We start from the raw sequence: 52,682 nt of genomic DNA, 5'->3' as shown, positions 1-52,682 counted from the left end.
CGACCTACCAGGTCCCGATCGAGGTCAAGGGCAACCGTGGCACCACGCTGGCGCTGCGCTGGCTCGTGGGCTACGCCCAGGACCGCCGCGAGAAGACCATGTCCGAGCGGCTCATGAACGAGATCCTCGACGCCTCCAACGGCCTCGGTGCCGCGGTGAAGAAGCGCGAGGACACCCACAAGATGGCCGAGTCCAACAAGGCCTTCGCCCACTACCGCTGGTGACCTCGGGCCGGGGCGGCCACCGCCGGTGCGCCGCCCCGTCCCTCCACCGCACACCCTCGACCTAAGGAACGCTGACCACAGTGGCTGTCGACATCACCACCGACCTCAAGGTCGTCCGCAACATCGGCATCATGGCGCACATCGATGCCGGCAAGACGACCACCACCGAGCGCATCCTGTTCTACACCGGTATCTCCTACAAGATCGGTGAGGTCCACGACGGCGCTGCCACGATGGACTGGATGGAGCAGGAGCAGGAGCGCGGCATCACGATCACCTCCGCCGCCACCACCTGCTGGTGGAAGAAGCACCAGATCAACATCATCGACACCCCCGGCCACGTGGACTTCACCGTCGAGGTCGAGCGCTCGCTGCGCGTCCTCGACGGCGCCGTCGCGGTCTTCGACGGTGTCGCCGGCGTGGAGCCGCAGTCGCAGACCGTGTGGCGCCAGGCCAACAAGTACGCCGTCCCGCGCATGTGCTTCGTCAACAAGCTCGACCGCACCGGCGCGGACTTCTACCGCGTCGTCGACTCGATCGTGAACAAGCTCAACGCCACCCCGCTGGTGCTGCAGATCCCGATCGGTGCCGAGGGCGACTTCATCGGCGTCGTGGACCTGGTCGAGATGAACGCCAAGGTCTGGCGCGGCGAGACCGCCCAGGGCGAGGACTACGTCGTCGAGGAGATCCCCGCGGACCTGGCCGAGAAGGCCGCCGAGTACCGCGAGAAGCTCCTCGAGACCCTCTCCGAGGCCGACGACGAGGTCATGGAGAAGTACCTCGAGGGCGAGGAGCTCAGCGTCGCCGAGCTCAAGGCCGCGATCCGTCGCGCGACCCTGGCCGACAAGCTGAACCCGATCCTCACCGGCACCGCGTTCAAGAACAAGGGCGTGCAGACCCTGCTCGACGCGATCGTCGACTACCTGCCCTCGCCGCTGGACGTCGACGCCATCACGGGTCACAAGCCCAACGCGGAGGAGACCCCCGAGAACGAGGTCTCCCGCAAGCCCTCGGCCGACGAGCCGCTGGCCGCCCTGGCGTTCAAGATCGCCTCGGACCCGCACCTGGGCAAGCTGACCTTCGTCCGCGTCTACTCCGGCACCCTCGAGGCCGGCGGTACCGTGCTGAACTCCAGCAACGGCCGCAAGGAGCGGATCGGCAAGATCTACCAGATGCACGCCAACAAGCGTGAGGAGATCGCCTCCGTCGGCGCCGGTCAGATCGTGGCCGTCATGGGTCTGAAGGACACCAAGACCGGTCACACGCTCTCGGACGCCTCCAAGCCGGTCGTTCTGGAGTCGATGACCTTCCCGGCCCCGGTGATCGAGGTCGCCATCGAGCCCAAGACCAAGTCCGACCAGGAGAAGCTGGGTGTCGCCATCCAGCGCCTGGCCGAGGAGGACCCCACCTTCGTCGTCAAGACCGACGAGGAGACCGGCCAGACCATCATCGCCGGCATGGGCGAGCTCCACCTCGAGATCCTGGTCGACCGCATGAAGCGGGAGTTCAAGGTCGAGGCCACCGTCGGCAAGCCGCAGGTCGCCTACCGCGAGACCATCCGCCGCGAGGTCAAGAACCACAGCTACACCCACAAGAAGCAGACCGGTGGTTCGGGCCAGTTCGCGAAGGTCGTCATCTCGATCGAGCCCAACATCGACGCCGAGACCGGCCTGGGTGCGGGCTACGAGTTCGCCAACAACGTCACCGGTGGTCGCGTGCCGAAGGAGTACATCCCCTCGGTCGACCAGGGTGCGCAGGACGCCATGCAGTTCGGTGTCCTCGCCGGCTACCCGATGGTGGACGTCAAGGTCTCCCTGGAGGACGGCGCCTACCACGACGTGGACTCCTCGGAGCTCGCGTTCAAGATCGCCGGCAACCAGGCCTTCAAGGAGGCCTGCCGCCAGGCCAAGCCTGTCCTGCTCGAGCCGATGTTCGCCGTGGAGGTGACGACCCCGGAGTCCTTCCTGGGTACGGTCATCGGCGACATCAACAGCCGTCGCGGTCAGGTCCGGGCGCAGGAGGAGTCCCACGGCGACCTCGTCGTGTCGGCCCTCGTCCCGCTCTCGGAGATGTTCGGGTACGTCGGTGACCTGAGGTCCAAGACCTCCGGCCAGGCGTCGTACTCGATGGAGTTCGACTCGTACGCCGAGGTTCCCTCGAACATCGCCGACGAGATCGTCAAGAAGGCACGGGGCGAGTAGTCCCCTACCCTCGGCACCACCAGTCCCACTCACGAGTCAAGCAACAAACAACACCAGGAGGAGCCCCCAGTGGCTAAGGCGAAGTTCGAGCGGACCAAGCCGCACGTCAACATCGGCACCATCGGTCACATCGACCACGGGAAGACGACGCTCACCGCGGCGATTTCCAAGGTGCTGCACGACAAGTACCCGGACCTGAACGAGGCGTCGCCCTTCGACTCCATCGACAAGGCCCCCGAGGAGCGCCAGCGCGGCATCACCATCTCGATCGCCCACATCGAGTACCAGACCGAGCAGCGCCACTACGCGCACGTCGACTGCCCCGGTCACGCCGACTACATCAAGAACATGATCACCGGCGCGGCGCAGATGGACGGCGCGATCCTCGTGGTCGCCGCCACCGACGGCCCGATGCCGCAGACCCGCGAGCACGTGCTGCTCGCGCGCCAGGTCGGCGTGCCCGCCCTGGTCGTCGCGCTCAACAAGTGCGACATGGTCGACGACGAGGAGCTCATCGAGCTCGTCGAGATGGAGGTGCGCGAGCTCCTCTCCGAGTACGAGTTCCCGGGCGACGACGTCCCCGTGGTCCGCGTGGCGGCCTTCCCGGCGCTCAACGGCGACCAGAAGTGGGCCGACTCGATCGGCGAGCTCATGGAGGCCGTGGACTCCTACATCCCGCAGCCCGAGCGCGACACCGACAAGCCGTTCCTCATGCCCGTCGAGGACGTCTTCACGATCACCGGTCGTGGCACCGTGGTCACGGGCCGCATCGAGCGCGGCATCGTCAAGGTCGGCGAGGAGATCGAGATCCTCGGCATCCGCGAGACCTCCGCCAAGACCACCGTCACCGGTGTGGAGATGTTCCGCAAGCTCCTCGACGAGGGCCAGGCGGGCGAGAACGTCGGTCTGCTCCTCCGCGGCACCAAGCGTGAGGACGTCGAGCGCGGCATGGTGCTGGCGAAGCCGGGCACCACGACCCCGCACACCAACTTCGACGCCTCGGTCTACATCCTGTCGAAGGAGGAGGGCGGCCGTCACACGCCGTTCTTCAACAACTACCGCCCGCAGTTCTACTTCCGCACCACGGACGTGACCGGCGTCGTGACCCTCCCCGAGGGCACCGAGATGGTCATGCCGGGCGACAACACCGAGATGGCCGTCGAGCTCATCCAGCCGATCGCCATGGACGAGGGTCTGCGCTTCGCGATCCGCGAGGGCGGTCGCACCGTCGGCGCGGGCCGCGTCACCAAGATCACCAAGTGATCCCCGCCGGTCGCTGACCGGCACCAGTCACACCAGGACGGCCCCGGACCTCTCGAGGTCCGGGGCCGCTCTGCGTCCCGACCCCCGTGAGGAACCCATGTCCCAGGTGCCCCCCGCACGCCCGCACCAGAAGCTGACCGAGGACGGTCGGCGGATGCGCGAGGTGCTCAGCTACAGCCGCCGCGGCAGCCGCTTCACCCCGCGCCAGCAGGAGGCCTGGGACGCCCATGCCGAGGCCTGGGTCGTGCCCGACGAGGCGATCGACCGGCCTGGGTTCGACCTGGCCGAGGTCTTCGGCCGCTCGGCGCCGCTCGTCGTGGAGATCGGCTGCGGGGTGGGGGAGGCCACCGGCGTGCTGGCCGCAGCGCGACCCGACTGCAACGTCCTGGCGCTGGAGGTCTGGCTGCCCGGGGTGGCCGCCTCGCTGGCCGAGGTCGCCGCCGCCGGGGCGCAGAACGTCCGGTTCTGCTCCGTCGACGCCGTCTGGTCGCTGCAGCACCTCGTGCCGGCCGGCGGCCTGGAGGAGCTGTGGACGTTCTTCCCCGACCCCTGGCCCAAGGCGCGGCACCACAAGCGCCGCCTGGTGCAGCCCGACTTCGCCGCGCTGGTGGCCTCCCGGTTGCGCCCGGGAGGCGCCTGGCGCCTGGCGACCGACTGGGCGCCGTACGCCGAGCACATGCAGGCCGTCCTGGACGCGGAGCCCGCCTTGGAGGGCGGGGTCGTCGAGCGGTGGGCCGAGCGGCCCGTCACGAAGTTCGAGCGCAAGGGCCTCGAGGTCGGTCGCGAGATCACCGACCTGCTCTACCGCCGGGTCTGAGGCGGCCCTCGGCCGGGGGTCAGTCGCGCGCGCCGGGCACGTGCGCCGGCAGCGAGCACACCTCGTCGAGCCCGGTGACACGGTTCAGCCGCCCGAAGGCGATCCACGAGCCCAGGCACATGGTCAGCTCGACCACCTGCCGGTCGTCGTACGCCGCCCGCATCCGCGACCAGAAGTCCTCGTCGAGCCCGTGGTGCTCGGTGGCGAAGCGCTCGGCGTACTCCGCGGCCAGGCGCTCGCGCTCACCGAGCGCGCTGCTGGTGCGCCACGCGGTGACCTCGTCGAAGAACCCCTCCTCGACCCGCTGGCCGTCCCGCTCGGTGCGGTAGTCGAGGCAGAACAGGCAGCCGTTCACGCGGGCGATGGTCAGCCTGGCCGCCTCGAACTCGCGCAGCGCCAGGGTGGAGTGGGCATAGACGGCCGCCGAGAACGCAGCGGCCGCCGGCCCGATGCCGGGGACGAGCTCTCCCCACACGTAGACCAGCGGGTCCTTCCCCTCCGGGACGTCGATGATCACAGGGCCTCCAGGGTCCGGGGTCGCCGCCGAATTTGTCGGGGCGGGCAGCGTCTGCCAAGATAGCCCGGTTGCTCCGGCGGGTCGCCGGGGCGTGCCACACCTTGACTTCTGAATCGTGTCTCCCGCACCAGCTGGTGCAGATACCTCAGTCGTCGCGCGTGCGGCCGCCGTCCTCCGAAGTCTGGGGGAAGCCTTGCAGCGATGCGGGGGGAGACCCGATCAGCCCGATGAACCATCGGGTGCCACCACAGCACACAGCAGCAGGACCCCGGTCCAGCGGCGTGCGCGGACATCTGTCCAGGATGTGCGACACGCCCGACCGCGGGGGTCGGTCGCTGGTGGGGGTGGAGCACAGGGCGGGACCGACTCAAGCCCGAGGACGCCCCGGACTACAGCACGCGGTTGACGAGTAGAAGGACGAGAGAGACCTATGGCGGGACAGAAGATCCGCATCAGGCTCAAGGCCTATGACCACGAGGTGATCGACACCTCGGCGCGCAAGATCGTGGACACCGTCACCCGCACGGGTGCCAAGGTCGCCGGCCCCGTGCCGCTGCCGACCGAGAAGAACGTGTACTGCGTCATCCGCTCGCCCCACAAGTACAAGGACTCCCGCGAGCACTTCGAGATGCGCACGCACAAGCGCCTCATCGACATCATCGACCCCACGCCGAAGACCGTCGACTCGCTCATGCGCCTGGACCTCCCGGCGGGCGTCGACATCGAGATCAAGCTCTGAGGTCAGACGACATGACTTTCGAACGCAACGTGAAGGGCCTGCTGGGCACCAAGCTCGGCATGACCCAGCTCTGGGACGAGAACAACAAGGTCGTCCCCGTGACCGTCGTCGCCGCGGCGACCAACGTGGTCACCCAGGTCCGCACCCCTGAGGTCGACGGCTACAACGCCGTCCAGATCGGGTACGGCGAGATCGACGGCCGCAAGGTCACCAAGCCCAAGGCGGGTCACTTCGCCAAGGCCGAGGTGACCCCCCGCCGCCACCTGGTCGAGATCCGTACCGCCTCCGCCGCCGACTACTCCGTCGGCCAGGAGCTCGCCGTCGACACCTTCGCCGCCGGCGAGGAGATCGACGTGACGGGCACCAGCAAGGGCAAGGGCTTCGCGGGCACGATGAAGCGCCACGGCTTCGCCGGTGTCTCGGCGTCGCACGGTGCTCACCGCAACCACCGCAAGCCCGGCTCGATCGGCGCCTGCGCGACCCCCGGTCGCGTCTTCAAGGGTGTCCGGATGGCCGGCCGCATGGGTGGCGACACCGTCACCACGCAGAACATCACCGTGCACGCGGTCGACACCGAGAAGGGCCTGATCCTGCTCAAGGGCGCCGTCCCCGGCCCCAAGGGTGGTCTCGTGGTCCTCCGCTCCGCCGCCAAGAAGACCCAGGAGGCCTGAGCATGTCTGCCAAGACCGTCAAGGTCGACCTGCCCGCCGAGATCTTCGACGTCAAGGTCAACATCCCGTTGATCCACCAGGTCGTCGTCGCGCAGCAGGCCGCCGCCCGCCAGGGCACGCACGCCACCAAGACCCGCGGCGAGGTCCGCGGCGGTGGCCGCAAGCCCTACAAGCAGAAGGGCACCGGCCGCGCCCGCCAGGGCTCGACCCGTGCGCCGCAGTTCGCCGGCGGTGGCACCGTCCACGGCCCGCAGCCGCGCAGCTACGACCAGCGCACCCCCAAGAAGATGAAGGTCGCCGCCCTGCGCGGTGCCCTCTCCGACCGGGCGCAGAACGGCCGCATCCACGTCGTGGAGGCCCTGGTCTCGGGTGACAAGCCCTCGACCAAGGCCGGCATCGCCGCGCTGACCGGGCTGAGCGACCGCACGAAGTTCCTCGTGGTCCTCGAGCGCACCGACACCCTCACCTGGCTGTCGCTGCGCAACGCCCCGCAGGTGCACATCGTGGCCGTCGACCAGCTCAACACCTACGACGTGCTCGCCTCCGACGACGTGGTCTTCACCAAGGGCGCGTACGACGTGTTCGTGGGCGCCGGTACCGCCGAGAAGGAGGCCACCAAGTGAGCACCCTGCACAAGGACCACCGCGACGTCCTGATCGCGCCGGTCGTGTCCGAGAAGAGCTACGGCCTGCTCGACGCCAACAAGTACACCTTCATCGTGCGTCCCGACGCCAACAAGACCGAGATCAAGATCGCGGTCGAGAAGGTCTTCGGCGTCAAGGTCACCTCCGTGAACACGCTGAACCGCACCGGCAAGTCCCGCCGCACCAAGTACGGCATGGGCAAGCGCAAGGACACCAAGCGCGCCATCGTGAGCCTCGCCGAGGGTCACCGCATCGACATCTTCGGCCAGGTCGGCTGACCGGGCGAGACGAGGAAACAAGAGCAATGGCTATCCGCAAGTACAAGCCGACCACCCCGGGCCGTCGTGGCTCGTCGGTCGCCGACTTCGTCGAGATCACCCGCACCACGCCGGAGAAGTCCCTGACGGTGCCGCTGCCCAAGAAGGGCGGCCGCAACAACCAGGGCCGGATCACCACCCGTCACCAGGGTGGCGGCCACAAGCGTGCGTACCGGATCATCGACTTCCGTCGCTACGACAAGGACGGCGTCCCCGCGAAGGTCGCCCACATCGAGTACGACCCCAACCGCACGGCGCGCATCGCGCTGCTGCACTACGCCGACGGCGAGAAGCGCTACATCGTGGCGCCGAAGGACCTGACGCAGGGGACGCGCATCGAGTCCGGCCCGCAGGCCGACATCAAGCCCGGCAACAACCTGCCGCTGCGCAACATCCCCGTCGGCACGACGATCCACTGCGTGGAGCTGCGTCCCGGCGGCGGGGCCAAGATGGCCCGCTCGGCCGGCAACAGCGCCCAGCTCGTCGCCCGTGAGGGCTCGCGCGCCACGCTGCGCCTGCCGTCCGGCGAGATGCGCTTCGTCGACGTGCGCTGCCGCGCCACCGTCGGCGAGGTGGGCAACGCCGAGCAGTCCAACATCAACTGGGGCAAGGCCGGCCGCATGCGCTGGAAGGGCAAGCGCCCGACCGTCCGCGGTGTCGTCATGAACCCGGTCGACCACCCGCACGGTGGTGGTGAGGGCAAGACCTCCGGTGGTCGCCACCCGGTCTCGCCCTGGGGCAAGCCCGAGGGCCGCACGCGCAAGCGCAAGGCCTCCGACGCCCAGATCATCCGTCGTCGCAAGTCCGGCAAGGGTAGGAAGTAACCGACATGCCTCGCAGCCTGAAGAAGGGCCCCTTCGTCGACGACCACCTGATGAAGAAGGTGGACGCCGAGAACGAGAAGGGCAGCCACAACGTCATCAAGACGTGGTCGCGCCGCTCGATGATCGTGCCGGCCATGATCGGCCACACGATCGCCGTGCACGACGGTCGCAAGCACGTCCCGGTCTTCGTGTCCGACTCCATGGTCGGCCACAAGCTGGGCGAGTTCGCGCCCACCCGCACCTACAAGGGTCACGTCAAGGAAGACCGGAAGGGACGGCGTCGATGAGCACCACCGACCGAGTGCGCACCAGCGCACGCCGCGAGTCGCTGCTGGGTGACCAGCCCGGCGCCTTCGCGTCCGCCCGCTTCACGCGGATCACGCCCATGAAGGCCCGCCGGGTCGTCGACCTGGTCCGCGGCCTGCCCGTGGGCGAGGCGCACGCGATCTTGTCGTTCGCCCCGCAGGCGGCCGCCGAGACCGTCCTCAAGGTCCTGGAGTCGGCCGTCGCCAACGCCGAGACCACCGAGGGCCTCGACGCCGACGACCTGGTCGTCTCCGTCGCCATGGTGGACGAGGGCCCGACCATGAAGCGCTGGCGTCCCCGCGCCCAGGGTCGCGCCACCCGCATCAACAAGCGGACCAGCCACATCACGCTGGTCGTCCAGCCGGCCGACGTCGTGGCCGCGAAGAAGAAGAACGGGAAGGGTGCCTGATGGGCCAGAAGATCAACCCGAACGGCTTCCGTCTCGGCATCTCCACGGACCACAAGTCCCGCTGGTACGCCGACAAGCTGTACAAGGCGTACGTCGGTGAGGACGTCGCGATCCGCAAGCTGCTCAGCAAGGGCATGGAGCGGGCCGGCATCTCCAAGGTCGAGATCGAGCGGACCCGGGACCGCGTGCGGGTGGACATCCACACCGCGCGTCCGGGCATCGTGATCGGCCGTCGTGGCGCCGAGGCCGACCGCATCCGCGGCGAGCTCGAGAAGCTCACCGGCAAGCAGGTGCAGCTGAACATCCTCGAGGTCAAGAACCCCGAGGTCGACGCACAGCTGGTCGCCCAGGGTGTCGCCGAGCAGCTCACCGGTCGTGTGCAGTTCCGCCGCGCCATGCGCAAGGCGATGCAGACCACGATGCGCTCGGGTGCCAAGGGCATCCGGATCCAGTGCTCGGGCCGCCTCAACGGCGCCGAGATGTCGCGCACCGAGTTCTACCGCGAGGGCCGCGTGCCCCTGCACACCCTGCGCGCGGACATCGACTACGGCTTCTACGAGGCCAAGACGACCTTCGGCCGCATCGGCGTGAAGGTCTGGATCTACAAGGGTGAGGTCGCCGGCTCCCGTGCCGAGCGCCAGGCTCAGGCCGCCGCCCGCGCCGGTGTCCCCGGCCGCAGCGGTCGTCCGACCCGCGGTGGCGAGCGTCCGAGCCGTGGCTCGCGCGCTGGCGAGCGCCCCACCCGTGCCGACCGCGAGCAGACGACCGAGGCCCCGGCCGAGGCTGCTGCTCCCGCCGAGACCCCTTCGGAGGCCTGAGTCATGCTGATGCCCCGTCGCGTCAAGCACCGCAAGCAGCACCACCCCAAGCGGACCGGGATGGCCAAGGGCGGCACCACGCTCGCCTTCGGCGACTTCGGTATCCAGGCGATCGAGGGTCACTACGTGACCAACCGGCAGATCGAGTCGGCCCGTATCGCCATGACCCGTCACATCAAGCGTGGCGGCAAGGTGTGGATCAACATCTACCCGGACCGTCCGCTGACCAAGAAGCCCGCCGAGACCCGCATGGGTTCGGGCAAGGGCTCGCCGGAGTGGTGGGTCGCCAACGTCAAGCCCGGTCGCGTCATGTTCGAGCTCTCCGGTGTCCCCGAGGACGTCGCCCGCGAGGCCATGCGCCGCGCGATCCACAAGCTCCCCATGAAGTGCCGGTTCGTGTCCCGAGAGGCGGGTGAATTCTGATGGCCAACGGTGTGAAGGCCCACGAGCTCGACGACCTGACCGACGTCGACCTGGAGTCCCGCCTGCGCGAGGCCAAGGAGGAGCTCTTCAACCTCCGCTTCCAGGCGGCCACCGGCCAGCTGGAGAGCCACGGCCGTCTCCGCACGGTCAAGAAGGACATCGCCCGGATCTACACCGTGGTGCGCGAGCGCGAGCTCGGCATCCGGACCGCGCCGGGCTCGAGCGACGAGGACGAGAAGTGAGCGAGACCCAGACCACCGAGCGCAACAGCCGCAAGACCCGCGAGGGTCTCGTGGTGAGCGACAAGATGGACAAGACCGTCGTCGTCACCGTCGAGGACCGCGTCAAGCACGCGCTGTACGGCAAGGTCCTGCGTCGCACGAGCAAGCTCAAGGCGCACGACGAGGCCAACGAGTGCGGCATCGGCGACCGGGTCCTGATCATGGAGACCCGACCCCTGTCGGCCACCAAGCGCTGGCGGGTCGTCGAGATCCTCGAGCGAGCCAAGTGACTCCTCGCCGCGAGGCGAGCCCCACCCCCATGTAGTTCGGCCAGGCTCACCGACCACCGCGTCGGTGAGAACCAGCACGACGACCAGGAGAGAAAATGATTCAGCAGGAGTCGCGGCTCAAGGTCGCCGACAACACCGGTGCGAAGGAGATCCTCTGCATCCGTGTTCTCGGTGGCTCGGGCCGCCGCTACGCCGGGATCGGTGACACCATCGTCGCCACCGTCAAGGACGCCATCCCGGGTGGCAACGTCAAGAAGGGCGACGTCGTCAAGGCCGTCGTCGTGCGCACCGTCAAGGAGCGCCGCCGGCCCGACGGGTCCTACATCCGCTTCGACGAGAACGCGGCCGTGATCCTCAAGAACGACGGCGAGCCGCGGGGCACCCGCATCTTCGGCCCCGTCGGTCGCGAGCTGCGCGACAAGAAGTTCATGAAGATCATCTCGCTGGCGCCGGAGGTGCTCTGAGCCATGGGGAAGAACAGCGTGAACATCAAGAAGGGCGACACCGTCAAGGTCATCGCCGGCAAGGACAAGGGCGCCGAGGGCAAGGTGATCCAGGTGCTCCGTGAGGAGCAGCGGGTCATCGTCGAGGGCGTGAACCGCATCAAGCGGCACACCAAGGTCGTCAACCAGGGCGGTCGCGCCGGCACCACCGGCGGCATCATCACCGCCGAGGCGCCGATCCACGTGTCCAACGTGATGCTGGTCGAGGGCGACGGCGTGACCCGGATCGGCTTCAAGCGCGTGCCGGTCACCAAGCGTCGTCCCGACGGCTCGACCTACGAGGCCGAGCGCAGCGTCCGCATCTCCCGCAAGAGCGGCAAGGAGATCTGAGATGACCGAGACCACCACCGAGACCCCCGCGACCGCGGCCAAGGTCACGCCCCGGCTCAAGACCCGCTACCGCGAGGAGATCATCCCCGCGCTGCAGTCCGAGTTCGAGATCAAGAACATCATGCAGGTCCCGGGCCTGACCAAGATCGTGGTCAACATGGGTGTGGGCGAGGCCGCCCGCGACTCCAAGCTGATCGAGGGCGCCGTGCGCGACCTCACCGCGATCACCGGCCAGAAGCCGACCGTGACGAAGGCGCGCAAGTCGATCGCCCAGTTCAAGCTGCGCGAGGGCATGCCCATCGGCGCCCACGTGACGCTGCGCGGCGACCGCATGTGGGAGTTCGCCGACCGGCTGCTCTCCATCGCCCTGCCCCGCATCCGTGACTTCCGCGGCCTCTCGCCCAAGCAGTTCGACGGCCGTGGCAACTACACCTTCGGTCTGACCGAGCAGGTCATGTTCCACGAGATCGACCAGGACAAGATCGACCGCTCGCGCGGCATGGACATCACCGTGGTCACCACCGCGACCAACGACGACCAGGGCCGCGCGCTGCTCAAGCAGCTCGGCTTCCCGTTCAAGGAGAACTGACATGGCGAAGACTTCGCTGAAGGTCAAGGCTGCGCGCAAGCCCAAGTTCGCCGTGCGTGGCTACACCCGCTGCCAGCGCTGCGGCCGGCCCAAGGCCGTCTACCGCAAGTTCGGCCTGTGCCGCATCTGCCTGCGCGAGATGGCCCACCGCGGCGAGCTCCCCGGCGTGACCAAGTCCTCCTGGTAATCGCTCGGGGGCTCCGCCCCCGAGTACCCCCGGACCACCGTTGCGGTCCGCTGAACTCGATAGCTGCAGGTCGTCCCGCCGGCCGGGACGAAACCACAGGGAAAGAACACACACCTCATGACGATGACTGACCCGATCGCAGACATGCTGACCCGTCTGCGCAACGCCAACCAGGCGTACCACGACTCGGTGTCGATGCCCTACAGCAAGCTCAAGCAGGGCGTGGCCGACATCCTCCAGCAGGAGGGCTACATCACCTCCTACACCGTGGCGGACCCGGCCGAGGGCGAGGTCGGCAAGACGCTGACCATCACCCTGAAGTACGGCCGCAACCGCGAGCGCTCCATCGCGGGCGTGCGCCGCATCAGCAAGCCCGGCCTGCGGGTCTACGCCAAGCACACCGGTCTTCCCAAGGTGCTCGGCGGCCTGGGCGTCGCGATCATCTCGACGAGCCAGGGCCTGCTGACCGACCGCCAGGCCAACCAGAAGGGCGTGGGTGGGGAAGTCCTCGCCTACGTCTGGTGACGAGAGAGACGAGAGGAGAAAACGCATGTCGCGCATTGGCAAGCTCCCCGTCCCGGTCCCGTCCGGGGTCGACGTCTCCATCGACGGCGCCACGGTGACGGTCAAGGGCCCCAAGGGCACCCTGAGCCACGCCGTCGCCGCCCCGATCGTGGTCGAGAAGGGCGAGGGCGTCCTGGACGTCAAGCGTCCCAACGACGAGCGTGAGTCGAAGTCGCTCCACGGCCTCACCCGCACGCTGGTCAACAACATGGTCGTGGGCGTGACCGAGGGCTACGAGAAGAAGCTCGAGATCGTGGGCGTCGGTTACCGCGTCCTGTCCAAGGGCCCCACCCAGCTGGAGTTCCAGCTCGGCTACAGCCACCCGATCATCTTCGACGCCCCCGAGGGCATCACCTTCGCCGTCGAGGGCCCGACCAAGCTCGGTGTCCAGGGCATCGACAAGCAGCTGGTCGGCGAGGTCGCCGCGAACATCCGCAAGCTCCGCAAGCCCGAGCCCTACAAGGGCAAGGGCGTGCGCTACGCCGGCGAGCACATCCGCCGCAAGGTCGGAAAGGCTGGTAAGTGACCATGGGTATCGCACTGTCGAACCACAAGCACACCGCTACCAAGACCCGGGCGCGCCTGCGCCGCCAGGTCCGTGGTCGCAAGAAGATCCAGGGGACCGCGGAGCGGCCTCGCCTGGTCGTCACCCGCAGCGCCAAGCACATCTCGGTCCAGGTCGTCGACGACCTGGTCGGCAAGACGCTGGCCAGCGCCTCCACCATGGAGGCCGACGTGCGGGCCACGTCCGGCGACAAGACCGCCAAGGCGAAGAAGGTCGGCGAGCTCGTCGCCGAGCGCGCCAAGGCTGCTGGTGTCGACGGGGTCGTCTTCGACCGCGCCGGCAACAAGTACCACGGTCGCATCGCGGCCCTGGCCGATGCCGCCCGTGAGGGCGGCCTGACCTTCTGATCGCAGACAGAGCAAGAGAGAAGAGGAAAGTCTCATGAGCGGAGCCCAGCGCGGACAGCGCGGTGGCGAGCGCCGTGGAGGCCGTGACGACCGTCGCGGTGGCCAGGGCGCGGACAAGACCGCCTACATCGAGCGCGTCGTTGCGATCAACCGTGTCGCCAAGGTCGTGAAGGGTGGTCGTCGCTTCAGCTTCACCGCCCTCGTGGTCGTCGGTGACGGTGAGGGTCTGGTCGGCGTCGGCTACGGCAAGGCCAAGGAGGTGCCTGCGGCGATCGCCAAGGGTGTCGAGGAGGCCAAGAAGAACTTCTTCCGCGTCCCGCGGATCCAGGGCACCATCCCTCACCCGGTCCAGGGCGAGAAGGCGGCCGGCGTGGTCATGCTGCGTCCCGCCGCTCCCGGTACCGGTGTGATCGCCGGTGGCCCGGTGCGCGCGGTGCTGGAGTGCGCCGGCATCCACGACATCCTCAGCAAGTCGCTGGGCTCGTCGAACCAGATCAACATCGTCCACGCGACGGTGGAGGCCCTGCGGATGCTCGAGCAGCCCGAGGCCGTCGCCGCCCGTCGTGGTCTCACCGTCGAGCAGGTCACCCCGGCCGCGCTGCTGAAGGCGCGCGCCGAGGTCCCGGCCGGTGTCTCGCAGGAGGTGTCCTCCTGATGGCGCAGCTGAAGATCCAGCAGATGAAGTCCACGATCGGCTGCAAGGCCAACCAGCGCGAGACCGTGCGCACGCTCGGCCTCAAGCGGATCGGCGACGTGGTCGTCAAGGAGGACCGCCCGGAGATCCGCGGCATGGTCCACACCGTCCGTCACCTGGTGACGGTCGAGGAGGTCGAGTGACATGACGCTCAAGCTGCACAACCTGAAGCCGGCTCCCGGCGCCAAGACCGCCAAGACCCGCGTCGGTCGCGGTGAGGGCTCGAAGGGCAAGACCGCCGGCCGTGGTACCAAGGGCACCAAGGCCCGGTACCAGGTGCCGGTCGCCTTCGAGGGTGGCCAGATGCCGATCCACATGCGGCTCCCCAAGCTGAAGGGCTTCAAGAACCCCTTCAAGGTGGAGTTCCAGGTGGTGAACCTCGACAAGATCAGCGCGCTGTTCCCCGAGGGTGGCGCCGTCACCGTCGAGGACCTGGTCGCCAAGGGCGCCGTCCGCAAGAACGAGCTGGTCAAGGTCCTGGGCCAGGGCGAGATCTCGGTCAAGGTCGACGTGACCGCGCACGCCTTCTCCGCCTCCGCGGTCTCCAAGATCGAGGCCGCGGGCGGCTCGACCACCACGGTCTGACCCGACCCACCGGGTACGAGGGCGCGGGTGCACGCCGTAGAGGCGACGCACCCGCGCCCTTGCCGTACCCCCGCTCGACGACCTGCCCGGTAGCCGCCTGTTAGGCTTCCGGAGGCTTTCCGGGCCCGCCCGGGGAGCCACAACTGTGTGGAGAAAGAGGATCTCGTGCTCGGCGCCTTCGCCAACGCTTTCCGGACGCCCGACCTGCGTCGCAAGCTGCTGTTCGTCCTGATGATCATCGTGATCTTCCGGGCCGGCTCGCAGATCCCTGCGCCCGGGGTGAACGTCGCCAACGTGCGCCAGTGCATCGACCTGGCCTCCCAGGGGGAGAACGCCAGCCTCTACAGCCTGGTGAACCTGTTCTCCGGCGGAGCGCTGCTCCAGCTCACGATCTTCGCGCTCGGGATCATGCCGTACATCACCGCGAGCATCATCCTGCAGCTGCTGGTGGTGGTGATCCCGCGGCTGGAGGCCCTCAAGAAGGAGGGCCAGGCCGGCCAGACCAAGATCACCCAGTACACCCGCTACCTCACGCTGGGCCTGGCCCTGCTCCAGGCGACCGGCATCGTGGCCCTGGCCCGCTCGGGCAACCTCCTGCAGTGCAACCTCGACCTGCTGCACTCCAACAGCACCAGCACCTTCCTGGTCATGGTCGTGACCATGACCGCCGGCACCGCGGTGATCATGTGGCTCGGCGAGCTCATCACCGAGCGCGGCGTCGGCAACGGCATGTCGATCCTGATCTTCTGCCAGGTCGTCGCCACCTTCCCGGGCGCGCTCTGGGAGGTCGGCAAGAGCCAGGGCTGGTGGACCTTCGGCGTCGTGCTGGTCATCGGCCTGGTCATCGTCGCGGCCGTCATCTTCATCGAGCAGGCGCAGCGCCGCATCCCGGTGCAGTACGCCCGGCGCATGGTCGGGCGCAAGATGTTCGGCGGCTCCTCGACCTACATCCCGCTCAAGGTCAACCAGGCCGGCATCATCCCGGTCATCTTCGCCAGCTCGCTGCTCTACCTGCCGGCCATGGCCGTGCAGTTCAACCAGAACAGCACCTCGGGCTGGGTCAGCTGGGTCAGCCGCTATTTCGTCACCGGCGACCACCCGCTCTACATGGCCGCCTACTTCGGCCTCATCGTCTTCTTCACCTACTTCTACGTCTCGATCACCTTCAACCCGCACGAGGTGGCCGACAACATGAAGAAGTACGGCGGCTTCATCCCCGGGATCCGGGCGGGCAAGCCGACCGAGGACTACCTGTCCTACGTCCTGTCCCGCATCACCGCTCCTGGCGCGCTCTACCTCGGGCTCATCGCCCTGATCCCGCTCATCGCCCTGGTCCTCATCGACGCGAACCAGAACTTCCCGTTCGGCGGCACGTCCATCCTCATCATGGTCGGCGTGGCCCTGGACACGGTGAAGCAGATCGAGAGCCAGCTGCAGCAGCGCAACTACGAAGGATTCCTCAAGTAAGTGACCACCCTCAGCCCTTACGCTCGCCAGGCGCGGCCCGGGCACGCACATCGCTGCGTTGTCGGCGCTCGCCGGGACTCCGTCCCGTCTTCGCACCTCCGCCTTGCGCTGCACGCACCCGAACCACGCCTGTCGTCGCGACGGACTGAGGGAGGCCACTGATGCGCATGATCTTCATGGGGCCGCCCGGCGCCGGCAAGGGCACCCAAGCGACGGTCGTGGCGGGTCGCTTCGGCATCCCGGCGATCTCGACCGGCGACATCTTCCGCGCCAACGTCTCCGAGGGCACCCCGCTGGGCCTCGAGGCCAAGCGCTACATGGACGCGGGGGAGTACGTCCCCGACTCGGTGACCAACGAGATGGTGCGCAACCGGATCGCCGAGCCCGACGCCGAGCCCGGCTTCCTGCTCGACGGCTACCCGCGCACCCTGGCCCAGGTCGAGGAGCTCGACGGCATGCTCGCGGCCGCGGACCGGTCCCTCGACGTCGTGGTGGTCCTGACCGTCGACGCCGACGAGCTGGTCCAGCGGCTGCTCAAGCGCGCCGAGACCAGCGGCCGCTCCGACGACACCGAGGACGTCATCCGGCACCGCCAGGACGTCTACACCGAGCAGACCGCCCCGCTCATCGACGTCTACCGCGACCGGGGCCTCCTGCTTGAGGTCGACGGCCTCGGCGAGGTCGACGAGGTCTCCGCGCGCATCCTGTCCGCGCTGGACGACCGCGGCTCGGCCGCTTCCTGACGGCGTCGTACCGGATGGGACTGCTCGACCGCGGCCTGGAGATCAAGGACCCCGACCAGGTCCGGATGATGCGTCGCGCCGGGCTGGTCGTGGGGGAGACCCTGGAGCTGTTGCGGACCGAGGTCCGTGCGGGCATCAGCACCGGTGAGCTCGACGCCATCGCCGAGGACAGCATCCGCTCCCGCGGTGCCACGCCCTCCTTCAAGGGCTACCACGGCTTCCCCGCCTCGATCTGCGCCTCGGTGAACGACGAGGTCGTCCACGGGATCCCCGGAGGCCGGGTGCTGGCCGAGGGCGACGTCGTCTCCATCGACTGCGGCGCGATCGTCGAGGGTTGGCACGGCGACGCCGCCACCACCGTCGCGGTCGGCGAGGTGCCGGACGAGGTCACGCACCTGAGCGAGGTCACCCGCCAGGCCATGTGGCGCGGGATCGCCGCGGCCCGCCGCGGTGGGCGCGTCACCGACATCTCCCACGCGATCGAGAGCCACGTGCGGGCCAGCGGGGAGTTCGGCATCCTCGAGGACTACGTCGGCCACGGCATCGGCTCGGCCATGCACCTGCCGCCCAACGTCCCGAACTACGGCCGGCCCGGGCGCGGTCCGCGGCTCGTGGAGGGCCTGGCACTGGCGGTCGAGCCGATGGTGACCCTGGGCGGCAAGGAGACCGTGGTCCTGGAGGACGACTGGACCGTCGTCACCTCCGACGGCTCCTGGGCCGCCCACCACGAGCACACCTTCACGCTGACCGCCCACGGCGCGTGGGTGCTCACCGCTCTCGACGGCGGCGAGGCCGAGCTGACGGCGCTCGGCGTGCCCTTCGGGCCCCTGGCAGACTGAGCCCGGAGGCCGGTCGGATTCCTCCCACCCGGCCGGGTCGTGCCAGACTGCCCGGCGGCGGGGAGTATTCCCGTCACGGTGGTGTCGTCACCACGGTCGCCCTGTGCGGCCCGGTGCCACCGGCTCGCTCCGCGAGCGGAAGAGACCTCCGGCCGCTCGCCGTACCCTTCCACGCCTAGGAGTGACCCATGGACGTCTCCGCCCTCGAGTGGAGCATCACGATCGCAGTGACGATCGCGGTGCTCACCTTCGACGTGGTCGTGATCGCCCGCAACCCGCACGAGCCGTCGATGCGCGAGTGCACGATCGCCTTCATCGCCTACATGAGCGCGGCGGCCGTCTTCGGCTTCTGGGTGATGTTCTTCCACGGCGTCGACTACGGCGTGGACTACTTCACCGGCTTCATCGTCGAGAAGAGCCTCTCGGTCGACAACCTCTTCGTCTTCATCGTGCTGATGGCCGCGCTCAAGGTGCCCCGCAAGTACCAGCAGGAGGCCCTCATGGTGGGCATCATCCTGGCGCTGGTCTTCCGCGGCATCTTCATCGCGCTCGGCTACCAGCTGGTCAGCAACTTCAGCTGGGTCTTCTACCTCTTCGGCGCCTTCCTCGTGTACACCGCCGTCGGCCTCGTGCGCAGCTACCGCAAGCACGAGGAGGAGCACCCCGAGGACAACAAGGTCGTGAAGTGGGCCCAGACCCACCTCAACGTCGGCGAGGAGTACCGCGGCCTGAAGCTGTGGTGGAAGGACAACGGCGTCCGGGTCTACTCCCCGATGCTCATCGTCATCCTCGCCCTCGGCGTCACCGACATCCTCTTCGCGCTCGACTCGATCCCGGCGATCTTCGGCATCACCGACGAGCCGTACCTCGTCTTCACCGCCAACGTGTTCGCCCTGATGGGCCTGCGCCAGCTCTACTTCCTCATCGGTGGCCTGCTCAAGCGTCTGGTCTACCTGTCCCTGGGCCTGGCCTTCATCCTCGGCTGGATCGGCGTGAAGCTCTTCATCCACGCCGCCTACAAGAGCGGGCTGATCGACTGGGAGGTCCCGACGCTGTTGAGCCTCGTGGTCATCCTGGTGGCGCTCACCATCACCGCGGTCGCCAGCCTCGCCAAGTCCAAGGGCGAGGACGACGAGGTCGTGGCGACCGACGGCGGCGCCGCTGTCCCGCCGGCCCCGCAGCCGGCCGAGCGCGGCGAGGACTGAGCCCCGGCTGCACCTGCACGGAACACGGTGGGGGCCGCGGACGTTGTCACCACGATGACCTCCGCAGCCCCCGCCCTGTCCGTCCTCGACCTGGTGCCCGTGCGCACCGACCAGACGACCACCGACGCCGTGTCGGCCGGCCTGGCCCTCGCGCAGGTGGCCGACGACCTCGGCTACCGCCGCTACTGGGTCGCCGAGCACCACAACATGCCGGCGGTGGCGGCCACCAACCCGCCCGTGCTGATGGCCATGCTGGCCGCCGCCACCCGACGGATCCGGGTCGGCTCGGGCGGGGTGATGCTGCCCAACCACGCGCCGCTCGTCGTCGCCGAGCAGGTCGCCCTGCTCGAGGCCGCGTTCCCGGGGCGGATCGACCTCGGCATCGGCCGGGCCCCCGGCACCGACCCGGTCACCTCCTACGCCCTGCGCCACGGCGCGGGCGGGGTCAGCGACGAGGCGGTGCAGCACTTCCCGCAGTACGTCCAGGACGTGCTGGCGATGATGGCGCCCGAGGGCGTGCAGGTCTCGGTCGCCGGTCGCACCCAGCCGCTGCGGGCCACGCCCGGCGCCACCTCGGTGGCCGACGTCTGGCTGCTGGGTTCCTCGGACTACTCCGCCCGGCTGGCCGCCCAGCTGGGCCTGCCCTACGTCTTCGCCCACCACTTCTCCGGGCAGGGGACGCTGGAGGCGCTCGAGCTCTACCGCAGCAGCTTCCGGCCGTCGGCCCACCTGGACGCCCCGCGCACCTTCCTCACCGTCAACGCCGTCGTCGCGGAGTCCTCGGTGGAGGCGCGCCGGCGGGCCCTGCCCAACCAGCTCATGATGCTGGCGCTGCGCACCGGCCAGCCGCTGGGACCCCAGCTGCTGGTGGAGGAGGCCGAGAAGGTCGAGCTCTCCCCGCAGCAGGGCGAGGTGCTCGAGCGGATGGCGCAGCGCTGGATCGTCGGCGACCCCGCAGGGGCGGGGGAGCAGCTGGAGCGGCTGGTGGCGACGTACGAGGTCGACGAGGTGATGGTGCACCCGGTGGCCGGGGCCCACGTGGGCACCGAGCCGGGGACCGCGCCCGCCCGCGAGGAGACCCTGCGGCTGCTGGCCGATTGGGTCTCGACGGCGGCGAGGGGCTAGACTCGCCCGTCGGCCCAACGTGGGTCTGTCTCGTGGTGCCTCGCGGCTGCCCGGACGCACCTGGACGAGCTCCTCGCGGAGCGCTTCCAGCGCGTGCCGGGTGAGGTGCCCGGACGGCTGCACGAGGTCCACCCGTGCCCGGTCCCAGACCTGGCGGGGGAGGTTCCCGGGCCACCCGCGCGACACCCGTCGCGCGGTGCACCAAGGTAGATCGACCGACAACGGATTGTGGAGGACATGCCGAAGAAAGAAGGCGTGATCGAGATCGAGGGCACCGTCGTGGAGGCCCTGCCGAATGCCATGTTCCGCGTCGAGCTGAGCAACGGGCACAAGGTTCTCGCCCACATCAGCGGCAAGATGCGCCAGCACTACATCCGGATCCTCCCCGAGGACCGCGTGGTGGTGGAACTCTCGCCGTACGACCTCACCCGGGGTCGGATCGTCTACCGGTACAAGTAAGCCGACGCACGGGGGCTCCGCCCCCGTGTGCCCCCGGACCGCCGGGGGGCAACCGGAAAGGGCCTCACATGAAGGTCAAGCCCAGCGTCAAGAAGATCTGCGACAAGTGCCAGGTGATCCGTCGCCACGGCCGCGTCATGGTGATCTGCGAGAACCCGCGGCACAAGCAGCGCCAGGGCTGATCACTCCGCCCAGCACCGCCGCCGCACCACACAACTGAACACACCTACAACGTGATCGCTCAGCCGCCCCCCGGGGCGGTCAACCACCTCCGGAGCAGACGGCCGGAGCCGGCGTGAGAGCCGGACGCGACACGACCGAGACCGCTGCGCACCACTGAAAGGCCATCGACATGGCACGCCTCGTCGGTGTCGACCTCCCGCGCGACAAGCGCATCGAGATCGCACTCACCTATATCTACGGCATCGGCCGTACCACCGCCCAGAAGCTGCTCGCCGAGACCGGCGTGGACCCCAACACCCGGGTGCACGCCCTCGGCGACGAGGAGCTGGTCAAGCTCCGCGACGCGATCGAGGCCTCCTACAAGATCGAGGGTGACCTCCGTCGCGAGGTCCAGGCCGACATCCGCCGCAAGATCGAGATCGGCAGCTACCAGGGCCGCCGCCACCGCATGGGTCTGCCCGTGCGCGGCCAGCGGACCAAGACCAACGCGCGCACCCGCAAGGGCCCCAAGCGCACGGTTGCCGGCAAGAAGAAGGCGAAGTGACGCCGGCTCGCTCGAGCCGCGCGTCCCGCTGACTTCCGATCAGACTCGACCAGAGACCTCAGGAGAAACGCATGCCTCCCAAGAGCCGCACCGCGGCCGGCGCCAAGAAGGTGCGCCGCAAGGAGAAGAAGAACATCGCTCAGGGCGAAGCCCACATCAAGAGCACGTTCAACAACACCATCGTCACGATCACCGACCCGACCGGCGCGGTGATCTCGTGGGCGTCCGCCGGCACCGTCGGCTTCAAGGGCTCCCGCAAGTCCACCCCGTTCGCCGCGCAGATGGCCGCCGAGGCCGCTGGGCGCCGCGCGATGGAGCACGGCATGAAGAAGATCGACGTCTTCGTCAAGGGCCCCGGCTCCGGTCGTGAGACCGCGATCCGCTCCCTGGGTGCCATCGGCCTCGAGGTCGGCACCATCCAGGACGTCACCCCCACGCCGCACAACGGCTGCCGCCCGCCCAAGCGCCGCCGCGTCTGACGCGCACGAAGCGAACAGGAGAACTTGAGAGATGGCCCGTTACACCGGCCCCATGACCCGCAAGTCCCGCCGCCTCGGCGTGGACCTCGTCGGTGGCGACGCTGCGTTCGAGCGTCGTCCCTACGCCCCCGGCCAGCACGGCCGTGCGCGCGTGAAGGAGAGCGAGTACCGCTCGCAGCTGCAGGAGAAGCAGAAGGCCCGCTTCACCTACGGCGTGATGGAGAAGCAGTTCTACAACTACTACGCCGAGGCCTCGCGCCGCAGCGGCAAGACGGGTGACAACCTGCTCCAGCTGCTCGAGTGCCGCCTCGACAACGTGGTCTACCGGGCCGGCTTCGCCCGCACCCGCCGCCACGCCCGCCAGCTGGTCAACCACGGCCACTTCCTGGTCAACGGCAAGAAGGTCGACATCCCGTCGTACCAGGTCTCGGCCCACGACATCATCGACGTGCGCGAGAAGTCCCTGGAGATGACCCCGTTCATCGTGGCTCGCGAGACCCACGGCGAGCGGATCGTGCCGGCCTGGCTGCAGGTCCTGCCGAACCGGATGCGCATCCTCGTGCACCAGCTCCCGATCCGCGCCCAGATCGACATCCCGGTCCAGGAGCAGCTGATCGTGGAGTTCTACTCCAAGAAGTGAACCGTCGGGGGCTCCGCCCCCGACAACCCCCGCTGGGGCTCCGCCCCAGACCCCCGTGGTCGTGACCACGGGGGGCCGGGGGGCTCCGCCCCAGCTCCACCTTCCTTCCACCTCGCAGTTCGGGCCCGTCAAATAGCGGTCGGACCCGGAAAGGAAAGAACAAGTGCTCATCGCACAGCGCCCCACCCTGTCGGAAGAGACCGTCGACGAGTTCCGCTCGCGCTTCGTCATCGAGCCCCTGGAGCCCGGTTTCGGCTACACCCTCGGCAACTCGCTGCGTCGCACCCTGCTCAGCTCGATCCCCGGTGCCTCGGTCACGAGCATCAAGATCGACAACGTCCTGCACGAGTTCTCCACGGTGGAGGGCGTGAAGGAGGACGTCACCGAGATCATCCTCAACCTCAAGGCCCTCGTCGTCTCCTCCGAGCACGACGAGCCGGTCACGATGTACCTGCGCAAGTCCGGTGCCGGTGACGTCACCGCCGCCGACATCGCGCCCCCGGCCGGTGTCGAGGTGCACAACCCCGACCTGAAGATCGCCACCCTGTCCGACAAGGGCAAGCTGGAGATGGAGCTGGTCGTCGAGCGCGGCCGCGGCTACGTCTCGGCCGTCCAGAACAAGGGCGCCGACAACGAGATCGGCCGGATGCCCGTCGACTCGATCTACAGCCCCGTGCTGAAGGTGACCTACAAGGTCGAGGCCACCCGAGTCGAGCAGCGCACCGACTTCGACAAGCTGGTCATCGACGTCGAGACCAAGCCCTCTATCCGTCCCCGCGACGCGCTCGCCTCGGCGGGCAAGACCCTCGTCGAGCTGTTCGGCCTGGCCCGTGAGCTCAACGTCGAGGCCGAGGGCATCGACATCGGCCCCTCGCCCGTCGACGAGCAGCTCGCCGCCGACCTCGCCCTCCCGGTCGAGGACCTGCAGCTGACCGTCCGGTCCTACAACTGCCTCAAGCGCGAGGGCATCCACACCGTGGGTGAGCTCATCGGTCGCTCGGAGCAGGACCTGCTCGACATCCGCAACTTCGGTGCGAAGTCGATCGACGAGGTCAAGGCCAAGCTGGTCGAGATGGGTCTGTCCCTCAAGGACAGCGCGCCCGGCTTCGACCCGCACGCCGCCCTGGCGGCGTACTCCGACGACGAGGATGACGCCTTCGTCGAGGACGAGCAGTACTGACCTGCACACCGCTGGCACGCACCTGGCGGCGTTGTCGGTCGGTCGACGACCAAACCCGGGTCGCCTTCCCTCCCTCCGCCTTGCCAGCTACGCACCAGCGGCGCGCAGGCCGCGCACCATCCCACTGAGAAACATCTACTCCGGTACCTGGTACGGCCGGGGAGAATCGAGAGAGACATGCCCAAGCCCACCAAGGGTCCCCGCCTCGGCGGCAGCCCCGCCCACCAGCGGCTGATCCTGTCCAACCTGGCCACCCAGCTCTTCGAGCACGGTCGCATCACCACCACCGAGTCGCGCGCCCGTGCGCTGCGCCCGCTGGCGGAGAAGCTGATCACCAAGGCCAAGAAGGGCGACCTGCACCAGCGTCGCGAGGTCCTCAAGACCATCCGTGACAAGGGCGTCGTGCACGTCCTCTTCACCGAGATCGCCCCGACCTTCTCGGAGCGTCCCGGTGGCTACACCCGGATCACCAAGCTCGGGCCCCGCAAGGGCGACAACGCCCCCATGGCCGTCATCGAGCTCGTGACCGAGGCCTACGACCCGAAGCCGGCCCGCGTGAAGACCACGCCCGCCCCGGCCGCCGCCCCCGTCGAGGAGCCGGCTGCCGAGGAGACCGAGGTCGAGGCGCCGGCCGAGGAGACCGAGGCCCCCGAGGAGACCGAGGCCCCCGAGGCTGCCGCGGAGGAGACCGAGGCTCCGGCCGAGGACGCCGACAAGGCCTGATCCACCCCTGCACCACCGCACGACGCCCCGCCCGGGTCACCGGGCGGGGCGTTCGTCGTCGGGGGCGGCTCCGGACGGCGTACGACGCTGCTGGCGCGGCGAGCGCTGTGTGGCCGGCGTCGCACCCGGTGTGGGCACCGTCATGCCCCCTGCGGGATCACCTCGTCAGTGCACGAGCGTTGACTGGACATGACCACCTCGCACCGCACCCCGGCCCGTGGCCCCCGCAGCGCCCGCCTCCGTGCCGCCTCCGCGGGCGTGTTCGCCGCGACCCTCACGGCGCTCGCCGTGCCCACCCTGGCCACGCCCGCGGCTGCCGCCCCCGCGGCCGGCGCGAGCGCGAGCGACGGGGTCGTGTCGCTGCTCGGCGGCGACGAGGGGAGCCCCAGCGCGCGCGTCCAGGGGCGCGACGGTCGCCTGGGCGCCGGCTGCCAGGACTACCCGGTCCGCTACGCCGTGGACGGTGCGGAGGACGACTGGTTGCTCGAGCTCGTCGTCTCGGACCGCGCGGGCGACGAGGTCGCCTCGGTGTCCCTCCACGGCGTGGACGTCGCCGCGAAGGGCCGCACCGAGATCACCCTGTGCCGGGCGTCGGTCCGTGCGGGCCGGTTCTCGGTGGAGGGCGTGCTGACCGAGCGTGCCGGGTACGAGCAGGTCGAGCACCCGGTCGAGGGCGACACCTTCTGGCTCAAGCGCGGCTGAGCCACCGCGGGGGCCCGGCCCGCCGAGGCGCCAGGTCCGAACCCTCGAGACGTCAACTCAGCACCTGCGGCCGGTCGAGCCGCGACCGGTGCGGGCGTGCGCGCACGCGGCCGGTCCGGCGGTGGTCAGAGCCGGGCCAGGACCGTCGAGGCGTCGAGGGAGCGTGGCCGCCCGCGGCTCGCGGCCAGGGCCTGCACGTCGCTGAGCACGGCCGCGTTGGCAGGGGTCGCCACGGCGTACCTCGCGCCGAGGCGGACGACCTCGCCGTTGAGGAGGTCCGCCTCGGTGTCGCCCGTGCCGCGCTGGATGCTCTGCCAGGTCGAGCTCCCGGCCTCGTCGCGACGGACCAGGGGACGCAAGAGCTCGCCACGGCGGACCCGGTCCTCCTCCTCGCCCACCACGGGGAGCCCGGCGGCCGCGAAGGCGGCGACACCCTCCCGTCGCACCTGGTCGACGAGCTCGTCGGCCTCGGGGCCCTCCCGGTAGGCCGCGTCGACGGCGTTGCCGAGGTTGAGCAGCAGCTTGCGGCGCTTCCAGGCCATGACGTCCTCGCGCGGCACCGAGTCGAACCCCGCGGCGACGAGGTCCGCGGCGACCGCGCGGTCGACGTGGTCGAGGCCGCCGGTGGCCAGACCGAGGTCGAGCAGGCCGGGGCGCCCGAGGGAGTGCAGCACCACCGAGCCCGGGCGCAGGCTGCTGGCCGGCATCATCACGACCACCCCGTGCACGGTGGCCGGGTCGCGGTGCGCGAGCAGCAGCCGCTCGTTGGCCACGGAGTTCTGCAGGCACAGCACGGGGACGTGGGCGGGGACGTGGGCCAGGGCCGGGAGCAGGTCGGGCGTGTGCTGCGACTTCACCGCGAGGACCAGGACGCTCTGCCGGTCCCAGGTCGCCTCGTGCAGCCCGGCCAGCGTGGGCACCGGGACGGCGCGCGCGCCCTCACCCACCGCGAGATCGAGGCCGTCGGCCCGCAGGGCGGCCAGAGTCCGCCCGCGCGCGACGAGCTGCACGTCGCGACCTGCCTCGTGGAGCAGCGCGGCGGTGCCGCCACCGACGGCGCCGGCCCCGACCACGACGTACCTCACCGGCGCCAGGCCTCCTCCAGCAGACGGGTCGCCTCGTCGAGACCGAGCCCGAGCCGGCGGGCCTCGACGGCGTACGTCGTGGCCGCGGCGCGGGCGTCGCTGCTGGTGGCGGCCGCACCGCTGCGGACGAACGTGCCGCGGCGGCCCTCGGTGACGACCACGCCGTCGGCCTCGAGCTCCTTGTAGGCCCGTGCGACGGTGCCCGCGGCCACGCCCAGCTGCTCGGCCAGGGCCCGGACCGTCGGCAGCCGGGTGCCGGCGGCCAGGTCGCCCGATGCCGCGCGGGTCGCCACCTGGCGGCGCAGCTGCTCGAAGGGCGGGTCGGCCGAGCCGGGGTCGAGGGCGTGGATCGTCACCCGCGGCACGGTAGGGCATCGGCTCCGCCCACCTGCGGGTCGAGGTGCGGGTCGAGGTGCGGGTCGAGGTGCGGGTCGAGGTGCAGGGACGCGGTGGGGCGCGTGCCGGGACCTCGACGCAGGCCTCGACCCTGGCCACAGGACGCACCTCGACCACGGGACGGGGCCCGACGTGCTAGACAACCCGCCATGGAACCGGACGTGCTGGTGGTCGGGGAGGCTCTCGTCGACGTGGTGCACGCGGCCGACGGCACGGTCGTGGAGCGGGCCGGCGGCAGCGCGGCCAACGTCGCGGTGGCGCTGGCGAGGCTGGGGCGGCGGGTGCGGTTCGCGACGGCGTACGCCGACGACGAGCGTGGCGCGGTGCTGGCCGACCACCTGGCGCGTGCCGGGGTGGCGCTCGCCGCGGACCCGCACGTCGTGGTGCGCAGCTCCTCGGCGGTGGCGACGATCGGCCCGGACGGGTCGGCGTCCTACGAGTTCGACGTCGACTGGCGCCTGGGCCCGGTCCCCGACGAGCCCGTGCCGCAGGCCGTGCACGTCTGCTCCCTGGGGGCGGTGCTCGCGCCGGGTGCGGACTCGGTGCGTGGGCTGGTGGAGCGGCTGCGGCCACGGGCGACGGTGACCTACGACGTCAACGCGCGGCCCTCGATCACCGGCACCGGGGCGGACGTCGTGGCGACGGTGGAGAGGCTCGTCGCGCTCGCCGACGTCGTCAAGGTCAGCGACGAGGACCTCGAGGTGCTGTGGCCCGACCTGCCCGTCGACGCCGCGGCCGACCGGCTCGCCGGGCTGGGACCCCGCGCGGTCGTGGTGACGCGCGGCGGCGAGGGAGCGACCTGGGTCGAGACCGGACGCCGGATCAGCGTGGACGCCCGGCCGGTCACGGTGGCCGACACGATCGGCGCGGGGGACACCTTCGCCGCGGCGCTGGTCGACGGGCTCTGGACGCACGGCCTGCTGGGTGGGCGGTTGGAGTCACCGGCCGAGTCGGTCGTGCAGGACCTGCTGGCACACGCCGGTCGCGCGGCCGCGGTGACGGTGTCGCGGCCCGGTGCGGACCCGCCGTACCGCCACGAGCTCTGAGCCACCCGGCCTCGGGACCGGGCCGGCAGGTCCTTCCGGGAGGACGCGCCGGTCCGGCGAGGACGGCTGTGACGGGGTCAGGTGAGGTAGGCGTGGACGAGGGGGACGACGGAGGCGCCCTCGCCGGCGGCCGCCGCGACCCGCTTCATCGAGCCGGCGCGGATGTCGCCGACGGCGAAGACCCCCGGGACCGTGGTCGCGAGCTCGGCCGGCGGGAGGCCCTCGACCCAGTGCTCGCGCGGCACGTCGCGGCCGGTCAGCACGAAGCCGCGGTCGTCGCGCGCCACGTCCGAGGGCAGCCACTCGCAGTGCGGCTCGGCGCCCAGCAGCAGGAACAGCCCCTGGGCAACCACCCGCTCCACCGCACCTGAGCGCACGTCCTCCAGCGCCAGCCACTCCAGCCGCGCCTCCCCGCCGCCGTCGACGACCCGGGTGAAGGCGCGCACGGTGACGCGGCTGTTGTGCTCGATCTCGTTGACGAGGTAGCTCGACATCGTCTCCACGAGCGACTCCCGCCGCACCAGGATCGTGACCGAGGCGGCGAAGCGCGCGAGGTGGACCGCAGCCTGGCCGGCGGAGTTCCCGCCGCCCACGACGAAGACGTCCTGGCCTTCCATCTCGCGCGCCGCGGTCATGGCCGCGCCGTAGTGGACCCCGCGCCCGACCAGCTCCTCGAGCGGCTCGACCCGCAGCCGTCGGTAGGCCACGCCCGTGGCGACGACGACCGTGCGGGCGCGCACGTCGCCCCCGTCGGTGCGCACCACGTGCGGTGCGCCGCCGCGGCCGACCTCCAGCGCCGAGACCTCCCATCCGGTGAAGAAGCGGGTGCCGAAGCGGAGCGACTGGTTGCGGGCACGCTGGGCCAGCCGCATCCCGGAGATGCCTCGGGGGAAGCCGAGGTAGTTGCGGATCATCGAGCTCGTGCCGGCCTGGCCGCCGATCGCCTCGGCCTCGACGACGACCGTCGAGAGGCCCTCCGACGCGGCGTACACCGACGCGGCCAGCCCGGCCGGCCCCGCGCCGACGACCGCTACGTCGACGGTGCCGCTGACCTCGAGGTCGCCCGGCGCGCCGTACATCATCGCCGCGACGTCGCGGACGCTGCGCGCACGGACCCCGGGGCGCTCGACCATGTGGACGAGGGGGTAGTCAGGCTCGTTGGGCCCCGCCACGGGGTGCATCGAGCGGAGCGTCAGGCCGACCTCGCTCTCCGGGTCGTAGACCCGGTGCGGCATCCCCATGCGGTCCAGGAAGTCGCGGATCGCCAGCACCAGGCCGTCCTGCTCGGCAGCCACGATCTTGACCGTCACGACCTCGGCCTCGGCGACGGTCGACCCCCAGTCCGAGAGCAGCTCGGTCACGGCGTGGTGGAACTCCTCGTCGCGGGCGCCGCGGGGCCCGTGGGGGTGCTCACGCCCGCAGCCTAGGTTCGGGGACCCACCCGCGGTGTCACGCGCAGGTGAATTGTCCGCGGGTCGCCCGGCACGGGAGGATGGGCCGGTGCGGCTGCGGATCGACCTCGCCTACGACGGCTCCGGCTTCCACGGGTGGGCCGCCCAGCCGGGGCTGCGGACGGTCCAGGGCGAGGTGGAGCAGGCGCTGGCGGTCGCGCTGCGCCGTCGTACGCCGACGGGCGGGTTGCTGCGCGCGCCCGTCGTGTGCGCGGGTCGCACCGACACCGGGGTGCACGCGCGCGGCCAGGTGCTGCACGTGGACACGACCGCCGAGGAGCTGGCCGCCTCCGCCGGCCGCTCGCCCGAGCCCCCGCTGGAGGCGCTGCAGCGCCGGCTGGCCGGCATCCTCCCGGCCGACGTCGTGGTGCGCCGCGTCGTCGAGGCGCCCGCGGGCTTCGACGCGCGGTTCTCGGCGACCTGGCGGCGCTACGCCTACCGGGTCGCGGACCGTCCTGCGTCCGTCGACCCGCTGACCCGCTCGCACGTGCTGTCGTGGTCGCGACCGCTGTCGCTCGACGCGCTCGCCGAGGCATCCGCGCCGCTGCTGGGGCTCCACGACTTCGCGGCGTTCTGCAAGCAGCGCGAGGGCGCGACCACCGTGCGGACCCTGCTCGACCTGTCGTGGGTCCGCCGCCCCGACGGGGTGCTGGAGGCGACGGTGCGCGCGGACGCCTTCTGCCACTCGATGGTGCGCGCGCTCGTCGGCTGCCTGCTGGCCACGGGGGAGGGTCGGCGCCCGGTCGGGTGGCCGGCCTCGGTGCTCGCCTCCGCGAGCCGCTCCCCGGAGGTCACCGTCGCGCCGGCGCACGGGCTGACGCTCGAGGAGGTCGCCTACCCCGACGACGAGGAGCTGGCCGCGCGGGCCGAGCAGACCCGGGCCCGCAGGGCGCCCGTCGCCGCGGCCGCGGAGGAGGACGCGTGAGCGAGGACGAGCACTACTTCACCGCCGACCCCTCGGTGCCCTTCCGGCGCGAGCCGGTCGAGGTGTCGGTGTGGGGCGTCGACCTCCGGCTGGACACGGGGTCGGGGGTCTTCGCCCGGGGCCGGCTCGACTCCGGCACCGCCGTGCTCTTCCGCGAGACCGAGCCGCCTGCCTCGGGCCGGGTCCTGGACCTGGGCTGCGGCTACGGCGTGATCGGGTTGGCTGCCGCCGTCGCCTCGCCGGCGGTGAGCGTCACCGCGGTCGACGTCAACGAGCGCGCGGTGCTGCTGGCCCGGGAGAACGCCGCCGCGCTCGGGGTCGCCGACCGCTACGTCGCGGCGGTCCCCACCGAGGTCGACCCCGCGGCGACGTACGACGAGATCTGGTCCAACCCGCCCATCCGGATCGGCAAGGAGGCGCTGCACGAGCTGCTGCTCACCTGGCTGCCGCGGCTGGTGCCCGGGGGGCGGGCCGTCATGGTCGTCGGCAAGAACCTGGGGGCGGACTCACTGCAGCGGTGGCTGGGGGAGCAGGGGTGGCCGACGACGAGGCTGGCTTCAGCGAAGGGGTTCCGGGTGCTGGAGACGCGCCGGGCCGAGTGAGGGCGGGCCGGTGGGTCAGCCGCTCAGTCAGCCGGTCAGGGCGTGATCGGGTGCGCGAGCAGCTCGGCCGCGACCGGATCCGCGGTGGTGGTGCGGTGCCACAGCAGCAGGAGCAGCTCCTCGGCGGTCGCCGCGACCTCCACCAAGGGAGCGCCGTCGCCCAGCCGGAGCGGATCGGCGTCGACGTCGGTCGCCCGAAGCAGCAGCGTGGCCGGCAGCGGCTCCATCCGGGCCAGCCGCACCTGGCGGAGGTAGAAGGTCTCCTCGACCTCCAGCACGCCGTCCCACGCCACGACCGGGTCGATGGCCCACTCCTGCGTCCGGCCGGCGGCGGCGAGCACGTCGCGGGTGTGGATGAGCGTCTCGTGGGTCTGTCGCCGGGCCCACCAGGCGACCGTCCCGACGCGGCGGCCGAAGGTCCAGGCGGGGTCGGTGGGCTCGCGCTCGGTCACGGTCTCGAGCAGGTCGCCGGCGTGCCCGGCGTACCACGCAGGCAGGGTGCTGAGGTCGCTCGGCGCCGGCTCGGGGGTGCCCTCGGGGTTCTGCTCGACGATGGCGTGCCGCGCCCACTGGTGGATGCTGCCGACGTGCTCGACCAGGTCGGCCACGCACCACTCAGGGCACGCCGGCACCGCGGCGGTGAGGTCGACCTCGGCGGCGAGCCGGGCGAGGTCGGTCGTGGCGCCGGAGAGCAACGTGTTCCAGTCGAGCATCTCGCCATCCAAGCAGCCCGGGCGCCGGTGCGCCGTGACCCAGCGCACGCAGCTCTGGCGCAGGCCGGTTGCGGCGCCCCTGCGACCGCGGCGCCTCGTCGTCGCGTCTGCGCCGAGTGAGCGTCGAACGGGCGCCGAGTGAGTGTCGAACGGGCGCCGAGTGAGTGTCGAACGGGCGCCGAGTGAGTGTCGAACGGGCGCCGAGTGAGTGTTGAACCAGCGCCGAGTCAGCGGTGGAGCAGCTCCCCGAAGAGGCGGCAGGTCTCGGCGACGGCGGCGTCGGCGGCCGGGGAGTGCCGGCCCATGTCGACGAAGCCGTGGATCAGCCCGGTGAAGCGGCGGTGCTCGACGTGCACGCCGGCCTCGGCGAGGGCGTGGGCGTAGGCGTCACCGTCGTCGCGGAGCGGGTCGAACTGGGCGGTGACGACCACCGCCGGTGCGAGCCCGGACAGCTCGCCGAGCCGGGGGGAGAGCCGCGGGTCGGTGGGGTCGACGGCGGAGGCGTCGGGCCCGGCGTACTGCCGGCCGAACCAGGCCATCGTCTCGGCGTCGAGGAAGTAGCCCTCGGCGTTGTCGCGGAAGGACTCGGTGTCGGCGCCCATCTCGGTGACGGGGTAGATCAGCAGCTGCGCGGTCAGCGGGTGCCCGGCGTCGCGCAGGTGCTGGGCGGCCACGGCGGCCAGGTTGCCGCCGGCGGAGTCGCCGGCCACGCCGGTGCGCTCGGAGCCGCCGAGCTCGTCGAGGTGCGCCACCATCCAGTCCGCGGCGGCGAGGGTGTCCTCGACGGCGGCCGGGAACGGGTGCTCGGGGGCGAGGCGGTAGTCGACGGAGACGACCACGGCGCGGGAGTCGCGGGCGATCGTGCGGCAGGCCAGGTCGTGGGTGTCCAGGTCACCGATGACGAAGCCGCCGCCGTGCAGGAACAGCACCGTCGGCAGCGGGCCGTCGGCCTCGGGGCGGTAGACCCGTGCCGGCCGCGGGCCGGCGCCGCCGGGGACCTTGCGCTCCTCGACCGAGGCCATCGGCGGGAGCAGCGAGTCGTCGCGCAGGTCGACGGCGAGCGTGCGGAAGCCCGCGCGGGCCTCCTCGGGGGTCTGCTCCCACATCGGCGGCGCGCCGGCCGCGGCGAGGAAGGAGAGCAGGGCCCCGGTGGCGGGGTCGAGGTCGGGGTGCAGGTCGGTCACGGGGCCACTGTGCCAGGCCGGCGGTCGCGGCGGTCCGACCCGCGGGGTGGGCGTGCCCGGGGACCGCCCGGCACCCGGCGTACGACGGTGATCGAGGCTCAGGCCGCGCGGAGGGTCTCCTCGACCAGGTCGGCGACCTCCGCGGCGTCCTCGGCCCGGGCGGCCGAGACGCTGATGATGACGAGCTGGTCCCCGACCTCGACGTAGAGCTGCTCGCCGCGCACCTCGAGCCCGCCGGAGGACACGGTGTACTCCGCGCGCAGGCCCTCCAGGTCGCCCTCGATCGCGGTGATGTCGCCGACCTCGTCGGCGAAGGCCATCAGGTCGGGGCGGATGCCCTCGGGCTCGGGCAGCCCTCCGGAGGGCAGGGGCTGCTCGATGAGGTTGACGTTGGTGAGGAAGCCGTCCACCGCACCACCGGGGGCGGCGGCGTAGAGCTCGACGGCGTCCATCTGGACGGCGAGCTGCTCCGGGGTCACGCCCAGCCGCTCGGACATCTCCTCGAGCATCGGGTTGGCATCGGAGCCGACGCGGTCGCCCATGGCCTCCTGGTCGAGGACGGCCCAGCCGTCGGGCAGCTCGAACGTGACCAGGTCGGTGCCGACCTCCTCGCCGCCCTCGACGGTGCTCTCGACCTCGACCCCGTCGACGGGGCTGTCGTCGTCACCCCCGCAGGCGGCGAGGCCGAGGGGGAGGAGCAGGCAGAGCAGGGGCAGCAGCGCGGCGCGCCGGGATCGCGTCATGCGAGGACGGTACCGCCGGACGCACCGGCGAGCGGACCGCCCTCCACGGGGCCGGACCGGCGGCGCTCCCAGCGACCCACGAGCACCACCACGGCGAGTGCCAGGGCCGCTCCGGCGACGATGTCGACGACGTAGTGCTCGGCGAAGTAGACCAGCGCCAGCGACATCGCCGCGGGGTAGGCCAGCAGCAGCCAGCGCGAGGGGTGCCGCAGCCGCTGCACGCCGTGGATCGCGACGAGGAAGGCGATGCCGGCGTGGAGGGACGGCATCGCCGCGACCGGGTTGCCCATGCCCTGCAGCACGATGTTGGCGCGGTCCAGGCCGGTGCCGGCCCAGCCCCTGCTGGTGATCCGCTCGACCGCGCCCATGGCACCGTCCTGCGACGCCATCCACGGCGGCGCCATGGGGTAGACGAGGTAGATGACCAGCGCGGCGTAGTTGATGGCGAGGTAGCGGCGCATCCAGGTCCACCAGTGCCCGCGGTCGCGCACCCACAGCACCGCCGCGAGGGTCAGGCCCACGAGGAAGTGCGAGGCGTAGACCGTGGTGAGCACCCGGTCCCACCACCGTGGAGGCAGGTCCCGCGTGCACGGGTCGCCGCACCACGCCTGCTGCAGCACCTCGGTCGGGATGGCGTCCCACCCGACCAGCCCGGCCAACCAGGTGTCGACGTCGATCGGCATCTGCACGTGGACGGGCAGCCCGAGCTCGTCGACCAGGCCCCGGGTGAACCAGTAGACGACCAGGCCCAGCAGCACCGGCCACCAGTCGCGGGGGAAGCGCAGGTGCCAGTCACGCGGCGCCTGCACGTCCCAGGCGACGAAGGCGCCCCAGATCCACAGGAAGACCCCGATGGGGTCGTTGGGGATGCCGATGGTGCTCGACCAGGCCACGAGGAGCACGAGGTACGCCGAGACGGCCAGGGTCCGGGCCCGGGCGCCCGTCTCGGGGCGCACGCGGGGACCGGCCTGGCCGTCGTGGGCGCGCTGGGGTCGCTCGGTCGTCCCGGACATGCCGGGAGTCTAGGGACAGGTCTTGGTGACCGTGTCCCGGTTTCAGCCGACGGCGAGCGGGTCGATCGCGTCGTGCTCGGCCACCGCGTCAGCCAGCGTCACCAGGTGGTGGTCGCCGTCGCCCAGCAGGTGGTCGAGCGCGGTGAGCACGGCGGTGTAGGAACCGACGCTGTACTCCGCGGTCATGCCGATGCCGCCGTGCAGCTGGATCGCCTCCTGGCCGACGTGCCGGGCGGCACGGCTGGCCTGGAGGCCGGCGCGGGCCGCGGCGTCGTGCACGCGTGCGGGGTCACCGGACGAGAGCACCATGGTCGCCCACTGCACGACGCTGGTGGCCAGCTCGAGCGAGACGTACATGTCCGCGGCACGGAAGGTCAGCGCCTGGAAGGTGTTGAGGGTGACGCCGAACTGCTTGCGGCTGGTGAGGTAGCCGCACGTGGTGCGCAGCGCCACCTCCATCGCGCCGATCGCGGTGTTGGCGGCCATGATCCGGCCGAGGTCCTGGATCACGGCGATGCTGCCCGTCACGTCGCGCCCGGCCTCGCCCAGCGGGGTCGCCGGGGTCGCGTCGAACCGGACCCGGGCGGCGCGCCCACCGTCGTACGTCGGGTAGCCGGTGCGCTCGCAGGCCTCGCCCTCGACGAGGAAGAGACCGGTGCCGCCGTCGGGGAGCTTCGCGCTGACGACCAGCTGGTCGGCGCGGGCGCCCTGGACGACCGGCTCCTTGGTGCCGCTCAGCGTCCAGGAGTCGCCGTCCTGCGCCGCGGTGACCGCCGAGGCGGTCGGTGCCCAGCGCGAGCCGGGCTCGTCGTGGGCCAGGGCCAGCAGCCGCTCGCCCGAGGCCAGCGCGCCGAGGACCTCCTGGCGCTGGTCGGGGGTGCCGCAGGCCTGCACGAGCCCGCCGGCGAGGACGACCGCGTGCAGGAAGGGCTCGGGCGCGATGACCCGACCGATCTCCTGGCACACGATCGCGACCTCGACCGGGCCGGCGCCCACGCCACCGTCCTCCTCGGCGAAGGGCAGCCCGAGCAGGCCCATCTCGGCCATCTGCGACCAGACCTCCTCGGAGAAGCCCGGGTCGGCCTTGGTGGTCTGGCGGCGCTGCTCGAAGTCGGAGTAGGCCTTGCCCAGCAGGCCGCGCACGGCGTCGCGGAGGGCGTCCTGCTCGTCGTCGTAGCTGAAGTCCATGTCGCGTCGTCCTTCCCCGGCCTCAGAGGCCCAGGATCGTGCGGCTGATGATCTGGCGCTGCACCTCGTTGGAGCCGCCGTAGATCGAGGCCTTGCGGAAGTTGAGGTACGTCGGGGCGACCCGGCTCGTCCAGTCGGGCAGGCCCTCGCCGCCGTCGCCCTCGAGCGCACCGGCGCCCGAGGCCAGGCTGCCGGGACCGGCGAGGTCGACGAGCAGCTCGCTGACGGCCTGCTGCAGCTCGGTGCCCTTGAGCTTGAGCACGCTCGAGGCGGGGTGCGGCTCGCCGTCGGCGGAGTGCGCGACCACGCGCAGCGCGGTGAGCTCGAGGGCGAGCAGCTCGTTCTCCAGCTCGGCGACGCGGGCGGCCACCAGGGGCTCGGACAGGCGCTCGGGGGCGAGCTTCTTGGCACGGGCCAGCGCGGCCTTGGTGGCGCCCACGGGGGCGACGCCGACGCGCTCGTTGCCCAGCAGGAACTTGGCCATGGTCCAGCCCTGGCCGGGCTCGCCGACGAGGTTCTCGCCCGGGACGCGGACGTCCTCGAACCACACCTCGTTGACCTCGTGGCCGCCGTCGATCAGCTCGATCGGCCGCACGGTCAGGCCCGGGCTCCTCATGTCGATGAGCAGCATCGAGATGCCGGCCTGCTTCTTCACCTCGGGGTCGGTGCGCACGAGGGTGAAGATCCAGTCGCCGTGCTGGCCGAGCGTGGTCCAGGTCTTCTGGCCGTTGACGATCCAGTCGTCACCGTCGCGCACCGCACTGGTGCGCAGGCTGGCCAGGTCGGAGCCGGCGTCGGGCTCGGAGAAGCCCTGGCTCCACCAGATCTCGCAGGACTTCGTCTTCGGCAGGAAGCGCTCCTTCATCTCCTGGCTGCCGAAGTGCGCGATGACCGGGCCGATCATGGAGGCGTTGAACGCCAGCGGGACGGGGCAGCCGGCGGCCTGCATCTCCTCGTGGTAGAGGTGCTTCTGGAGCTCGGTCCAGCCGCGGCCGCCCCACTCCTCGGGCCAGTGCGGCACGGCGAGGTCGTGGTCGTCGAGCAGCTTCATGCTGCCGGCGATCTCCTCCTTGGTCAGCTCCCTCCCCTCGAGCACCTTGGTGCGGATCTCCTCCGGCACCTTCGTGGTGAAGAACTCCCGCATCTCGGCGCGGAAGGCCTGGTCCTCGGGCGACAGTGCGAGCTGCATGGCCTCACTATGACGCAGGACACCAAGGCCCGCGCCACCCCGACCGGCGGCCCGGGCCCGTGGCTCGTCGCGCTCGCAGCTCGACCAGCGGGTGTCGGATAACGAGGTGACCCCCGGCGCCCCGTCGCGGACAATCACCGCTCGTGGGTCACGTGGACGTCGCCGGGGTCAGGTACGAGCTGCCCGACGGGAGGGTGCTGCTCGACGACGTGTCCTTCCGGGTCGGGGAGGGCGCCAAGGTCGCGCTCGTCGGCGCCAACGGCGCCGGCAAGACCACCCTGCTGCGGATCATCACCGGCGACCTCGCGCCGCACGCCGGCGTCGTCACGCGCAGCGGCGGGCTGGGCGTGATGCGGCAGGACGTCAAGGCCGGCCTGGGGGACGACCCCACCGTCGCGGACCTGTTGCGCAGCGTCGCCCCGCCGCGGGTGCGGGCGGCCGCCGACGAGGTGGACCGCCTCGAGCTCGCCCTCATGGACACCGACGACGAGCCCACCCAGATGCGGTACGCCGAGGCGCTGGCGGAGTACGCCGACGCCGGCGGCTACGACCTCGAGGTCACCTGGGACGTGGTCACCACCGCCGCGCTCGGCACCGCCTACGAGCGCGCGCGTCACCGGTCGCTGTCGACCCTGTCCGGGGGCGAGCAGAAGCGGCTCGTGCTGGAGTCGCTGCTCAGCGGCCCCGACGAGGTGCTGCTGCTCGACGAGCCGGACAACTACCTCGACGTCCCGGGCAAGATCTGGCTCGAGCAGCGGCTGCGCGCCAGCGACAAGACCGTGCTCATGATCAGCCACGACCGCGAGCTGCTCGACAACACCGCCACCCGGGTCGTGACCGTCGAGCTGGGCTTCGCGGGCAACTCCGTGTGGACCCACCCCGGCGGCTTCTCCTCCTACCACCAGGCGCGCCAGGACCGGTTCGCCCGCTTCGAGGAGATGCGCAAGCGCTGGGACGAGGAGCACGCCAAGCTCAAGGCCCTCGTGCTGAGGCTGAAGATCAAGGCGGAGTTCAACGACGGCATGGCCGCGGCGTACAAGGCGGCGCAGACGCGGCTGCGCAAGTTCGAGGAGGCGGGGCCGCCGACCGAGCAGCCGCGCGAGCAGCAGGTGCAGATGCGGCTCAAGGGCGGGCGCACCGGCAAGCGGGCCGTGGTCTGCGAGCAGCTCGAGCTCACCGGTCTCATGCGGCCCTTCGACCTCGAGGTCTGGTACGGCGAGCGGGTGGCCGTCCTGGGCTCCAACGGGTCCGGCAAGTCGCACTTCCTGCGGCTGCTCGCGGCCGGCGGCACCGACCCCGACGTCGGCAACCGGCCGGTGGGGGAGGAACCGATCGCGCCGGTCGCGCACACCGGCGTCGCCAAGCTCGGCGCGCGGGTGCGGCCGGGGTGGTTCGTGCAGACCCACGACCACCCCGAGCTGGTGGGCCGCACGCTGCTGGAGATCCTGCACCGCGGCGACGGGCACCCCGACGGGCGGCAGGGGATGGGGCGCGAGCAGGCCGCACGGGTGCTGGACCGCTACGAGCTGGCGTCGTCGGGTGAGCAGACCTTCGAGTCGCTCTCGGGCGGCCAGCAGGCGCGGTTCCAGATCCTGCTCCTAGAGCTGTCGGGAGCGACGCTGCTGCTGCTCGACGAGCCGACCGACAACCTCGACGTGCAGTCGGCCGAGGCGCTGGAGGAGGGGCTGGCGGCGTACGAGGGGACGGTGCTGGCGGTGACGCACGACCGCTGGTTCGCGCGCGGCTTCGACCGGTTCCTGGTCTACGGAGCCGACGGCGAGGTCTACGAGTCCGACGGTCCCGTGTGGGACGAGGGGAGGGTGCAGCGTGCCCGGTGAGCTGACCGTCTCGCGGGTCGACGTCGAGGACGACGCGGCGCTGGCCGCCTGGCACGGCGTCGCCTGGCGTGCCGGGCTGCACGACCGCGGGGAGAACGCGACGACCTGGACGCTGCCCGAGCTGACCGCACAGCTGCGGTCGCTCCGGCGGGCGCGGTCGACGGCGGCGTACGTCGGCACGGTCGGGGGGACCGCCGTCGCCTTCGGGGTCACGGCGCTGCCGATGCTCGACAACACCGGCACCGCCGAGGTCGCCGTCGCGGTCGACCCACCGCAGCGGCGGCGGGGCCACGGGTCGGCGATGCTCGCGCACCTGCTGGCCGAGGTCGGGGCGCAGGGCCGGACGACCGTCCACGCGGAGGTGGACTGGCCGTGGGGCTCCTCGACCGACGGGGCGGGCAGCCCCGGGGTGGAGTTCGCGCGGCACCACGGCTTCGCGCTGGGCAACCTCGAGGTGATGCGGGTGCTGCGGCTGCCGGTCGCCGACGCCGTCCTCGACGCCCTGGAGCCCGACCTGGGTGGGTACACCATCCGGTCGTGGACCGGTCCGGTGCCCGAGGACCTGCTCCAGGCCTGGGCGGAGATGGACGCCAGCCTCAGCACCGAGGCCCCCACCGGGGACCTGCAGGTGGAGGCCCAGGTCGCCAACACCGTCGCGGTGCGCGAGGGCGAGCAGCTGCTCGTGGCGCAGGGGCGCACGGCATACCGGGCGGTGGCGCTGGCGCCCGACGGCACGGCGGTGGGCTACACCGAGGTGGTCACGACCGTGCACGAGCCCGGGCGGGCCTACCAGTGGGGGACGCTGGTCCACGGCGACCACCGTGGGCACCGTCTCGGCCTCGCGCTCAAGGTGGCCGCGCTGCGACGTCTGCAGGCCGCCGAGGACCCCGCCGGCCCGGTCGAGCACGTGCTGACCTGGAACGCCGAGTCCAACGCCCACATGGTGGGGGTCAACGAGCGGCTCGGGTTCGTCCCCGTCGAGCGGTGCGGGGTGTTCGAGCGGAGGCTGTGAGCCGCGGCGGCCCTCGCCATGACTGGCCGACGGAGGTGCCGGGCGGCCGAGGAGTGGGTCGTGGACGTGCCACGACCCCGACCACCCGGAGACGGGCCGGTGGCCGGGGTCGCGCGGACCGGGACGCGGAGGGAGGGGCCGCGCCCCGGCCGCTCCCGGGGCCAGGCAGCGGCGCCGACCCCGGGAGAGGGGAGGTGCGGGTCAGGACTCCTCGGCGTCGGAGTCCAGGACGAGGGTCACGACCTGCTCCTCGCCGTCGCGCTCGTAGGCCACCTCGACCTCGTCACCGGGACGGTAGGAGCGGATGGTCGCCACCAGGGAGTCGGCGCTGGTGACGAGCACGTCGTCGATCCGGGTGATGACGTCGCCCTCCTCGAGGCCCGCGTCCGCGGCGGTGGAGCCCTCGCCGATGGTGCGCACCAGTGCGCCGTCGGTCACCGGGATTTCGCCGTCGGCGCCGGGGGCGGCCGCACCGACGTCGCTGACCGAGATGCCGAGCCGGGCGTGGGTCGGGGTCTCGCCGGCGATCATCTGCTCGACGATCGGCATCACCTCGTCGATCGGGATGGCGAACCCGAGACCGATCGAGCCCGCCCCGCCACCGCCGAAGGGGCTGGCCCCACCCGCGGTCCGGATAGAGGAGTTGATCCCCACGACCCGCCCCGCGAGGTCGATCAGCGGGCCGCCGGAGTTGCCGGGGTTGATCGCCGCGTCGGTCTGGACCGCGGGGTAGACCGTGGCGTTGCCCTCGGCGTCGCGACCCACGTCGACCGGGCGGTCCAGCGCCGAGACGATGCCGCTGGTGACGGTGGCGTCGAGGCCGAAGGGGCTGCCGATGGCCACCACGTCCTGGCCCACGCGCAGGCCGCCGGAGCTGCCCAGCGTGGCGGGCACGAGGCCGCTGACGTCCTGGGCCTGAATCACCGCGGTGTCGGTGAGGGGGTCGGAGCCGAGGACCTCGGCGACCGCGTGGCTGCCGTCGGCGAAGTCGATGGAGATGGTGCCGCCGTCCAGGGCCGGCTCGACCACGTGGTGGTTGGTGAGGATCGTGCCGTCCTCGCTCAGGATGATGCCGGACCCCGAGCCGGCCTCCTCGGAGCCGCGGACGTTGAGCCGCACCACCGAGGGCAGCACCGCCTCCGCGGCGGCCTGCACCGAGCCGTCGGGCGCCGGCGCGCTCGGCGCCGCACTGCTGTCGGAGACCTGGGACGTCCCGGCCGGGGTGACGGACGTGGACGTGGTGTCCTCGGGACCCCACTCGTCCCACGCGGCCGCGCCGCCGACGCCGGCGGCCGCACCGGCCAGCACCGACGTGGCCACGACGGCGGCGGCCAGGCCGAGGCGGCGCGGACGCCGCTCGCCGGCCGGCGGCACCGGCGCTGCGGCGTACGACGGGGGAGGGGCCTGCCAGATCGGGCCGAGGTCGCGGGTCGGCTCGTGGGCGGGACCCTCGTCCGCGCGGGGGGTGTGGTCGGACGGGGGCGTCGTGGCGCCGTCCTGGTCGCGGCGCGGGTTCGGGGTCAGGTCCATGCCCACCACTGTGGCGCCGGCGCCTGTGACGAGGCTGAGACGCGGCTGGACGGCTCGGAAGAAAACCAACCGGTGCGCGCCAGCCCTTGAGCGAGCCTGTGACCTCGACCACACTCGCCGCATGACCGCCACCGCGTCCGGCCCGCAGGCCACCTGGATCGACACCTCCGACGCCCCCGAGCCCCGCTTCGTGGGGGACCGGCTGGCCCACTGGGCCGCCACGACGCCCGACGCCGAGTGCTTCAGCTACCTCGGCCGGAGCTGGACGTACGCCGAGACCCACGAGCGCGTCCGTCGGCTCACCGGAGCCCTCGCGGGCCTGGGGATCGGTCGCGGCGGGACGGTGTCCTTCCTCGACAAGAACCATCCCGCGTGCGTGGAGCTGAGCCTGGCCGCCGGCGACCTCGGCGCGGCCAACGCGATCATCAACTTCCGGCTGGCCGGCGACGAGATCGACTACGCGCTCAACGACTCCGGGGCGACGGTGCTGGTCGTCGGCACCGAGCTGATGCCGACCATCGAGGCGATCCGCGACCGGCTCACCCACGTCCAGCACGTCATCGAGGTGACCCCCGAGGGCGGCGACTCCGATCCCTACGAGCAGCTGCTCGCCGGCGCCGAGCCGATGGAGCGCCCGGCCGACGTGTCACCCGAGGACACCTGCCTGGTCATGTACTCCTCCGGCACGACCGGGCGGCCCAAGGGCGTCATGCTCAGCCACCGCAACATGGTCAGCCACACGATCAACGCCCACGACGGCTGGGGCTTCGAGCCGGGCGACAAGTCGATGGTCGCGATGCCGCTCTTCCACGTCGGGGGCTCCTCCTACGTCCTGTTCGGGCTCCACGACGGCGTCCCCAGCGTCATGACCCGCGACCCCGACGGGATGTCGCTGGCCGGGGCGATCATGGCCGGGGCCAACCGCACGTTCCTCGTGCCGGCCGTGCTCGCCCAGGTGCTGCAGTCCGGCCCGGACGCGGTGAAGCTCTTCGGTGCGCTGAAGACCTACACCTACGGCGCCGCGCCCATGCCGCCACCGCTGCTGCGCGCGGCCATGGAGGCCTGGCCCGACACCGACTTCATGCAGGTCTACGGCCTGACCGAGGTGGCCGGTGTCGTCACCCACCTCATGCCCGACGAGCACCGCACCGCCATCCCCGAGGGGCACCCCGAGCGGCTGATCTCCGCGGGTCGCGCCGTCCCGGGCGTCGAGATCCGGATCGTCGACCCGGGCACGCTGGAGGACGTCGCCACCGGTGAGGCGGGGGAGGTCTGGCTGCGCACGCCGCAGATGTTCCAGGGCTACCTCAACAAGCCCGAGGCCACCGCGGAGGTCGTGACCGAGGACGGGTGGTTCCGCTCGGGCGACCTCGGTCGCCTCGACGCCGACGGCTTCCTCTTCGTCGAGGACCGGCTCAAGGACATGATCATCAGCGGCGGGGAGAACATCTACAGCCCCGAGGTGGAGCGGGTCCTGGCGGAGCACCCGGCGGTCATGGAGGTCGCGATCATCGGCGTCCCCGACGACACCTGGGGCGAGTCGGTCAAGGCGGTCGTCTCCTTCCACGAGGGCCAGAGCGCCACCGAGCAGGAGCTCATCGACTACTGCCGCGAGCACCTCGCGCACTACAAGTGCCCGCGCAGCATCGACGTGCTCGAGCTGCTGCCGCGCAACCCGACCGGCAAGATCCTCAAGCGTGAGCTGCGCCAGCCCTACTGGGACGGCCGGGAGCGCCAGGTCAACTGAGGGCCCCCGTCGCTGGTCGAGGTGCGAGCGCAGCGAGCCACGGGACCCGCGGTGGCTGAGGCCTTGACGGTCGCCGCGCAGTGACGGAACGTGCTCCCGTGGAGCGCGTGCCGCACGAGAACGTGGCGACCGTCCTGGTCGATCCCGCGGTGCTGCACGACCTCGAGGTGCACCTGATGACCCTCGACCTGCGGCTGTGGCCGGTCGCGACCGCCCCGGTCTGCCTCGACGGCCCGCGCCAGGCGTTCCAGTTGCGCCGCCGGATGCTGATGGCTCGGCGGGGGGCCTGGGACCTGGCGTCGGACTGGACCCCGGTCTGGATCTCCTTCGGCGACTCCTGGCGCACCGGGGAGGAGCCGCTGCCGTGGGCGGCGCACCAGGTGCTGTGGCGCACGCTCGAGGGGTACGCCGACCACGTCCGCTACCGCAAGGCCCTCGGTGGCGTGCCGTGGCTGTCGGTGCCGACCGAGCGGAGCGCGTGAACGGCGTGCGTCCCGGCCGCTGAAACCGCCTCACCGACCCCTGGCACCATGCCCCCATGCGCTTCACCGAGCACGAACTGACCCGGGCGATGGAGGCGGCGGCGAAGTCGGTGCTGGCCGTGCGCCGCTCGAACCGCAGGCGCGACGTCGAGCAGGTGTGGGCCGGCATGACCCGCTACCAGCGCTACCAGCTGCTCGACTCCCTCGGCGACCAGGTGCTGCCCGTGCTGGTGGCCCTCCCGGACGTCGAGGTCGCCACCGGGACCCGGCCGACCTACACCGACGCCCAGGTCGAGCAGGTCGTCCGGGAGCAGCTCGACGCCACCCCCGGCGGCCGGCTGCGCCGCGCCGTGGTGCTGAAGGCGCGGGTCGCCCTCGTGCAGGCGGCCCTCGCCGGCGTACCCCCGCGGCAGGACCCGGACGCGCTCGTCGTCCCGGACCACCTCTGACCTCCGAGGTCCGGGGCGGGGTCGGGACGTGGGTCGAGGTGTGCCTCGAGGCCCGAGTCGAGGCCTGGGTCGAGGCCTGAGGACGCGGAGGAGCGCGTCACCGCACCTCGACCCGCACCTCGACCCGCACCTCGACCCGCTGACCTCAGACCGGCAGCCCGAGCCTCCGCAGGTCGACACGGAGGGTCGCGGCGTCGGTGAAGACCAGCCCCTGCAGGCCGCAGGCCACGGCCGCCTCGACGTTGCTCGCGCGGTCGTCGACGAAGACCAGCTCCCGGGGCGCGAGTCCGGCGCGCTCGACCGCGACGGCGTACGCCGCCGGGTTGGGCTTCGCGACGCCCTCGGTGCCCGAGACGACGACCGGGTCGAGCAGGGCCAGCTCGGGGAAGAGTCGGGGGGCGTGGGCGTGGTAGAGCTCGTCGGACCAGTTGGTCAGCCCCACCTGCCGCACACCGGCGGCGTGCAGCTCGTGCAGCAGTGCGGCCGTGCCCGGCACCGGGCCGAGCAACGAGGCGGGGAAGTGCTCGCGGTAGGCGCGACCGGCGGCGGCCCAGCGTGGGTGCTCACGCTCCAGCCATGCCTGCGCGTCGTCCCAGGAGTCCCCGGAGTCGGGGCCGTGGTTCCAGGCCATGAAGTCGATCGAGGCGAGGAACTCGCGGGCCTCGGCCTCGCCGACGCCCGCCGCGATCGCGGGGAGGGGGTCCCAGTCCACGATGACGTTCCCGAGGTCCCACACGACCCCCCGCACGGACGGGACGACCCCGGACGCATCGTCCGGGGTCGTGCTCGTGTGGCTCATGTCCACGCGTTCCTCACTGGGTCTCGACCCGCGGCCGCGGCCTCGCAGGCTCGGCCGCGCGCTCGCTCGACCGCCTTCGGCCGGGTCTGCTCTCGCAGGCTCGAGCAGACCCGCTCAGGCCCACCGCTGCTCGCGGGGCGTGAACTCCAGCCCGCGGTCACCGGTGTAGATCTGCTTGGGACGGGCGATCTTCTGCTCCTTGTCCTGGGTCAGCTCCAGCCACTGCGCCAGCCAGCCGGGGGTGCGGCCGATGGCGAAGAGGACCGTGAACATCTCCGGCGGGAACTGGAAGGCCTCGTAGATCAGCCCGGAGTAGAAGTCGACGTTGGGGTAGAGCTTGCGCTTGACGAAGTACTCGTCCTCGAGCGCGATCTTCTCCAGCTCCTGGGCGATCTCGAGCAACGGGTTGACCCCGGTGACCTCGAAGACGTCGTCGCAGGCCTTCTTGATGATCTTGGCGCGCGGGTCGTAGTTCTTGTAGACGCGGTGGCCGAAGCCCATGAGCCGCTCGTTGCCGTTCTTCACGCCCTCGATGAAGGCGGGGATCTCGGACTTGTTGCCGATGCGGCGCAGCATCCGCAGCACGGCCTCGTTGGCGCCACCGTGCAGCGGGCCGTAGAGCGCGCCGATGCCGGCGGCGACCGCGGAGTACGGGTCGACCTGCGAGGAGCCGACCGAGCGCACCGCGTTGGTGGAGCAGTTCTGCTCGTGGTCGGCGTGCAGGATGAACAGGGTGTCCAGCGCCCGCACGAGGCGCTCGTCGGCCTCGTACTTGCTCTCGCTCATCTTGAAGAGCATCGAGAGGAAGTTGGCGGTGTAGGAGAGCTCGTTGTCGGGGTAGACGAACGGCTTGCCCTGGGCGTGCCGGAAGGACCAGGCGCCGAGCGTGGGCATCTTGGCGATCATCCGGACGATCTGCATCTGCCGGTTCTCGGCGTCCTGGATCATCGACGCCTCGGGGTAGAACGTCGAGAGGGCCCCCACCGACGCCATCAGCATCCCCATCGGGTGCGCGTCGTAGCGGAAGCCCTCCATGAAGCCCTTCACGTTCTCGTGCACGAACGTGTGGAAGGTGATGTCGTGCTCCCACTGCTCGTACTCCGCCTTCGTGGGCAGCGCACCGTGGATGAGCAGGTAGGCGACCTCGAGGAAGGTCGAGCCCTCGGCGAGCTGCTCGATGGGGTAGCCGCGGTACTCCAGGATCCCCTTCTCGCCGTCGATGTAGGTGACGGCCGAGCGGCAGGAGGCGGTGTTGACGAACCCGGGGTCGTAGGTGGCGAGGCCGGGCTGGTCGTCACCGAGCTTGATCTGGCCGAGGTCCTTGGCCGCGATCGTGTTGTCGGTGATCGGGAGGTCGTACTCCTGTCCGGTGCGGTTGTCACGGACTGTCAGAGATTCGGTCACGCCGATCGACTCTAGTCCGCGATCGGCGGCGGCGGGAACCGGGTGTCCCACGGACCGGCTCGCGCGCGCGGGGGAGCCGCACCCGCGGCGTACGTCGCCAGCCGACGTGGTGCCCGCCTCGCGTTTTGGCGTACGCCGCAGCAGAGCCCTAGTCTTGCCTGTCGCGACTCCTGCCGCGCGCCGTGCCTCGTGCCGGTGTGCAGATCTGGACGTGAGCCGCACCCGGTCTCCCCGTGAGGAGCGGCCGGGTGGGTCGGTGCGAACCAGGCCGTGTTCGTCAGGAGCCGCAGCAGCACCACCCCGACCGGGCACCCCCGGTCGGGACCGACGAACGAACAGGTAGTACTGCCGTGCGCACCTACAGCCCCAAGCCCGCTGACGTCCAGCGCGAGTGGCTCGTCATCGACGCGACCGACGTCGTGCTCGGTCGCCTCGCGACCACCACCGCCAACCTCCTGCGTGGCAAGCACAAGCCGACCTTCGCCCCCCACATGGACATGGGCGACTTCGTGATCATCATCAACGCGGAGAAGGTCTCGCTCTCCGGCTCCAAGCCGACCAAGAAGATGGCCTACCGCCACTCCGGCTTCCCGGGCGGCCTCTCGCAGACGCCCTACGGCGAGCTGCTGGAGAAGGACGCCCGCCAGGTCGTCGAGCGCGCCGTGTGGGGCATGCTCCCCAAGAACAAGCTGGGTCGCCAGATCATCAAGAAGCTCAAGGTCTACTCGGGCCCCGCGCACCCGCACTCCGCCCAGCAGGCCACCCCGTTCGAGATCAGCCAGATCTCCCAGTAATCGACGACGAGAACAAGGACCTAGACATGGCTGACTCCGCCACCACCGAGACCACCGAGGTCGAGGAGACCTACACCACCGACGAGCAGGGCATCGCCTACTCCTCGGAGTCCGCGCCCAGTGCCGACTTCGAGGCCCGCCCCGCCACGATCGCCCCCGCCGCGGCCACCGGCCGCCGCAAGGAGGCCGTCGCCCGCGTCCGGATCGTCCCCGGCACCGGCGTGTGGACCATCAACGGTCGCACCCTCGACTCCTACTTCCCGAACAAGCTGCACCAGCAGGTCGTGAACGAGCCGTTCGCCCAGCTGCAGCTCGAGGGTCGCTTCGACGTCATCGCCCGCATCCACGGCGGCGGCATCACCGGCCAGGCCGGCGCGCTGCGCCTGGGCGTGGCCCGCTGCCTCAACGCCGTCGACGTCGAGGCCAACCGCCCGACGCTGAAGAAGGCCGGTCTGCTGACCCGCGACGCGCGCGTCATCGAGCGCAAGAAGGCCGGTCTGAAGAAGGCGCGCAAGGCGCCTCAGTTCTCCAAGCGCTGATCCGGTCGTCTCTCACGTGGGACGACTCTTCGGCACGGACGGGGTCCGCGGTCTCGCCAACGGCGACCTGACCGCGGACCTCGCTCTGCATCTGGGCGAGGCCGCCGCACGCGTGCTGGTCGGGGGCACCGCCCCGGGCCGCCGTCCGCTCGCGGTGGTCGGTCGCGACACCCGGATCTCCGGGCAGTTCCTCGAGCACGCGGTGGTGGCCGGACTGGCCTCCGCCGGGGTCGACGTGCTGCGCCTGCGGGTGGTCCCGACGCCGGGTGTGGCCTACCTGACCGACCGGCTGCAGGCCGACCTCGGCGTGGTCATCTCCGCCAGCCACAACCCGATGCCCGACAACGGCATCAAGCTGCTGGGTCGCGGAGGGCACAAGCTCGACGACGCCGTCGAGGCCGCCATCGAGGAGGCCATGGACACCCCGGTCGCGCTGCCGACCGGGGCCGACGTGGGACGCGTGACGCCGTACGCCTCCACCGTGGCCGACTACTCCGCGCACCTCGTGGGCTCCCTCGACGGGCTGCGTCTCGACGGGCTGACCGTGGTGCTCGACTGCGCGCACGGCGCGGCGCACGAGGTCGGTCCGCGGGCGCTGGCCGCCGCCGGCGCCACCGTCATCCCGATCGGCGACCGCCCCGACGGGCTCAACATCAACGCCGGGTGCGGCTCCACCGACCTGCGCGCCCTGCGCCAGGCCGTGCTCGAGCACGGCGCCGACGCCGGCTTCGCGGTCGACGGCGACGCCGACCGCTGCCTGGCCGTGGACCACACCGGCCTCACCGTCGACGGCGACCAGCTGCTCGCGCTGCTGGCCGTGGCGCTCAAGGACCGGGGGCGGCTCCACGAGGACACCCTCGTCGTCACCGTCATGAGCAACCTCGGGCTCCACCACGCCATGCGCGACGCCGGCATCCGCGTGCAGCAGACGGCCGTGGGCGACCGGTACGTCCTCGAGGCGATGCGCTCCGGCGGCTGGTCCGTCGGCGGCGAGCAGTCCGGTCACGTCATCCTCGGCGACCACGCCACCACCGGCGACGGCCTGCTCACCGCACTGCAGGTGATGGCGCGGATGAAGCGGACCGGGCGCAGCCTGCGCGAGCTCGCCGAGCCCGTGGTCCGGCTGCCCCAGGTGCTGGTCAACGTCCCCGGTGTCGACCGCGGGCGCACCGACGACGAGGTGCTGCTCTCGGCGGTCGCCGCGGCCGAGGACGCGCTCGGCGACTCCGGTCGGGTGCTGCTGCGCGCCTCGGGCACCGAGCCGCTGGTGCGGGTCATGGTCGAGGCGCCGACCCAGGCCGAGGCGCAGCGGGTCGCCGACGGGCTCGCCGACGTGGTGCGGGAGCGGCTGGCGCTCTGACGGCTGGTCGCACGCGGGCGCCAGCGAGCCGTCGTCGAGACCCGCGTCCCCGCGGTCTCGACACGCGGGTCACGGCGTCGCCGGTTCACCGTGCCGCTCGCTCGACAGCGCGTCCCCGGCAGGGGTTCCCGGGTGAACGGGGGTCCTTACCCCTCGATACGGTCGGGGGCATGGATGCCCCCGTCCTGGCCGTCGAGGCCCTCGGCAAGTCGTTCGGACCGGTCCGCGCCGTGGACGACCTCACCTTCGAGGTCCACCCCGGGCGCGTGACCGGCTTCCTGGGTCCCAACGGGTCCGGCAAGACCACCACCCTGAGGATGCTGCTCGGGCTCGTGCGGCCCACCGACGGCCGCGCCCTGGTGGGCGGTCGGCCCTACGCCGAGCACCCGGTCCCCAGGGCGCTCGTCGGGGCAGCGCTCGAGGCGACCGGCTTCCACCCCGGTCGCACCGGGCTGGGCCACCTGACGGCGTACGCGCCCCAGGTGGGGGTGGACCGGCAGCGCTGCCTCGAGGTGCTGGAGCTGGTGGGCCTCGGTCCCGCCGGGGACCGGAAGGTCGGGGGCTACTCCCTGGGCATGCGGCAGCGGCTGGGCCTGGCCACCGCGCTGCTCGCCGACCCGCCGGCGCTGCTGCTCGACGAGCCCGCCAACGGGCTCGACCCGGAGGGGATCGTGTGGCTGCGCGGTTTCCTGCGCCACCTGGCGGCGGAGGGCCGCACCGTCCTGGTCTCCAGCCACGTGCTCGCCGAGGTGCAGCACACCGTCGACGACGTCGTCGTCATCGCGAAGGGGCGGCTCGTGCACGCCTCCTCGCTGGCCGACCTCGCGGCGCTCGCGGGGGTCAGCACGTACGTCGAGACGCCCGACCCCGCCGCGCTCGCAGCCCTGTGCGCCGAGCGGGGCTGGGTCGCCGCCCCGCGCGACCGTGGCACGCAGGTCGACGACGTCGACGCCGCCACCGTCGGGGCGGCTGCCCACGCTGCCGGACTGGAGCTGCACCAGCTGACCACCAGGGGAGCCGACCTCGAGGACGTCTTCCTGCGACTGACCGGAGCCGCCTCGTGAGCCGCACCTCGCACCGCTTCGACGTCGCGCTGCTCGCCGAGTGGCGCAAGCTGACCAGCACCGCGCTGTGGTGGGTCCTCGGCCTCGGGATGGCCGCCTACCTCGCCTTCATGGGCGCAGTGCTGGCGTTCACCTTCGCCGCCGCGCCACCGAGCCCCGACACCCCCGCGATCACCGGGGTCGACGCGGCGCTCGCCGTGCTCGGCACGCTGAACGCGATCGGGTACGTCTTCCCGCTGCTCGTCGGCACCCTGCTGGTGACGACCGAGGTGCGGCACCGCACGCTGACCCAGTCGCTGCTCGTGGAGCCGCGCCGCGGCGTCCTGCTCGCCGCCAAGCTCGTCGTCGCGGCTGCGGTCGGCCTGCTGTACGGCGTGCTCGGCGTCGCGGGCCTGCTCGCCACCTCCGCGCCGGTCCTCGAGCTGGCCGGCGACGGCATCTTCCTCACCGACCCCGCGGTCCTGCGGGTCGTCGGCCTCGGGATCCTCGTCACCGGCCTCTGGGCCGTGCTCGGCGCTGCCTTCGGCGCCGTCGTCCCCAACCAGGTCGCCGCCATCGTCGCGGTGCTGGCCTTCACCCAGTTCGTCGAGCCGATCGCCCGGCTGGGCCTCTCGGCCGTCGACTCCCTCTCCGGCGTCGCGGCCTTCCTCCCCGGCGCCGCCGCCGACTCCGTTGTCGGAGCCTCGCTCTTCGGCGAGATCAGCGGTGGCGGGGGCGACCTGCTGCCGGGCTGGGCGGGCGCCCTCGTGCTCCTCGCGTACGCCGCCGTCCTCACCGTCGTCGGGCGCTGGACCACCTTCGCCCGCGACGTGGCCTGACCGAGCCCTTCCCCCGGCCGACCGGCCGGGGCCCGCTCACTCGGCGCCGATGCGAGGGTGACTCGGCGCCGGTTCGAGGGTGACTCGGCGCTGGTTCGAGCGCGCGCCCGCGCCTGTGGAGGGAGCGCGGCGGACGTCGGTGATCCGGCGTAGAACCGTGCCATGACCTCGGGGACCCTGCGCCTGCTCGTGTGGGTCCTGGTCGCCCTGACGGCGGTGCTGCTCGTCCTCACGTCAGTGACGCTGGTGGGGCAGGCGCGGGACCGGGCCGGGGCGACCTCCGCCGGGGCCGGGCCGGTGCTCGAGCGGCACGGGGTGCGGCTCCGGCTCCCAGCGCCGGCCGAGGTCCTGTCGACGCGGGAGCGGCTCTTCTACGCCGACCCCGACGGGGGCACGGCCGCCGCGGTGCGGGGAGCGGCGCTGCTGGTGCCGGGTGCCTGCCCGGAGGTGCCTGGCTCGTCGCGGGGCTTCGTCGGCGTGGTCCGCTCGGGCGGCACCAGCGTGACCGCGCACGACCTGCAGGTGGCGGCGTGGTCCGCTGGGTTGGGGGCGGCCGTGGGGGAGCGGCCGCAGGAGGTGGAGGTCGCGGACGTGCGGGGGTTTCGCACGGACCTCGTCGCGCAGGTGCGGGTCGACGGGCCCTGCCAGCCCGCACGGGTCCGCGCCAGCCTGCTCACGCTGCTCGCGGACGGCCGACCGACCACGGTGGTGCTGGTGCGCGACGTCGGGCCGGCGGACGCCCTGGACGACGCGACGGCCGAGCTGCTGCTGGCGACGGTCGAGGCGGTGGAGGTGGGGTGAGGAGGCTCAGAGCTTGCGCAGGCGCACGTAGCGCACCGAGTGGTCGCGGTCCTTGCGGAGCACGAGCGTCGCCCGGGAGCGGGTGGGCAGCACGTTGTCGGTGAGGTTGGGGCCGTTGATCGTGTCCCAGATCCGCTGCGCCTCGGCGACGGCCTCATCGTGGTCGAGGTCGCCGTACTTCGCGAAGTAGGAGCCCGGGTCGCGGAACGCGGTCTCGCGCAGCCGCAGGAAGCGCTCGACGTACCACTGGCGGATGTAGCTGGTGCCCGCGTCCACGAAGACGGAGAAGTCGAAGAAGTCGCTCACGGCCAGGCCGGTCCGACCGTCCTCGCGCACGCGGGCCGGCTGGAGGACGTTGAGCCCCTCGATGATGACGATGTCGGGACGCTTGATGACGATCTTCTCGTCGGGGACGACGTCGTAGACGAGGTGGGAGTACGTCGGTGCCTCGATCTCGTCCTTGCCCGACTTGATGTCGACGACGAAGCGCAGCAGCGCGCGGCGGTCGTAGGACTCCGGGAAGCCCTTGCGCTGCAGCAGGCCGCGGCGCTCCAGCTCGGCGTTGGGGTAGAGGAAGCCGTCGGTCGTGACCAGCGCGACGTTGGGGTGCTCGGGCCAGTGGGCCAGCATCTGCTGCAGCACGCGCGCGGTCGTGGACTTGCCGACCGCCACGGAGCCGGCCAGCCCGATGACGAACGGCGTGCGCGGGGGCGTCGGGCGCTGGAGGAACTCCTCCTGCTCGCGGTGCAGCCGGCCCGCGGAGCCGACGTACATCGACAGCAGCCGGGAGAGCGGGAGGTAGACCTCCTGGACCTCCTCGATGTCCAGGGAGTCCCCGAGGCCCCGGAGGGCGTTGACCTCGTCGGCGGTGAGCGGGCTCTCGGTCTCCGCCGCGAGGGCGGCCCAGGCGTCGCGCTCGAGCTCGATGAAGGGTGAGGACTCCCGCCCGGTGTCGTCGTGGCCCTGGTGCGGGCCCCGGCCGGGGGTGGACATGCGCGTCAGTCTGGCAGGACGCGGCGGGGAGGAGGGGACCGCCCCGCCGCCTGGTCGGTCGACGCGTCGTCACGCGCCGCCCCGTCGCGCCGCCCCGGGGCGCTCGCGACGGCGGGGTTCGGCGGAACCGGGCTTAGACTCCTGGCCCATGTGCGGCATCGTCGGGTACGTCGGTCACCG

67 protein-coding genes (2 of these 67 cut by a window edge) are annotated in these 52,682 nt (G+C 71.5%); 53 read left to right on the top strand and 14 right to left on the bottom strand.

Annotated elements, in window-relative coordinates; translation table 11 throughout:
• From rpsG to trmB, 4 genes are all read left to right on the top strand, one after another.
• Positions 1-224, top strand: the 3' end of a protein-coding gene (gene rpsG / locus ACYVID_RS01970; protein ID WP_300641672.1) for a 30S ribosomal protein S7. 247 nt of this gene lie to the left of the window's left edge; 224 of the gene's 471 nt are visible here — the last part of the coding sequence; the start codon falls outside the window, past its left edge; it ends in the stop codon at positions 222-224.
• Positions 225-304: 80 nt separating this feature from the next.
• Positions 305-2,425, top strand: coding sequence for an elongation factor G (gene fusA / locus ACYVID_RS01965; RefSeq protein WP_300641674.1), 2,121 nt, complete (start codon positions 305-307; stop codon positions 2,423-2,425).
• Between the two features lie 69 nt (positions 2,426-2,494).
• A complete protein-coding gene (gene tuf, locus ACYVID_RS01960; RefSeq protein ID WP_460733883.1) occupies positions 2,495-3,688 on the top strand; it encodes an elongation factor Tu in 1,194 nt (397 codons plus the stop codon).
• A 97-nt stretch (positions 3,689-3,785) separates the two neighbouring features.
• Positions 3,786-4,505 (top strand): tRNA (guanosine(46)-N7)-methyltransferase TrmB, encoded by a 720-nt coding sequence (gene trmB / locus ACYVID_RS01955; RefSeq protein WP_460733881.1) that lies wholly within the window; start codon positions 3,786-3,788, stop codon positions 4,503-4,505.
• Positions 4,506-4,524: 19 nt separating this feature from the next.
• Here the strand turns inward: trmB and ACYVID_RS01950 are convergent, their stop codons facing one another.
• On the bottom strand, positions 4,525-5,022 hold the full coding sequence (locus tag ACYVID_RS01950; RefSeq protein WP_460733879.1) for a carboxymuconolactone decarboxylase family protein: 498 nt from the start codon (positions 5,020-5,022) through the stop codon (positions 4,525-4,527).
• Between the two features lie 430 nt (positions 5,023-5,452).
• Between ACYVID_RS01950 and rpsJ the strand changes: the two genes are divergently transcribed.
• The 34 genes from rpsJ to ACYVID_RS01780 all read left to right on the top strand — a co-directional run bounded on the left by rpsJ (position 5,453) and on the right by ACYVID_RS01780 (position 25,337).
• Complete coding sequence (gene rpsJ / locus ACYVID_RS01945) at positions 5,453-5,761, top strand: 30S ribosomal protein S10 (RefSeq protein WP_008360994.1); 309 nt, start codon at positions 5,453-5,455, stop codon at positions 5,759-5,761.
• Positions 5,762-5,772: 11 nt separating this feature from the next.
• Entirely contained in the window at positions 5,773-6,432 is a 660-nt protein-coding gene (rplC, locus tag ACYVID_RS01940; RefSeq protein WP_460733877.1) for a 50S ribosomal protein L3, read from the top strand.
• Between the two features lie 2 nt (positions 6,433-6,434).
• On the top strand, positions 6,435-7,055 hold the full coding sequence (rplD, locus tag ACYVID_RS01935; RefSeq protein ID WP_300645710.1) for a 50S ribosomal protein L4: 621 nt from the start codon (positions 6,435-6,437) through the stop codon (positions 7,053-7,055).
• On the top strand, positions 7,052-7,354 hold the full coding sequence (gene rplW, locus ACYVID_RS01930; RefSeq protein ID WP_300645708.1) for a 50S ribosomal protein L23: 303 nt from the start codon (positions 7,052-7,054) through the stop codon (positions 7,352-7,354). The genes rplD and rplW overlap by 4 nt, the downstream gene beginning before the upstream one ends.
• Before the next feature lie 26 nt (positions 7,355-7,380).
• A complete protein-coding gene (gene rplB / locus ACYVID_RS01925; RefSeq protein WP_300645707.1) occupies positions 7,381-8,217 on the top strand; it encodes a 50S ribosomal protein L2 in 837 nt (278 codons plus the stop codon).
• A 5-nt stretch (positions 8,218-8,222) separates the two neighbouring features.
• On the top strand, positions 8,223-8,504 hold the full coding sequence (gene rpsS, locus ACYVID_RS01920) for a 30S ribosomal protein S19 (protein WP_179532009.1): 282 nt from the start codon (positions 8,223-8,225) through the stop codon (positions 8,502-8,504).
• The gene (gene rplV, locus ACYVID_RS01915) at positions 8,501-8,932 is read left to right on the top strand and encodes a 50S ribosomal protein L22 (protein ID WP_460733874.1); all 432 of its coding nucleotides are present in this window, start codon (positions 8,501-8,503) and stop codon (positions 8,930-8,932) included. Before rpsS ends, rplV begins: the two co-directional genes overlap by 4 nt.
• A complete protein-coding gene (gene rpsC / locus ACYVID_RS01910; protein WP_460733872.1) occupies positions 8,932-9,750 on the top strand; it encodes a 30S ribosomal protein S3 in 819 nt (272 codons plus the stop codon). Before rplV ends, rpsC begins: the two co-directional genes overlap by 1 nt.
• Positions 9,751-9,753: 3 nt before the next feature.
• Entirely contained in the window at positions 9,754-10,173 is a 420-nt protein-coding gene (rplP, locus tag ACYVID_RS01905; protein ID WP_460733870.1) for a 50S ribosomal protein L16, read from the top strand.
• Positions 10,173-10,415 (top strand): 50S ribosomal protein L29, encoded by a 243-nt coding sequence (gene rpmC / locus ACYVID_RS01900; protein ID WP_300645702.1) that lies wholly within the window; start codon positions 10,173-10,175, stop codon positions 10,413-10,415. The genes rplP and rpmC overlap by 1 nt, the downstream gene beginning before the upstream one ends.
• A complete protein-coding gene (gene rpsQ, locus ACYVID_RS01895) occupies positions 10,412-10,684 on the top strand; it encodes a 30S ribosomal protein S17 (protein ID WP_300645700.1) in 273 nt (90 codons plus the stop codon). Before rpmC ends, rpsQ begins: the two co-directional genes overlap by 4 nt.
• Positions 10,685-10,779: 95 nt before the next feature.
• Positions 10,780-11,148, top strand: coding sequence for a 50S ribosomal protein L14 (gene rplN / locus ACYVID_RS01890; protein WP_136569994.1), 369 nt, complete (start codon positions 10,780-10,782; stop codon positions 11,146-11,148).
• 3 nt (positions 11,149-11,151) lie between these two features.
• On the top strand, positions 11,152-11,517 hold the full coding sequence (gene rplX / locus ACYVID_RS01885; protein WP_300645699.1) for a 50S ribosomal protein L24: 366 nt from the start codon (positions 11,152-11,154) through the stop codon (positions 11,515-11,517).
• A 1-nt stretch (position 11,518) separates the two neighbouring features.
• A complete protein-coding gene (gene rplE / locus ACYVID_RS01880) occupies positions 11,519-12,106 on the top strand; it encodes a 50S ribosomal protein L5 (protein ID WP_460733866.1) in 588 nt (195 codons plus the stop codon).
• 1 nt (position 12,107) lies between these two features.
• A complete protein-coding gene (locus tag ACYVID_RS01875) occupies positions 12,108-12,293 on the top strand; it encodes a type Z 30S ribosomal protein S14 (protein ID WP_010831721.1) in 186 nt (61 codons plus the stop codon).
• A gap of 117 nt (positions 12,294-12,410) precedes the next feature.
• Positions 12,411-12,818 (top strand): 30S ribosomal protein S8, encoded by a 408-nt coding sequence (rpsH, locus tag ACYVID_RS01870; protein ID WP_179532003.1) that lies wholly within the window; start codon positions 12,411-12,413, stop codon positions 12,816-12,818.
• A gap of 25 nt (positions 12,819-12,843) precedes the next feature.
• Positions 12,844-13,383: a 50S ribosomal protein L6 gene (gene rplF, locus ACYVID_RS01865; protein ID WP_300645695.1), complete on the top strand. Its 540-nt coding sequence runs from the start codon at positions 12,844-12,846 to the stop codon at positions 13,381-13,383.
• Positions 13,384-13,385: 2 nt separating this feature from the next.
• Positions 13,386-13,769 carry a 50S ribosomal protein L18 gene (rplR, locus tag ACYVID_RS01860; RefSeq protein ID WP_300645693.1) on the top strand — a complete coding sequence of 128 codons (384 nt, stop codon included), beginning with the start codon at positions 13,386-13,388 and terminating at the stop codon, positions 13,767-13,769.
• 34 nt (positions 13,770-13,803) lie between these two features.
• Complete coding sequence (rpsE, locus tag ACYVID_RS01855) at positions 13,804-14,424, top strand: 30S ribosomal protein S5 (RefSeq protein WP_300645691.1); 621 nt, start codon at positions 13,804-13,806, stop codon at positions 14,422-14,424.
• Positions 14,424-14,606: a 50S ribosomal protein L30 gene (rpmD, locus tag ACYVID_RS01850; protein ID WP_300645690.1), complete on the top strand. Its 183-nt coding sequence runs from the start codon at positions 14,424-14,426 to the stop codon at positions 14,604-14,606. Before rpsE ends, rpmD begins: the two co-directional genes overlap by 1 nt.
• A 1-nt stretch (position 14,607) precedes the next feature.
• Positions 14,608-15,048 (top strand): 50S ribosomal protein L15, encoded by a 441-nt coding sequence (gene rplO, locus ACYVID_RS01845; protein ID WP_300645689.1) that lies wholly within the window; start codon positions 14,608-14,610, stop codon positions 15,046-15,048.
• Positions 15,049-15,213: 165 nt separating this feature from the next.
• Positions 15,214-16,515, top strand: coding sequence for a preprotein translocase subunit SecY (secY, locus tag ACYVID_RS01840; RefSeq protein WP_300645688.1), 1,302 nt, complete (start codon positions 15,214-15,216; stop codon positions 16,513-16,515).
• A gap of 161 nt (positions 16,516-16,676) precedes the next feature.
• Positions 16,677-17,258 (top strand): adenylate kinase, encoded by a 582-nt coding sequence (locus tag ACYVID_RS01835; RefSeq protein ID WP_460733860.1) that lies wholly within the window; start codon positions 16,677-16,679, stop codon positions 17,256-17,258.
• A 14-nt stretch (positions 17,259-17,272) separates the two neighbouring features.
• Entirely contained in the window at positions 17,273-18,097 is an 825-nt protein-coding gene (map, locus tag ACYVID_RS01830; RefSeq protein ID WP_460733858.1) for a type I methionyl aminopeptidase, read from the top strand.
• 188 nt (positions 18,098-18,285) lie between these two features.
• Positions 18,286-19,302: a TerC family protein gene (locus tag ACYVID_RS01825; protein ID WP_460733856.1), complete on the top strand. Its 1,017-nt coding sequence runs from the start codon at positions 18,286-18,288 to the stop codon at positions 19,300-19,302.
• A 54-nt stretch (positions 19,303-19,356) separates the two neighbouring features.
• Positions 19,357-20,427: an LLM class flavin-dependent oxidoreductase gene (locus tag ACYVID_RS01820; RefSeq protein WP_460733854.1), complete on the top strand. Its 1,071-nt coding sequence runs from the start codon at positions 19,357-19,359 to the stop codon at positions 20,425-20,427.
• A gap of 237 nt (positions 20,428-20,664) precedes the next feature.
• Positions 20,665-20,886, top strand: a complete 222-nt coding sequence (gene infA, locus ACYVID_RS01815) for a translation initiation factor IF-1 (RefSeq protein ID WP_011757309.1) — start codon at positions 20,665-20,667, stop codon at positions 20,884-20,886.
• A gap of 68 nt (positions 20,887-20,954) precedes the next feature.
• Positions 20,955-21,068, top strand: coding sequence for a 50S ribosomal protein L36 (rpmJ, locus tag ACYVID_RS01810; RefSeq protein ID WP_300645678.1), 114 nt, complete (start codon positions 20,955-20,957; stop codon positions 21,066-21,068).
• 170 nt (positions 21,069-21,238) lie between these two features.
• Entirely contained in the window at positions 21,239-21,613 is a 375-nt protein-coding gene (gene rpsM / locus ACYVID_RS01805; protein ID WP_300645676.1) for a 30S ribosomal protein S13, read from the top strand.
• 71 nt (positions 21,614-21,684) lie between these two features.
• Positions 21,685-22,092, top strand: a complete 408-nt coding sequence (gene rpsK, locus ACYVID_RS01800) for a 30S ribosomal protein S11 (protein ID WP_121256741.1) — start codon at positions 21,685-21,687, stop codon at positions 22,090-22,092.
• Positions 22,093-22,123: 31 nt separating this feature from the next.
• Positions 22,124-22,732 (top strand): 30S ribosomal protein S4, encoded by a 609-nt coding sequence (gene rpsD, locus ACYVID_RS01795; RefSeq protein WP_300645673.1) that lies wholly within the window; start codon positions 22,124-22,126, stop codon positions 22,730-22,732.
• Positions 22,733-22,895: 163 nt separating this feature from the next.
• The gene (locus ACYVID_RS01790) at positions 22,896-23,912 is read left to right on the top strand and encodes a DNA-directed RNA polymerase subunit alpha (protein ID WP_300645672.1); all 1,017 of its coding nucleotides are present in this window, start codon (positions 22,896-22,898) and stop codon (positions 23,910-23,912) included.
• 177 nt (positions 23,913-24,089) lie between these two features.
• Positions 24,090-24,635 carry a 50S ribosomal protein L17 gene (rplQ, locus tag ACYVID_RS01785; RefSeq protein WP_460733850.1) on the top strand — a complete coding sequence of 182 codons (546 nt, stop codon included), beginning with the start codon at positions 24,090-24,092 and terminating at the stop codon, positions 24,633-24,635.
• 189 nt (positions 24,636-24,824) lie between these two features.
• Positions 24,825-25,337 (top strand): hypothetical protein, encoded by a 513-nt coding sequence (locus tag ACYVID_RS01780; protein WP_460733848.1) that lies wholly within the window; start codon positions 24,825-24,827, stop codon positions 25,335-25,337.
• 125 nt (positions 25,338-25,462) lie between these two features.
• Here ACYVID_RS01780 and ACYVID_RS01775 read toward each other — a convergent pair whose 3' ends face one another.
• Together ACYVID_RS01775 and ACYVID_RS01770 are read right to left on the bottom strand one after the other, a co-directional pair.
• Complete coding sequence (locus ACYVID_RS01775) at positions 25,463-26,422, bottom strand: ketopantoate reductase family protein (protein WP_460733846.1); 960 nt, start codon at positions 26,420-26,422, stop codon at positions 25,463-25,465.
• The gene (locus tag ACYVID_RS01770) at positions 26,419-26,778 is read right to left on the bottom strand and encodes a GntR family transcriptional regulator (protein WP_460733844.1); all 360 of its coding nucleotides are present in this window, start codon (positions 26,776-26,778) and stop codon (positions 26,419-26,421) included. The genes ACYVID_RS01775 and ACYVID_RS01770 overlap by 4 nt, the downstream gene beginning before the upstream one ends.
• Before the next feature lie 189 nt (positions 26,779-26,967).
• On the opposite strand from ACYVID_RS01770, the gene ACYVID_RS01765 reads away from it, so the two are divergent.
• Positions 26,968-27,864 carry a carbohydrate kinase family protein gene (locus tag ACYVID_RS01765; protein ID WP_460733842.1) on the top strand — a complete coding sequence of 299 codons (897 nt, stop codon included), beginning with the start codon at positions 26,968-26,970 and terminating at the stop codon, positions 27,862-27,864.
• Positions 27,865-27,941: 77 nt separating this feature from the next.
• On the opposite strand, the gene ACYVID_RS01760 is transcribed toward ACYVID_RS01765, so the two are convergent.
• Positions 27,942-29,225, bottom strand: coding sequence for an NAD(P)/FAD-dependent oxidoreductase (locus ACYVID_RS01760; RefSeq protein WP_460733840.1), 1,284 nt, complete (start codon positions 29,223-29,225; stop codon positions 27,942-27,944).
• Between the two features lie 139 nt (positions 29,226-29,364).
• On the opposite strand from ACYVID_RS01760, the gene truA reads away from it, so the two are divergent.
• Both truA and ACYVID_RS01750 read left to right on the top strand, forming a co-directional pair.
• Entirely contained in the window at positions 29,365-30,240 is an 876-nt protein-coding gene (truA, locus tag ACYVID_RS01755; protein WP_460733838.1) for a tRNA pseudouridine(38-40) synthase TruA, read from the top strand.
• On the top strand, positions 30,237-30,842 hold the full coding sequence (locus ACYVID_RS01750; protein WP_460733836.1) for a class I SAM-dependent methyltransferase: 606 nt from the start codon (positions 30,237-30,239) through the stop codon (positions 30,840-30,842). Before truA ends, ACYVID_RS01750 begins: the two co-directional genes overlap by 4 nt.
• Positions 30,843-30,877: 35 nt before the next feature.
• On the opposite strand, the gene ACYVID_RS01745 is transcribed toward ACYVID_RS01750, so the two are convergent.
• The 6 genes from ACYVID_RS01745 to ACYVID_RS01720 all read right to left on the bottom strand — a co-directional run bounded on the left by ACYVID_RS01745 (position 30,878) and on the right by ACYVID_RS01720 (position 36,872).
• On the bottom strand, positions 30,878-31,555 hold the full coding sequence (locus ACYVID_RS01745; protein WP_460733834.1) for a maleylpyruvate isomerase family mycothiol-dependent enzyme: 678 nt from the start codon (positions 31,553-31,555) through the stop codon (positions 30,878-30,880).
• Between the two features lie 227 nt (positions 31,556-31,782).
• Complete coding sequence (locus ACYVID_RS01740; RefSeq protein WP_460733832.1) at positions 31,783-32,739, bottom strand: alpha/beta hydrolase; 957 nt, start codon at positions 32,737-32,739, stop codon at positions 31,783-31,785.
• Positions 32,740-32,837: 98 nt separating this feature from the next.
• Positions 32,838-33,482, bottom strand: coding sequence for a hypothetical protein (locus ACYVID_RS01735; RefSeq protein ID WP_460733830.1), 645 nt, complete (start codon positions 33,480-33,482; stop codon positions 32,838-32,840).
• The gene (locus tag ACYVID_RS01730; protein ID WP_460733828.1) at positions 33,479-34,495 is read right to left on the bottom strand and encodes a phosphatase PAP2 family protein; all 1,017 of its coding nucleotides are present in this window, start codon (positions 34,493-34,495) and stop codon (positions 33,479-33,481) included. The genes ACYVID_RS01735 and ACYVID_RS01730 overlap by 4 nt, the downstream gene beginning before the upstream one ends.
• 42 nt (positions 34,496-34,537) lie before the next feature.
• Positions 34,538-35,683 (bottom strand): acyl-CoA dehydrogenase family protein, encoded by a 1,146-nt coding sequence (locus ACYVID_RS01725; protein ID WP_460733826.1) that lies wholly within the window; start codon positions 35,681-35,683, stop codon positions 34,538-34,540.
• Between the two features lie 22 nt (positions 35,684-35,705).
• Positions 35,706-36,872, bottom strand: coding sequence for an acyl-CoA dehydrogenase family protein (locus ACYVID_RS01720; protein ID WP_460733824.1), 1,167 nt, complete (start codon positions 36,870-36,872; stop codon positions 35,706-35,708).
• Between the two features lie 143 nt (positions 36,873-37,015).
• Here ACYVID_RS01720 and ACYVID_RS01715 point away from each other — a divergent pair, with 143 nt between their 5' ends.
• Together ACYVID_RS01715 and ACYVID_RS01710 are read left to right on the top strand one after the other, a co-directional pair.
• Positions 37,016-38,710, top strand: coding sequence for an ABC-F family ATP-binding cassette domain-containing protein (locus tag ACYVID_RS01715; RefSeq protein ID WP_460733822.1), 1,695 nt, complete (start codon positions 37,016-37,018; stop codon positions 38,708-38,710).
• Positions 38,700-39,722, top strand: a complete 1,023-nt coding sequence (locus ACYVID_RS01710; protein WP_460733820.1) for a GNAT family N-acetyltransferase — start codon at positions 38,700-38,702, stop codon at positions 39,720-39,722. Before ACYVID_RS01715 ends, ACYVID_RS01710 begins: the two co-directional genes overlap by 11 nt.
• Positions 39,723-39,923: 201 nt before the next feature.
• On the opposite strand, the gene ACYVID_RS01705 is transcribed toward ACYVID_RS01710, so the two are convergent.
• Positions 39,924-41,252, bottom strand: coding sequence for a S1C family serine protease (locus tag ACYVID_RS01705; protein ID WP_460733818.1), 1,329 nt, complete (start codon positions 41,250-41,252; stop codon positions 39,924-39,926).
• Between the two features lie 121 nt (positions 41,253-41,373).
• Between ACYVID_RS01705 and ACYVID_RS01700 the strand changes: the two genes are divergently transcribed.
• From ACYVID_RS01700 to ACYVID_RS01690, 3 genes are all read left to right on the top strand, one after another.
• The gene (locus ACYVID_RS01700) at positions 41,374-42,999 is read left to right on the top strand and encodes a long-chain-fatty-acid--CoA ligase (protein ID WP_460733816.1); all 1,626 of its coding nucleotides are present in this window, start codon (positions 41,374-41,376) and stop codon (positions 42,997-42,999) included.
• A gap of 107 nt (positions 43,000-43,106) precedes the next feature.
• Positions 43,107-43,481, top strand: coding sequence for a hypothetical protein (locus ACYVID_RS01695; RefSeq protein WP_460733814.1), 375 nt, complete (start codon positions 43,107-43,109; stop codon positions 43,479-43,481).
• A 56-nt stretch (positions 43,482-43,537) separates the two neighbouring features.
• A complete protein-coding gene (locus tag ACYVID_RS01690; RefSeq protein WP_460733812.1) occupies positions 43,538-43,930 on the top strand; it encodes a hypothetical protein in 393 nt (130 codons plus the stop codon).
• 145 nt (positions 43,931-44,075) lie between these two features.
• On the opposite strand, the gene ACYVID_RS01685 is transcribed toward ACYVID_RS01690, so the two are convergent.
• Together ACYVID_RS01685 and ACYVID_RS01680 are read right to left on the bottom strand one after the other, a co-directional pair.
• On the bottom strand, positions 44,076-44,729 hold the full coding sequence (locus ACYVID_RS01685) for an HAD family hydrolase (protein WP_460733810.1): 654 nt from the start codon (positions 44,727-44,729) through the stop codon (positions 44,076-44,078).
• Between the two features lie 114 nt (positions 44,730-44,843).
• On the bottom strand, positions 44,844-46,133 hold the full coding sequence (locus ACYVID_RS01680) for a citrate synthase (RefSeq protein ID WP_460733808.1): 1,290 nt from the start codon (positions 46,131-46,133) through the stop codon (positions 44,844-44,846).
• A 350-nt stretch (positions 46,134-46,483) separates the two neighbouring features.
• Here ACYVID_RS01680 and rplM point away from each other — a divergent pair, with 350 nt between their 5' ends.
• The 6 genes from rplM to ACYVID_RS01650 all read left to right on the top strand — a co-directional run bounded on the left by rplM (position 46,484) and on the right by ACYVID_RS01650 (position 51,509).
• Entirely contained in the window at positions 46,484-46,927 is a 444-nt protein-coding gene (rplM, locus tag ACYVID_RS01675) for a 50S ribosomal protein L13 (protein WP_460733806.1), read from the top strand.
• A gap of 26 nt (positions 46,928-46,953) precedes the next feature.
• On the top strand, positions 46,954-47,466 hold the full coding sequence (gene rpsI / locus ACYVID_RS01670; protein ID WP_300645644.1) for a 30S ribosomal protein S9: 513 nt from the start codon (positions 46,954-46,956) through the stop codon (positions 47,464-47,466).
• A 16-nt stretch (positions 47,467-47,482) separates the two neighbouring features.
• Positions 47,483-48,826 (top strand): phosphoglucosamine mutase, encoded by a 1,344-nt coding sequence (gene glmM, locus ACYVID_RS01665; RefSeq protein WP_460733804.1) that lies wholly within the window; start codon positions 47,483-47,485, stop codon positions 48,824-48,826.
• A 170-nt stretch (positions 48,827-48,996) separates the two neighbouring features.
• Complete coding sequence (locus ACYVID_RS01660; protein WP_460733802.1) at positions 48,997-49,890, top strand: ATP-binding cassette domain-containing protein; 894 nt, start codon at positions 48,997-48,999, stop codon at positions 49,888-49,890.
• A complete protein-coding gene (locus ACYVID_RS01655; protein WP_460733800.1) occupies positions 49,887-50,708 on the top strand; it encodes an ABC transporter permease in 822 nt (273 codons plus the stop codon). Before ACYVID_RS01660 ends, ACYVID_RS01655 begins: the two co-directional genes overlap by 4 nt.
• Before the next feature lie 162 nt (positions 50,709-50,870).
• Positions 50,871-51,509, top strand: a complete 639-nt coding sequence (locus tag ACYVID_RS01650; protein ID WP_460733798.1) for a hypothetical protein — start codon at positions 50,871-50,873, stop codon at positions 51,507-51,509.
• A gap of 6 nt (positions 51,510-51,515) precedes the next feature.
• Here ACYVID_RS01650 and coaA read toward each other — a convergent pair whose 3' ends face one another.
• Positions 51,516-52,502: a type I pantothenate kinase gene (gene coaA / locus ACYVID_RS01645; protein WP_460733796.1), complete on the bottom strand. Its 987-nt coding sequence runs from the start codon at positions 52,500-52,502 to the stop codon at positions 51,516-51,518.
• A gap of 148 nt (positions 52,503-52,650) precedes the next feature.
• Here coaA and glmS point away from each other — a divergent pair, with 148 nt between their 5' ends.
• A protein-coding gene (gene glmS, locus ACYVID_RS01640; protein WP_460733794.1) for a glutamine--fructose-6-phosphate transaminase (isomerizing) crosses the window boundary here: on the top strand, positions 52,651-52,682 show its start. Its footprint extends 1,813 nt past the window's final position; the window shows 32 of its 1,845 coding nt (coding positions 1-32); its start codon is at positions 52,651-52,653; its stop codon lies off the right edge, out of view.

This window comes from Nocardioides ginkgobilobae, assembly GCF_054781275.1.
The sequence above is the reverse complement of the archived record's forward strand: the minus strand, read 5'-3'. Positions and strand labels throughout refer to the sequence as shown.

What these genes read in the sequence shown, in the direction of transcription:
- ACYVID_RS01735 (WP_460733830.1), bottom strand. Translation starts at nt 33,482, where the DNA reads ATGACGCGATCCCGGCGCGCCGCGCTGCTGCCCCTGCTCTGCCTGCTC.
- rpsH (WP_179532003.1), top strand. Translation starts at nt 12,411, where the DNA reads ATGACGATGACTGACCCGATCGCAGACATGCTGACCCGTCTGCGCAAC.
- rplF (WP_300645695.1), top strand. Translation starts at nt 12,844, where the DNA reads ATGTCGCGCATTGGCAAGCTCCCCGTCCCGGTCCCGTCCGGGGTCGAC.
- rpsK (WP_121256741.1), top strand. Translation starts at nt 21,685, where the DNA reads ATGCCTCCCAAGAGCCGCACCGCGGCCGGCGCCAAGAAGGTGCGCCGC.
- rpsM (WP_300645676.1), top strand. Translation starts at nt 21,239, where the DNA reads ATGGCACGCCTCGTCGGTGTCGACCTCCCGCGCGACAAGCGCATCGAG.
- infA (WP_011757309.1), top strand. Translation starts at nt 20,665, where the DNA reads ATGCCGAAGAAAGAAGGCGTGATCGAGATCGAGGGCACCGTCGTGGAG.
- ACYVID_RS01660 (WP_460733802.1), top strand. Translation starts at nt 48,997, where the DNA reads ATGGATGCCCCCGTCCTGGCCGTCGAGGCCCTCGGCAAGTCGTTCGGA.
- ACYVID_RS01730 (WP_460733828.1), bottom strand. Translation starts at nt 34,495, where the DNA reads ATGTCCGGGACGACCGAGCGACCCCAGCGCGCCCACGACGGCCAGGCC.
- rpmC (WP_300645702.1), top strand. Translation starts at nt 10,173, where the DNA reads ATGGCCAACGGTGTGAAGGCCCACGAGCTCGACGACCTGACCGACGTC.
- rpsS (WP_179532009.1), top strand. Translation starts at nt 8,223, where the DNA reads ATGCCTCGCAGCCTGAAGAAGGGCCCCTTCGTCGACGACCACCTGATG.
- rplB (WP_300645707.1), top strand. Translation starts at nt 7,381, where the DNA reads ATGGCTATCCGCAAGTACAAGCCGACCACCCCGGGCCGTCGTGGCTCG.
- rpsC (WP_460733872.1), top strand. Translation starts at nt 8,932, where the DNA reads ATGGGCCAGAAGATCAACCCGAACGGCTTCCGTCTCGGCATCTCCACG.
- rpsD (WP_300645673.1), top strand. Translation starts at nt 22,124, where the DNA reads ATGGCCCGTTACACCGGCCCCATGACCCGCAAGTCCCGCCGCCTCGGC.
- rpsE (WP_300645691.1), top strand. Translation starts at nt 13,804, where the DNA reads ATGAGCGGAGCCCAGCGCGGACAGCGCGGTGGCGAGCGCCGTGGAGGC.
- rpsJ (WP_008360994.1), top strand. Translation starts at nt 5,453, where the DNA reads ATGGCGGGACAGAAGATCCGCATCAGGCTCAAGGCCTATGACCACGAG.
- rplD (WP_300645710.1), top strand. Translation starts at nt 6,435, where the DNA reads ATGTCTGCCAAGACCGTCAAGGTCGACCTGCCCGCCGAGATCTTCGAC.
- rplQ (WP_460733850.1), top strand. Translation starts at nt 24,090, where the DNA reads ATGCCCAAGCCCACCAAGGGTCCCCGCCTCGGCGGCAGCCCCGCCCAC.
- ACYVID_RS01705 (WP_460733818.1), bottom strand. Translation starts at nt 41,252, where the DNA reads ATGGACCTGACCCCGAACCCGCGCCGCGACCAGGACGGCGCCACGACG.
- rplX (WP_300645699.1), top strand. Translation starts at nt 11,152, where the DNA reads ATGGGGAAGAACAGCGTGAACATCAAGAAGGGCGACACCGTCAAGGTC.
- ACYVID_RS01650 (WP_460733798.1), top strand. Translation starts at nt 50,871, where the DNA reads ATGACCTCGGGGACCCTGCGCCTGCTCGTGTGGGTCCTGGTCGCCCTG.
- ACYVID_RS01690 (WP_460733812.1), top strand. Translation starts at nt 43,538, where the DNA reads ATGCGCTTCACCGAGCACGAACTGACCCGGGCGATGGAGGCGGCGGCG.
- ACYVID_RS01745 (WP_460733834.1), bottom strand. Translation starts at nt 31,555, where the DNA reads ATGCTCGACTGGAACACGTTGCTCTCCGGCGCCACGACCGACCTCGCC.
- ACYVID_RS01875 (WP_010831721.1), top strand. Translation starts at nt 12,108, where the DNA reads ATGGCGAAGACTTCGCTGAAGGTCAAGGCTGCGCGCAAGCCCAAGTTC.
- ACYVID_RS01725 (WP_460733826.1), bottom strand. Translation starts at nt 35,683, where the DNA reads ATGGACTTCAGCTACGACGACGAGCAGGACGCCCTCCGCGACGCCGTG.
- rplE (WP_460733866.1), top strand. Translation starts at nt 11,519, where the DNA reads ATGACCGAGACCACCACCGAGACCCCCGCGACCGCGGCCAAGGTCACG.
- ACYVID_RS01700 (WP_460733816.1), top strand. Translation starts at nt 41,374, where the DNA reads ATGACCGCCACCGCGTCCGGCCCGCAGGCCACCTGGATCGACACCTCC.
- ACYVID_RS01685 (WP_460733810.1), bottom strand. Translation starts at nt 44,729, where the DNA reads ATGAGCCACACGAGCACGACCCCGGACGATGCGTCCGGGGTCGTCCCG.
- ACYVID_RS01780 (WP_460733848.1), top strand. Translation starts at nt 24,825, where the DNA reads ATGACCACCTCGCACCGCACCCCGGCCCGTGGCCCCCGCAGCGCCCGC.
- rplN (WP_136569994.1), top strand. Translation starts at nt 10,780, where the DNA reads ATGATTCAGCAGGAGTCGCGGCTCAAGGTCGCCGACAACACCGGTGCG.
- rplC (WP_460733877.1), top strand. Translation starts at nt 5,773, where the DNA reads ATGACTTTCGAACGCAACGTGAAGGGCCTGCTGGGCACCAAGCTCGGC.
- trmB (WP_460733881.1), top strand. Translation starts at nt 3,786, where the DNA reads ATGTCCCAGGTGCCCCCCGCACGCCCGCACCAGAAGCTGACCGAGGAC.
- ACYVID_RS01825 (WP_460733856.1), top strand. Translation starts at nt 18,286, where the DNA reads ATGGACGTCTCCGCCCTCGAGTGGAGCATCACGATCGCAGTGACGATC.
- ACYVID_RS01765 (WP_460733842.1), top strand. Translation starts at nt 26,968, where the DNA reads ATGGAACCGGACGTGCTGGTGGTCGGGGAGGCTCTCGTCGACGTGGTG.
- ACYVID_RS01835 (WP_460733860.1), top strand. Translation starts at nt 16,677, where the DNA reads ATGCGCATGATCTTCATGGGGCCGCCCGGCGCCGGCAAGGGCACCCAA.
- rpmD (WP_300645690.1), top strand. Translation starts at nt 14,424, where the DNA reads ATGGCGCAGCTGAAGATCCAGCAGATGAAGTCCACGATCGGCTGCAAG.
- coaA (WP_460733796.1), bottom strand. Translation starts at nt 52,502, where the DNA reads ATGTCCACCCCCGGCCGGGGCCCGCACCAGGGCCACGACGACACCGGG.
- ACYVID_RS01720 (WP_460733824.1), bottom strand. Translation starts at nt 36,872, where the DNA reads ATGCAGCTCGCACTGTCGCCCGAGGACCAGGCCTTCCGCGCCGAGATG.
- rplR (WP_300645693.1), top strand. Translation starts at nt 13,386, where the DNA reads ATGGGTATCGCACTGTCGAACCACAAGCACACCGCTACCAAGACCCGG.
- rpsI (WP_300645644.1), top strand. Translation starts at nt 46,954, where the DNA reads ATGGCTGACTCCGCCACCACCGAGACCACCGAGGTCGAGGAGACCTAC.
- rpmJ (WP_300645678.1), top strand. Translation starts at nt 20,955, where the DNA reads ATGAAGGTCAAGCCCAGCGTCAAGAAGATCTGCGACAAGTGCCAGGTG.
- rplO (WP_300645689.1), top strand. Translation starts at nt 14,608, where the DNA reads ATGACGCTCAAGCTGCACAACCTGAAGCCGGCTCCCGGCGCCAAGACC.
- map (WP_460733858.1), top strand. Translation starts at nt 17,273, where the DNA reads ATGGGACTGCTCGACCGCGGCCTGGAGATCAAGGACCCCGACCAGGTC.
- rplP (WP_460733870.1), top strand. Translation starts at nt 9,754, where the DNA reads ATGCTGATGCCCCGTCGCGTCAAGCACCGCAAGCAGCACCACCCCAAG.
- rplV (WP_460733874.1), top strand. Translation starts at nt 8,501, where the DNA reads ATGAGCACCACCGACCGAGTGCGCACCAGCGCACGCCGCGAGTCGCTG.
- ACYVID_RS01820 (WP_460733854.1), top strand. Translation starts at nt 19,357, where the DNA reads ATGACCTCCGCAGCCCCCGCCCTGTCCGTCCTCGACCTGGTGCCCGTG.